Source organism: Clostridium sp. 001 (assembly GCF_019056555.1).
GTDB lineage: Bacteria > Bacillota > Clostridia > Clostridiales > Clostridiaceae > Clostridium_B > Clostridium_B ragsdalei.
The window spans coordinates 3,920,947-3,978,617 of the sequence record NZ_CP020473.1 but is presented as its reverse complement, the minus strand read 5'-3'; the positions used below and the strand labels follow the sequence as shown (position 1 = coordinate 3,978,617).

Annotated in this window: 50 protein-coding genes (1 of these 50 running past the window's edge); 11 read left to right on the top strand and 39 right to left on the bottom strand. The window is 30.8% G+C overall.

Annotation, left to right across the window (positions count from 1 at the left end; genetic code table 11):
• Nucleotides 1-90 precede the first annotated feature (90 nt).
• The 6 genes from B5S50_RS18680 to uvsE form a co-directional block, all read right to left on the bottom strand.
• On the bottom strand, nt 91-468 hold the full coding sequence (locus B5S50_RS18680) for an HIT family protein (RefSeq protein ID WP_217302521.1): 378 nt from the start codon (nt 466-468) through the stop codon (nt 91-93).
• 1 nt (nt 469) lies between these two features.
• Nucleotides 470-592 (bottom strand): hypothetical protein, encoded by a 123-nt coding sequence (locus B5S50_RS21875; protein WP_302180674.1) that lies wholly within the window; start codon nt 590-592, stop codon nt 470-472.
• 251 nt (nt 593-843) lie between these two features.
• Nucleotides 844-999: a PD-(D/E)XK nuclease domain-containing protein gene (locus B5S50_RS18675; RefSeq protein ID WP_217302520.1), complete on the bottom strand. Its 156-nt coding sequence runs from the start codon at nt 997-999 to the stop codon at nt 844-846.
• A 70-nt stretch (nt 1,000-1,069) separates the two neighbouring features.
• Nucleotides 1,070-1,462 (bottom strand): HIRAN domain-containing protein, encoded by a 393-nt coding sequence (locus tag B5S50_RS18670; protein ID WP_217302519.1) that lies wholly within the window; start codon nt 1,460-1,462, stop codon nt 1,070-1,072.
• Between the two features lie 19 nt (nt 1,463-1,481).
• Nucleotides 1,482-2,279, bottom strand: coding sequence for a J domain-containing protein (locus B5S50_RS18665; RefSeq protein WP_217302518.1), 798 nt, complete (start codon nt 2,277-2,279; stop codon nt 1,482-1,484).
• A 504-nt stretch (nt 2,280-2,783) separates the two neighbouring features.
• Nucleotides 2,784-4,040 carry a UV DNA damage repair endonuclease UvsE gene (uvsE, locus tag B5S50_RS18660; RefSeq protein ID WP_217302517.1) on the bottom strand — a complete coding sequence of 419 codons (1,257 nt, stop codon included), beginning with the start codon at nt 4,038-4,040 and terminating at the stop codon, nt 2,784-2,786.
• Nucleotides 4,041-4,521: 481 nt separating this feature from the next.
• Between uvsE and B5S50_RS18655 the strand changes: the two genes are divergently transcribed.
• A complete protein-coding gene (locus B5S50_RS18655; RefSeq protein ID WP_217302516.1) occupies nt 4,522-4,929 on the top strand; it encodes a DUF6143 family protein in 408 nt (135 codons plus the stop codon).
• 327 nt (nt 4,930-5,256) lie between these two features.
• Here the strand turns inward: B5S50_RS18655 and B5S50_RS18650 are convergent, their stop codons facing one another.
• The 4 genes from B5S50_RS18650 to B5S50_RS18635 form a co-directional block, all read right to left on the bottom strand.
• A complete protein-coding gene (locus tag B5S50_RS18650) occupies nt 5,257-5,406 on the bottom strand; it encodes a hypothetical protein (protein ID WP_217302515.1) in 150 nt (49 codons plus the stop codon).
• A gap of 49 nt (nt 5,407-5,455) precedes the next feature.
• Nucleotides 5,456-5,956: a YkgJ family cysteine cluster protein gene (locus B5S50_RS18645; protein ID WP_217302514.1), complete on the bottom strand. Its 501-nt coding sequence runs from the start codon at nt 5,954-5,956 to the stop codon at nt 5,456-5,458.
• Nucleotides 5,957-6,021: 65 nt separating this feature from the next.
• Complete coding sequence (locus tag B5S50_RS18640) at nt 6,022-6,792, bottom strand: hypothetical protein (protein ID WP_217302513.1); 771 nt, start codon at nt 6,790-6,792, stop codon at nt 6,022-6,024.
• Entirely contained in the window at nt 6,785-7,885 is a 1,101-nt protein-coding gene (locus B5S50_RS18635; protein ID WP_217302512.1) for an ATP/GTP-binding protein, read from the bottom strand. Before B5S50_RS18635 ends, B5S50_RS18640 begins: the two co-directional genes overlap by 8 nt.
• 294 nt (nt 7,886-8,179) lie before the next feature.
• Between B5S50_RS18635 and B5S50_RS18630 the strand changes: the two genes are divergently transcribed.
• Complete coding sequence (locus tag B5S50_RS18630; protein ID WP_217302511.1) at nt 8,180-8,578, top strand: (deoxy)nucleoside triphosphate pyrophosphohydrolase; 399 nt, start codon at nt 8,180-8,182, stop codon at nt 8,576-8,578.
• A 9-nt stretch (nt 8,579-8,587) separates the two neighbouring features.
• Here B5S50_RS18630 and B5S50_RS18625 read toward each other — a convergent pair whose 3' ends face one another.
• Nucleotides 8,588-11,488 (bottom strand): DEAD/DEAH box helicase, encoded by a 2,901-nt coding sequence (locus B5S50_RS18625; RefSeq protein WP_065077342.1) that lies wholly within the window; start codon nt 11,486-11,488, stop codon nt 8,588-8,590.
• Between the two features lie 172 nt (nt 11,489-11,660).
• Nucleotides 11,661-12,197, bottom strand: a complete 537-nt coding sequence (locus B5S50_RS18620; protein WP_065077341.1) for an HXXEE domain-containing protein — start codon at nt 12,195-12,197, stop codon at nt 11,661-11,663.
• Between the two features lie 422 nt (nt 12,198-12,619).
• Here B5S50_RS18620 and B5S50_RS18615 point away from each other — a divergent pair, with 422 nt between their 5' ends.
• On the top strand, nt 12,620-13,039 hold the full coding sequence (locus tag B5S50_RS18615; protein WP_065077340.1) for a hypothetical protein: 420 nt from the start codon (nt 12,620-12,622) through the stop codon (nt 13,037-13,039).
• A 91-nt stretch (nt 13,040-13,130) separates the two neighbouring features.
• On the opposite strand, the gene B5S50_RS18610 is transcribed toward B5S50_RS18615, so the two are convergent.
• On the bottom strand, nt 13,131-14,807 hold the full coding sequence (locus B5S50_RS18610) for an AAA family ATPase (RefSeq protein WP_217302510.1): 1,677 nt from the start codon (nt 14,805-14,807) through the stop codon (nt 13,131-13,133).
• A gap of 230 nt (nt 14,808-15,037) precedes the next feature.
• Here B5S50_RS18610 and B5S50_RS18605 point away from each other — a divergent pair, with 230 nt between their 5' ends.
• Both B5S50_RS18605 and B5S50_RS18600 read left to right on the top strand, forming a co-directional pair.
• Entirely contained in the window at nt 15,038-15,736 is a 699-nt protein-coding gene (locus B5S50_RS18605; RefSeq protein WP_217302509.1) for an ABC transporter ATP-binding protein, read from the top strand.
• Entirely contained in the window at nt 15,736-17,979 is a 2,244-nt protein-coding gene (locus tag B5S50_RS18600; protein WP_217302508.1) for an ABC transporter permease, read from the top strand. The genes B5S50_RS18605 and B5S50_RS18600 overlap by 1 nt, the downstream gene beginning before the upstream one ends.
• A 95-nt stretch (nt 17,980-18,074) precedes the next feature.
• Here the strand turns inward: B5S50_RS18600 and B5S50_RS18595 are convergent, their stop codons facing one another.
• From B5S50_RS18595 to B5S50_RS18570, 6 genes are all read right to left on the bottom strand, one after another.
• A complete protein-coding gene (locus B5S50_RS18595) occupies nt 18,075-22,517 on the bottom strand; it encodes a hypothetical protein (RefSeq protein WP_083985549.1) in 4,443 nt (1,480 codons plus the stop codon).
• Nucleotides 22,517-23,254 (bottom strand): DUF6063 family protein, encoded by a 738-nt coding sequence (locus B5S50_RS18590; protein WP_065077335.1) that lies wholly within the window; start codon nt 23,252-23,254, stop codon nt 22,517-22,519. The genes B5S50_RS18595 and B5S50_RS18590 overlap by 1 nt, the downstream gene beginning before the upstream one ends.
• Complete coding sequence (locus tag B5S50_RS18585) at nt 23,241-24,752, bottom strand: replicative DNA helicase (protein ID WP_065077334.1); 1,512 nt, start codon at nt 24,750-24,752, stop codon at nt 23,241-23,243. Before B5S50_RS18585 ends, B5S50_RS18590 begins: the two co-directional genes overlap by 14 nt.
• Nucleotides 24,743-25,756 carry a Wadjet anti-phage system protein JetD domain-containing protein gene (locus tag B5S50_RS18580; protein ID WP_217302507.1) on the bottom strand — a complete coding sequence of 338 codons (1,014 nt, stop codon included), beginning with the start codon at nt 25,754-25,756 and terminating at the stop codon, nt 24,743-24,745. Before B5S50_RS18580 ends, B5S50_RS18585 begins: the two co-directional genes overlap by 10 nt.
• Before the next feature lie 382 nt (nt 25,757-26,138).
• Nucleotides 26,139-27,353, bottom strand: a complete 1,215-nt coding sequence (locus tag B5S50_RS18575; protein ID WP_217302506.1) for an LL-diaminopimelate aminotransferase — start codon at nt 27,351-27,353, stop codon at nt 26,139-26,141.
• Nucleotides 27,354-27,548: 195 nt separating this feature from the next.
• Nucleotides 27,549-28,937, bottom strand: coding sequence for a transposase (locus B5S50_RS18570; protein WP_217301860.1), 1,389 nt, complete (start codon nt 28,935-28,937; stop codon nt 27,549-27,551).
• A 204-nt stretch (nt 28,938-29,141) separates the two neighbouring features.
• On the opposite strand from B5S50_RS18570, the gene B5S50_RS18565 reads away from it, so the two are divergent.
• Nucleotides 29,142-30,350, top strand: coding sequence for an MFS transporter (locus tag B5S50_RS18565; protein WP_217302505.1), 1,209 nt, complete (start codon nt 29,142-29,144; stop codon nt 30,348-30,350).
• Between the two features lie 111 nt (nt 30,351-30,461).
• Nucleotides 30,462-31,664: an MFS transporter gene (locus B5S50_RS18560; RefSeq protein ID WP_217302504.1), complete on the top strand. Its 1,203-nt coding sequence runs from the start codon at nt 30,462-30,464 to the stop codon at nt 31,662-31,664.
• A 60-nt stretch (nt 31,665-31,724) separates the two neighbouring features.
• Here B5S50_RS18560 and B5S50_RS18555 read toward each other — a convergent pair whose 3' ends face one another.
• The 6 genes from B5S50_RS18555 to B5S50_RS18530 form a co-directional block, all read right to left on the bottom strand.
• Nucleotides 31,725-33,668 carry an ABC transporter permease gene (locus tag B5S50_RS18555; protein ID WP_217302503.1) on the bottom strand — a complete coding sequence of 648 codons (1,944 nt, stop codon included), beginning with the start codon at nt 33,666-33,668 and terminating at the stop codon, nt 31,725-31,727.
• Nucleotides 33,661-34,428, bottom strand: a complete 768-nt coding sequence (locus B5S50_RS18550) for an ABC transporter ATP-binding protein (protein ID WP_217302502.1) — start codon at nt 34,426-34,428, stop codon at nt 33,661-33,663. Before B5S50_RS18550 ends, B5S50_RS18555 begins: the two co-directional genes overlap by 8 nt.
• 160 nt (nt 34,429-34,588) lie before the next feature.
• On the bottom strand, nt 34,589-34,933 hold the full coding sequence (locus tag B5S50_RS18545) for a cupin domain-containing protein (RefSeq protein WP_217302501.1): 345 nt from the start codon (nt 34,931-34,933) through the stop codon (nt 34,589-34,591).
• Between the two features lie 38 nt (nt 34,934-34,971).
• Nucleotides 34,972-36,351, bottom strand: coding sequence for an MATE family efflux transporter (locus B5S50_RS18540; protein WP_217302500.1), 1,380 nt, complete (start codon nt 36,349-36,351; stop codon nt 34,972-34,974).
• A gap of 32 nt (nt 36,352-36,383) precedes the next feature.
• Complete coding sequence (locus B5S50_RS18535; RefSeq protein ID WP_217302499.1) at nt 36,384-37,397, bottom strand: HAMP domain-containing sensor histidine kinase; 1,014 nt, start codon at nt 37,395-37,397, stop codon at nt 36,384-36,386.
• A gap of 1 nt (nt 37,398) precedes the next feature.
• Nucleotides 37,399-38,070 (bottom strand): response regulator transcription factor, encoded by a 672-nt coding sequence (locus B5S50_RS18530; RefSeq protein WP_217302498.1) that lies wholly within the window; start codon nt 38,068-38,070, stop codon nt 37,399-37,401.
• Between the two features lie 239 nt (nt 38,071-38,309).
• Between B5S50_RS18530 and B5S50_RS18525 the strand changes: the two genes are divergently transcribed.
• From B5S50_RS18525 to B5S50_RS18510, 4 genes are all read left to right on the top strand, one after another.
• Complete coding sequence (locus B5S50_RS18525) at nt 38,310-39,698, top strand: transposase (RefSeq protein WP_217301860.1); 1,389 nt, start codon at nt 38,310-38,312, stop codon at nt 39,696-39,698.
• Nucleotides 39,699-40,005: 307 nt separating this feature from the next.
• The gene (locus tag B5S50_RS18520) at nt 40,006-41,166 is read left to right on the top strand and encodes a MerR family transcriptional regulator (protein WP_217302497.1); all 1,161 of its coding nucleotides are present in this window, start codon (nt 40,006-40,008) and stop codon (nt 41,164-41,166) included.
• Between the two features lie 300 nt (nt 41,167-41,466).
• On the top strand, nt 41,467-42,078 hold the full coding sequence (locus tag B5S50_RS18515; RefSeq protein ID WP_217302496.1) for a TetR/AcrR family transcriptional regulator: 612 nt from the start codon (nt 41,467-41,469) through the stop codon (nt 42,076-42,078).
• 16 nt (nt 42,079-42,094) lie between these two features.
• Nucleotides 42,095-43,312, top strand: coding sequence for a nucleotide disphospho-sugar-binding domain-containing protein (locus B5S50_RS18510; protein ID WP_217302495.1), 1,218 nt, complete (start codon nt 42,095-42,097; stop codon nt 43,310-43,312).
• 132 nt (nt 43,313-43,444) lie between these two features.
• Here B5S50_RS18510 and B5S50_RS18505 read toward each other — a convergent pair whose 3' ends face one another.
• The 14 genes from B5S50_RS18505 to feoB all read right to left on the bottom strand — a co-directional run.
• Nucleotides 43,445-45,175, bottom strand: coding sequence for an ABC transporter ATP-binding protein (locus B5S50_RS18505; protein WP_217303824.1), 1,731 nt, complete (start codon nt 45,173-45,175; stop codon nt 43,445-43,447).
• Nucleotides 45,168-46,931, bottom strand: coding sequence for an ABC transporter ATP-binding protein (locus B5S50_RS18500; protein ID WP_065077366.1), 1,764 nt, complete (start codon nt 46,929-46,931; stop codon nt 45,168-45,170). The genes B5S50_RS18505 and B5S50_RS18500 overlap by 8 nt, the downstream gene beginning before the upstream one ends.
• A 210-nt stretch (nt 46,932-47,141) precedes the next feature.
• Nucleotides 47,142-47,753, bottom strand: a complete 612-nt coding sequence (locus B5S50_RS18495) for a class I SAM-dependent methyltransferase (protein WP_065077313.1) — start codon at nt 47,751-47,753, stop codon at nt 47,142-47,144.
• 119 nt (nt 47,754-47,872) lie between these two features.
• Nucleotides 47,873-48,844, bottom strand: a complete 972-nt coding sequence (locus tag B5S50_RS18490) for an AraC family transcriptional regulator (RefSeq protein ID WP_217302494.1) — start codon at nt 48,842-48,844, stop codon at nt 47,873-47,875.
• Between the two features lie 225 nt (nt 48,845-49,069).
• Nucleotides 49,070-50,050 (bottom strand): alpha/beta hydrolase, encoded by a 981-nt coding sequence (locus B5S50_RS18485; RefSeq protein WP_368041488.1) that lies wholly within the window; start codon nt 50,048-50,050, stop codon nt 49,070-49,072.
• 282 nt (nt 50,051-50,332) lie between these two features.
• A complete protein-coding gene (locus B5S50_RS18480) occupies nt 50,333-51,100 on the bottom strand; it encodes an AraC family transcriptional regulator (RefSeq protein WP_217302493.1) in 768 nt (255 codons plus the stop codon).
• Nucleotides 51,101-51,284: 184 nt separating this feature from the next.
• Complete coding sequence (locus B5S50_RS18475) at nt 51,285-53,183, bottom strand: cation-translocating P-type ATPase (protein ID WP_217302492.1); 1,899 nt, start codon at nt 53,181-53,183, stop codon at nt 51,285-51,287.
• A 127-nt stretch (nt 53,184-53,310) separates the two neighbouring features.
• The gene (locus B5S50_RS18470) at nt 53,311-53,586 is read right to left on the bottom strand and encodes a metal-sensing transcriptional repressor (protein WP_065077309.1); all 276 of its coding nucleotides are present in this window, start codon (nt 53,584-53,586) and stop codon (nt 53,311-53,313) included.
• Nucleotides 53,587-53,737: 151 nt separating this feature from the next.
• A complete protein-coding gene (locus B5S50_RS18465; RefSeq protein ID WP_217302491.1) occupies nt 53,738-54,580 on the bottom strand; it encodes a methyl-accepting chemotaxis protein in 843 nt (280 codons plus the stop codon).
• A gap of 254 nt (nt 54,581-54,834) precedes the next feature.
• On the bottom strand, nt 54,835-55,443 hold the full coding sequence (locus B5S50_RS18460) for a DUF3793 family protein (protein ID WP_217302490.1): 609 nt from the start codon (nt 55,441-55,443) through the stop codon (nt 54,835-54,837).
• Nucleotides 55,444-55,471: 28 nt separating this feature from the next.
• Nucleotides 55,472-55,900: a flavodoxin gene (locus B5S50_RS18455; RefSeq protein WP_217302489.1), complete on the bottom strand. Its 429-nt coding sequence runs from the start codon at nt 55,898-55,900 to the stop codon at nt 55,472-55,474.
• Between the two features lie 154 nt (nt 55,901-56,054).
• Nucleotides 56,055-56,327: a FeoC-like transcriptional regulator gene (locus B5S50_RS18450; protein WP_217302488.1), complete on the bottom strand. Its 273-nt coding sequence runs from the start codon at nt 56,325-56,327 to the stop codon at nt 56,055-56,057.
• Between the two features lie 17 nt (nt 56,328-56,344).
• Nucleotides 56,345-56,788 carry a Fur family transcriptional regulator gene (locus B5S50_RS18445; RefSeq protein ID WP_217302487.1) on the bottom strand — a complete coding sequence of 148 codons (444 nt, stop codon included), beginning with the start codon at nt 56,786-56,788 and terminating at the stop codon, nt 56,345-56,347.
• A gap of 124 nt (nt 56,789-56,912) precedes the next feature.
• Nucleotides 56,913-57,671 carry the final stretch of a ferrous iron transport protein B gene (gene feoB, locus B5S50_RS18440; RefSeq protein WP_217302486.1) on the bottom strand. The gene runs 1,287 nt beyond the window's last position, so the window shows 759 of its 2,046 coding nt (coding positions 1,288-2,046); the start codon falls outside the window, past its right edge — the gene reads right to left on this strand; it ends in the stop codon at nt 56,913-56,915.

The following is a 57,671-nucleotide window of genomic DNA, read 5'->3' as shown; positions in this document are numbered from 1 at the left end:
GCTTCTTGTATTTCTTCACAAAGTCTTAAATCATCCTCTACTGTAATTATTTTATATATGCTTACACACTAACGTTGCAAATATTGTATTTTACCCATCATACTCAACTAAAGCCTTCTTTAAGTTTCTAACTCCCCCTCTAGGATTTTCTACATCTCCCTTATATCTAGGGATTAGATGAACATGCAAATGCTTTATTGTCTGTCCAGCATAATAACCAATATTAACTCCCACATTGTATCCTGCCGGTTCATACTGAATATCTAACATTTCCTTAACCTCATACATAAGGCTATATATAGCTTTTATTTCTTCCTCTGAGGCCTCAAATAAAAATGGAAAATGTCTTTTTGGTATTATCAAGGTATGACCTTCATTTACGGGAAACCTATCCATTATAGCAAAAGCAAGCTTATTTTCTGCTATTATTTCTGATTTGTTGTAATTACAAAATATACAATCTGTCATTTTAATCCCTTTCTTCTCTAATTTGAAGCTTAATATTCTTGATATCATTTACTCCACCTAATATAACACTTTTAGAAGTTATGTCTTCTTTTGAAACCATAGCTAAATATTTATTTCTAAGCACTCCTAAAAACTACATAAATACTCTATTGCCACTACTTTTATCTACCTCATCAATGATTAAAACCATATCGTTATCATATTTATCAATCATATCAGTAATATTTTCAGATAAATCATTAAAATTTCTTGTTTTACTTTCGTAACCTTTTAATATCAACCATAAGATGTTTTTCAGGTATGCATAAGCCTATAACATTAAATTCTTTTTCCATAATATTATCACCACCACCTACATACTTATTTTATCAGCTTCTATGCCCTAGAAATCATTACTTCCTTACCCTTAAAAATAATTGCAATTTCTATTATGTTTTTTACATCTTTATCAATTAATTCTTCAGAATACTTCATGTCTTGTATTTGATTTAATGCCTCTACTTTTCCCTGTTCCATTGTTTCCTTTGACAACACATTTATTTACTTTAATTTATACTTTCAAATGATATTCTCTGCTTTACTGCAATTCCAGTCTTATTATTTAAAAATCACTCATAAAAATATCTGCACTTATCTCCAAATACTCATATTCAATTTCAGTAATTATACCATACAACAGCTTTCCGCCATCCATGAGCCTGGATATAACCTCATTTTTTGCTTTTGGCACATACCCTAATTTTCTATTTTTAGCATCATATATTTCTATAGCCAAATTATCATATTGATTTTTGGACTCCCTTTTTAACAGCAGCTTGTCTTCTACATTTAGTTCATCCTCTATGCTGTGTGCTTCATAATAATTCAAACCTGCAATCCATATATTTAATAAAAATATCTCATTAGTATATGGCATAGGTAAATTTCCTGTAGAAAAGGAATTTATCAGACTTGTCCCTGAAGTATTAATTTTAATTAACGCCTTGTCATCCATACTTCACATCCCCTAAAACTTATTTAAATTCGCTAAGTATAACCTTTAATTTATCCCTATAGGTTTTCAAAAACTGAATATTTATCTGAATTTCATCAATTTTGTCTTTCACCCACTGATCATTTGAAATCTCCTTTTCAATTGTGAATGGGAACACTTTCTTTATTTTGTCTATCTTATCCAGACATTTAAAGGCTAAATTCTTTAATTTTTCAATTTTATCTTCTATACTTTCATCTTGTTTATCTAATAAATCACCCATATTTTTGTCTTCCACTAAATACATCAAGTTCTCTAATTCTTCTAAGTCTCCATTCTTATAAGCCTCACAAACCCTTTGCCATAAAAGTTTGTCCCTTTCATCACATTTATGTATATCCGGATGCAAAAGCTTTATAAGTTTTCTATATAAGCTTTTAAATCTTTTGCTTTCTTCATCAGAAAGCTTTGGTAATTTCGCAAATATTTCTGCATCTTTTATCTGCTTGGAAAAAGCATTAATCTTCTCATGCCAAACCCTCAATTCTTCTTTCATAACTTGTTGGATATATTCTTCTGACACAACTTCTCCCCTATTTAATGCTGATTGTCTAAGGGATATTTCTTTTTTCAAATCCCTTATTTCAAAATTTAAGTTCATTCTGTCCATTTCATACTTTCCAATAGAACACATATATTTTGTTTCTATATTTACCTTTTTCACATTTAAAAGGAAATCTTTTTCCTCTATAAGTTTGGAAAGCTGCTCTATCAATGATTTAAGAAGTTTCTTTTTTCTTTCATATTCTATATTAAAGCCTACCCTATTCTCTTCCATTTCATCTACTCCTTAAGATAATAATAAAAACAACTCACTAAAATTTTTTTCTATAACTTATTCTTCATTGATTGCTCTTTTTACATAAAATTTCAAATTATACTATTATTTTATAACATATAAATTATTTTTTACAGTAAAAAAATGGAGATAAATACATCTATTATCCCTCCTTACTGCAAAGGTTCTATTTTAAATGGCAGCTCACTGTCCAGTACATACGTATAATTATTCCATAAACAGAGTTCTTAGTTTCAGGTGGAGTTTTTTTCTCCATCTGAAACTTATTAACAGGATTCTTAGTGCTTTAGCACTTAGAAGGCTTTAGCACTTAGAAGGCGTTATCCTTTAGGGGAAATCGTTATCCAGGGGCGTAGCAGCCGTTATCCTCCCACTTTATAAGAAAAGCAGATATTCCAAATCTTTGATTTGGTGATAGTCGCTTTCGCTGTGTGCGATGGGGGTATTACGGCTGGTAGCCATCGGATAAAATTATCACTAGCTTTAAAATATAAAATAATACGAATTCTTAAGATACCTTTCATCATATTTAACTGCCATCTTCCACAACTTATTTTTAACTACATTAATAGAAACTTCCCCTTTCTTATACTTATCAATGCTCCTAAGAAAACCTTCCTTTTCTCTACTATCCACTATATTTTTAAAATATCCCCATACATGCAGTGCAGCATTTATTGAATTACCCGGTATAACTTCCTCTTTCACAGCTTCATCTATATAATTATAAAATTGAACAACAGGGTAACTCTTTTTATCCTTAAGCAAATTTCTTATTTCTAAATAAACTTTAGGTGAACTTTCCAAAACAGTATACTTATACTTGCTCCATTCATTTTCAAGCTTGCTAATTCTTTTATCCTTGGTTATGGAATTTATGCATTTTACTGCTGAAAGGTTCTTATCTTTCACTTCAAGCATTATATCTATATCTTCTCTTTCCAAGCTTCCATAAAAATTAACAAATCTATCTACTGCTATAGTATTTGAATGTGAGCCCGGTTTCTTTGAAATATCCTGCTGTGAATAATGGATTTTCTGATATCCATCTTTATCCTTCCATGTATTTTTAGATTCATTTATCCAGTACAATTCACTTTTATCCTCATTAGATGGATTGATTTCATTATGCAAATTGTCAAAAATAACTGGTATACCTAGCTTTGTTCCTATTTCAATCACATCATTTATATTATAGGATTTATCATCATTTTCAATAACAAGTCTTCTCTTCACCCTATCATCCAAATTTCCATAATTGCTTATAAATCTATTTATTGCTTGCTTCTTGTCATTATAAACTCCACCAATATGAAGCACTATTTTATTCTCTGCATTAACCCCGAGACTATCTAAAACTTTAGAATGATAATTCAAATCTTCCACTGCTCTGTTTACTACATCTTTATTTGGAGAATTAAGCACAGTATATTGTCCAGGATGCATTGAAACCCTAATATTGTTCTCTCTGATCTTCCTACCAATTTTAGAAAATTCATTAGAGAATATGTCCCACCAATGCAGCTTATTTAAAGGACTTGATCCAAAAGATATTAAATCAGAACTAATTCTAAAGAGATGTATACTATTTTTAATGTTATACACAATCATATTTTCAAGAGATTTCAAATTATGTTCTATTATACCTAATAACTTCTCATCACATACATTTTTAGCATTACAGCTTTTTAAATTAGTATTTAAAACTCCTATAGTTAAACATGCATACCCTATACTCATCCTACCCACATCCCTCTCATTGAAACTATAGTACTTTATTTGTCATTTTTAGTGTACACTTCAATTTATCAATGAATCTTACTTAGTGGGAAAAGCAGATATCTCAAATCTTTGATTTGATGATAGTCGCTTTCTCTTTAGAGTTTTGTTTCTCCCACTAAGTTTAGATGAATTATCTAGGGGCGTAGCTACTGTTATCTCCCACTTTGGTAGAAGTGGGAGTGTTACAGTAGGTAGCCATCAGATAAACTATTTATGGTAACATTTTTTCACCTACTTGCAAGATATATTTAGTTTAGTCATATTAATTACTTATATACTATAGAGTTTCAAATTATACTGTTATTTTGTAATAAATTAATCTTTTTTACAGTAAAAAAATGGATACATACACGTGTTTTCACAAAACTTATACAGTATAAATATTATATGACTAAGAAAATACTGTAATAGAGGATGTGATAAAAGTGCATGGGCAGGTTTGTTTAATCCTAATAATTCAGGTGTTAACTTACATGTTTATTTTTGGCAGGTTGCAAATACAGGAGAATCACCCATAAGAGCACAAATATGGTTTAATAGTCAGCCATCAGGAAATTCAATAAGAGTTACAACAGTAACCCCTTCTAATACGGTCCTTTGTCCACCACCCAAACCAAGAATAGGATTCTTTGAAGCAATTAATGTAATTAATGAGCCCCTTGGAGGGAAAAAAGCATTTGTTAGAAGAGCCCTTCCAGATGTTACCGTCAGTGATGAAGAAGTTGGAAAGTTTATATTTCCTCCTGGGGGATCATTTTTAATTTTCTTGTCAAATCCTGAAACGCCTACTCAGTCTGCCAAAGCAACTGTTGGTTACGCGTGGTGGGAAGAAAAGATAATGTGTTAACAAATATAATAATATAGATGAATTATCTAGGGGCATAGCTACTGCTATGCACAGCATAAGAACTCTAAATCGCTGAAGCTCAAGAGTTCTTATATCTCCCACTTTGATAGAAAAACAGATATCCCAAATCTTTGATTTGGTGATAGTCGCTTTCACAGAGTGCATGGGAGTGTTACAGTAGCTGACTTACGGACAGTAAATTGGATTAAGGATGGCTATATTAGTTGTTCACATAGCCATCCTTATTGTAGACATCGGATAAATAGCAGCAAATCTTGTTCGTTTCACTTTGAATTTTTGAAAAGCGGCAGTTACTTTATATTTCAACTAATCAATATTTATATACTTTGCAAAATTATAAGATATTAAATTTCCTATTTTATTTTCTTTCCAGCCTTTCTCTTCATGAGAGTAATCAGAAATTTGTTTGCAATTAAAGTTTTTAAATCTCGCACTTACTTTTTTAGCAATTGCCATTGTTGCTCCTCCATTAGCTATTTAATTTTTTAAACATCTTTTGTCTGTATTAAATTCTCTTAAAACCATAAATTTTCTTCAATCTTTCTAGCATTTCAAAAACTACAGGACATACACTTGTAAAATCAACTATATTAAGCAAGCTAAATAATCTTTCTGGCTTATTTGTAAATGGATACTCCATACATCCTTCTGGTTTACATTTTTCAATCTCACAAGCACCATTTTTAGTTAAAAAACAACATGGTTTTCCTTTTACCTCATATCCATTACTAGTCTTCTCTATATACTTATCCATAAATTCTTCCTTGGTTATTTTAAGTAACATAGTAACTGGCTCTATTTCAGTTTCTTCAAAGCTTATTGCATACTCTTTACAACAATTTCTACATTTACTGCAATCATAATCTTTGAATAATTCATTATGTAATTCTAAAAATTGCTCATCTAACTCATCTGAATCTGCATGACTTTTTAAATATGTCCGAAATTTATAATTTTCTCTTTCAATCTTTTCGAATTCTTCTTTTATTTTTGATGGTTCTATCATAATATTTTCTCCTCATATTTAAAATCCAATTTCAAATTATTAGCACTCACATTTTCATTAATAACTTAAGATAGTAAAAGGTTGGGATTATATTCTATTATATAGAATACACAAGTACAAAGAACATATACAAATTTATCATTTTTTAGATAAAATAGCTGTTTTTCTAATATAAAATTTGAATCTATTAGCTCAATTAAATTAGCATTAATTACTATATCTTTCCATATAATAGATTTGCCAGTAGCCAAAAATATAGCCTTAGTGAGATTTTGCAAAATAATTATATTACATAAATCTTTACTTGCAGCAAATTTGCGATAATCATTACCCATACTTTCCTGTTGTACACGAAATTTATATTTTTTGTCTTGAAGCTCTTTCAATTTAACTTTTCTACTAAAATACTCATCATCTGGTATAGAACTTAAATGATAAAATGCTTCAATCATTGGGTAATTTAAATATAGTTTCCCCATATCTGAAGATTCACAAAAATAATCTTGCATTAATTTAATATTTTCAGGCACAAATTGGGGATCCTGTGGATCTAAATCAAAAATTAGTAGTATATCTGTATATCTCTTATCAAATATTTTTTTCTTCTCAATATTTTTTTCTCTAGCTTTTAATACTTGAAGTATATCCATATCCTCTAATCCATCAATACCATCTCTAAACATTTCTTGATAAAGTGTATATATATTGGTACAGTATGATACTATTTTATACTTAGCATCTATTTGATAAATATTAAATAGTTTCTCCATTACTTTTACATCTGTTTTAGCACCCTCTACCAAAACTAAAATATTCTTTTTTACTACCTTACTCATCAAATTCACCATTTATATAAAGCTTTTCTAAATTATGTCCTTCACGCAATTCTCTATTGGTAGCATTAGCCAATGATGTTAACTTATCTGTCGTTAATATAAAATAACAATCTGGACGCATAATCCTATTTGTCAAGAGATTAGTGTTATGAGAAGTTAAAATAGTTTGAAACTCCTTATGTTTTTCTAATAGCTGTACTATCATTTCTGAAAGTTCAAAATGATAATATGCATCAAATTCATCAATAAACAAAAATGATATATCTTTAGCCGTTGTGAGCCAATAATAAAGTGCATACAAAGCCTTAGTTCCATTAGAAGCAACTTTAAAAAACGGAATAGGAGTTTTTTTATTAAAGTATAAACGCTGTTTTCCATCAGGATCTTTTATAGCTACTAAATCTTCATTAACTCCTGCTGTATGAAGCAAATCCTGAAAAGTTTTCAAATAATCTTTTTCAAATATAAAGTTTATATAATCTTCACTTTCCTTTTTATAACCTATATATCTGTTTTCATCAAGACTTCGGAACCATAACATGTTATTTACAAAACGCATCAATTGCTTAAGAGGTGCAGCAGTACTAGATAAAGTATTATTAACTACATATTTTAAAATTGAGATATTCTCATTTTGGAATTCAAAATTCAAGGAAGGAGCTAATTTTTTAAGTCCTTCTAAATCTCCCGATTTTTTTGTATAATCATAAGTCATTATAACTTCATTATTTATTGAAATCTTTTCAAATGTTAGCTCTCTTACATCATTTTTTCGATACAAATAATCTATTTCTCCAGCTTCTAATTTGAATACATAATGAAACTCAGCAAAACCTGAATCTAAGTCTGCATTTAAATAGTAATCATATAAATCCGGTGTAACATTTTTATCAGCCAAATGTGTTGTAATATCGAATAGTGCTAGGCCCAAATTTGATTTTCCAACTGAATTTTTTCCATAAATTATTATTTTATTCAGTAAACCTTTACTGGCACACTGTTCATTAAATTTATAATCTCGTACATCTGAAAAGTCCAGCTGTATATTTTCTTTAAAGTTTTTAAAACCTCTTACTTCAAATTTTTTCAGCATAATATCACCCCCAAATTAAATTATACATTATTCTAGACTGAAATCAACGAAATTATTCAAGTTGTCGTAAAAAAATTACGGTAAATTAAGTTTATCTCTCTTTAGGTACAACATTCAATGTAACCTTTAAGCAGTTTTTATACTAATTTCCTTACCCTTAAATACGATTGCAATTTCTTGTTTCATTATATCCTACAATTTAATTTCTTTAAACAAAATATGTTAAGACCATTTCAAAATTGATTTATGAAACCCATCTATGCTAAACTTGTCTAGAAGAAAGGTGTGACTAAAATGAAGAAAACATTAAAAGTAGTTGGAGCTGTTATAGAAAATGAAAATAATGAAATACTATGTGCCCTTCGCTCTCCAAAAATGTCCCTACCAAATAAGTGGGAATTTCCAGGTGGAAAAGTTGAAAAAGGTGAAACTCTAAAACAAGCTATAGAAAGAGAAATAAAAGAGGAGTTAAAATGTACTGTAGAATACTTGGATGTATTTAATGACAATGCTCATGAATATGATACTTTTATAGTAAATTTGATTACTGTAAAGTGCAAATTAGTATCAGATACTCCTACAGCCAATGAACATTCTAAACTGATATGGCTAAAAAGAGAAAATCTCTCTTCTTTAAAATGGGCTCCAGCAGATATTCCTGCAGCTAAAAAGTTAATATCAGAAAGGGTATAGTAAAAAACACTATACCTTTTTTATAAACTCCGTATATAAATTTACTGAAATTTCATTTTGCAACTTTATTTTTACTGTTATAGGCTTTTCTCCTTCATATTCAACAACATTGCCCTTACCAATATAAATATAGGATTGTACAATACCATCTATTTGTTTATATTTCCTCACAAAAATATGTAAATTAACCTTTCTATCTTTGTTAAATATGATGTTTTTTCCCCTTTCAGAACTTTGAGCTGTATTATTAGGAGTTTGCCATTGAAAATACTGCCTGTCTAAAAACTTATCCTTATAATTTATCCTTTCATCTATATTTTCTTCTTTATGCAGATCCACAAATAAAAAATATTCTTTTCCATTAGTAACAAGTCCCTGTCCCCTAAAAGAAGTATGTATCTTGGTATAATTAGATAAAAGTGCTGCATCTATCATCTGGTATTGTTCATATAGCTTAAAAAATGGAACTCCATAATATTTATTGCCAAATTCCTTTCTATACCTTACAATGCCATAGTTTATAACATCTTCAATGTATATGATGTATTTTTTATTCTGCACTATTTTTTTGAAATTCCAGGTGGCACTTAAAACTCCATCCTTTAATTCAAAGCATTTTACATTATTTTTGAGTTCAGATGAATCATAATAACTTCCATTCAAACAATTCAAGCTGTGAATCACACTTTCGTAATCCACATTATCAATATACTTCAATATTTCACTTTTAGCATTTTCTACATCTATTTCATCACTATTTAACAGATATTTTAATATGCTGAATTCATATATTCTTTTTATTGGGAGACTTTTTGAAAGCCATTTAAGTATCTTTAAAAATTCTTCCTGTTCTAATAATTTTTTAAGTTCATCATCCTTTTCCATTTTAGCTACAAAACCTATATAAGTTTTTTCTTTACTTAGAAACTTTAATGGATCTGGCGAACCATCATATTTTATGTAATCCATCAATAGATAAGGTATCTTCCCACCATTCATCTTTTTAAATTCAAAGTACTCTTCCCTCAAATATTTCATTGAATTGAAATTTTCTTCATTTAACTGCTCTAGTATTCTTTCCTGAGATATTCTGTCCATTTGAATATTCGTACAGCCTGGAATGCTGGTAAACTGAGTTGCAACTGCCACTTTTAAGCTGTCTTTATCATAATACCTTGAACCATTTAATGCTATTGCAATTAGAAATGCCCTATTGTGATTTCCTATAAAGTCCAGTACCGTTAAGAATTCCTTATTTTCATATTTTCTAAGACCTCTTCCAAGCTGCTGTATAAATATTATAGGAGAGTTTGTTGGTCTAAGCATCAAAATCAAATTGACCGACGGTATATCCACACCTTCATTGAAAATATCTACTGTAAATATAACCTCTAGATCATCCTGATCTGACTCTAATTTTTTAATATAGTGGTCCCTTTCTTCTGTAGAATTTTCTCCTGTTAGGCATACACTTTTTATTCCTCTTTTATTAAACTCATCTGTCATAAACTCCGCATGATCAATTCCTACACAGAAACCAATGCACTTGCATTTTTCTCCGTCATATCCATAAAAATTCATCTTTTCAATTATAAAATCAACTCTTTCGTTAATCTTCAGTCTTTTGGATACTTCTGCTATATGATTAATTTTTACATCACTTAAGTCTACACCTTCAATATCAGTTATCCCAAAATAATGAAAAGGTATCACAAGATTTAATTCTAAGGCTTCACGAAGCCTTACTTCTAAAGCTATATTATCATCAAAAATATCAAATATGTTTTCACTGCCGCATCTCTCTGGAGTTGCCGTCATTCCTAATAGAAATTTAGGTTTAAAATATCCTATCACCTTTTGATAAGATGGACTTGCCGCATGATGAGCTTCATCTATAACTATATATTCAAACTCTTCTCTCTTAAATTGCTGAAAACTTGTACTCATAGATTGTATAGTAGAAAATAAATAATCAGCAGAGAAATCTTTACTGCTGCCAGCTAGGATACCTGTTGTTTTCCTCTTGTTTTTTACCAGTCTCTTAAAGGTTTTTTCTGCATTTTTTAAGATTTCTTCTCTATGTACCAGAAATAACATTTTTTGAGGATTACAATTTATAACATCAAATGCCGACATATAGGTTTTTCCTGTACCTGTAGCAGCAATGACTAAAGCTTTATTTTCCCCTGAATATCTTAACCTATCCAAATTCGCCATAGCCCTTTTCTGCATATCATTTGGTTTTATAAGTTCATAATCTGTAAAATCTATAGTTTTACTTTTTTCTACCTTTTTAAGTTCATTTATAAAGCTTTTATAACTATCTAGAAATTTTTCATTGACAATAGAAGTATCTTCCCACAATTTCAAATATTCTTCCAATACATATCTTGCAAAGCTGTCATCCTTTTTAGAAATCACTCTCACATTCCATTCAATATTACTCTTTAAAGCACGTTGAGTTATATTAGAAGAGCCAATGATTATTTTATATTCATCTTTATTTTCAAAAATATAGGCCTTTGTATGAAACCCTATTTCCTTAGTAGCCACAAATATCTTTAAATCAATATTACTAAATTTATTAATTTTTTCCAAAGCTTTAGGTTCTGTAAAGTTAAGATATGTAGAAGTTAATATTTTCCCATGAATTCCTTTTTCCTCAAGTTCTTTAAAGCTGTCGAGTAAAAGCTGAAGCCCACTAAAGTTAATAAATGCAACACTAAAATAAAATTTTTCACATTCACTTAAACTTCTTTTTAACTCATTTAAGAGATTACCTTCTTGTGAATTAATTATCAGTTTATTGCTTATTAAAAACTCTTTATTTTCTACTTCTTTAGGTTCAATACAAGATGTTTCTATTTGCTTTTCATGTACAGTATTTAATTCATCATCTAGTAACCCCATAACAATATCTCCCTTAGATTAAGTATTCTATTAGTATCACACAACAGCTTTTAATCTATTTTTTACTCCTATCAAATCTTCAAAATCATTACTTTTTTCCCTGAGGAGCAAGAATACTCTTTATAGTTTGGGACTCCTCTTAATTCGTGTTTTACCAAAATTTAGATTGTGTTCATTGGCTTTGCTGTTCATATTGCGCTAACCATTTGCTGAATACATCCATACCTTTGTGAATAAAAATTAAATTAACCACCATAATTATAAAGGATAAAATAGAGTACAAAACAACAGTATCTAACGGAAACAATTTCACTATATGCTTAATAATATAAATACATATAGGCAAACAAATAACGCTCGTAATAATAGCAGGGACATATTTTCTTACTATCAATGCTTGAAAACAATGTATTACTAAATGCAAAGTAAATGCAATAAACAATCCTACCCATAGGATATACCAATTCGTCACATAAGAAACAACTGTAATTATACTAATCAAAATAAATTCTTCTGCTACGCCAAATGCAAAAGATGCTGTTGTAATATTGTCAAAATGACACAATAACCTTTTTGATAATGTATGAAATCTTTCATATAAATAGCGTCTATTCTTACTTACCCACGATTGCATAAAAATTATTTCTTCAAAATCGTGAAAAATAAAAAGTATAGGAAACAGCCATACCATTACTTTTATATCATTCATCCTCATACCCTCTAAAAGCCTATTATATAAGTGATTTTCATGTGCTATTACAAATATGAATTACATTATAGTTCACTTACATGCTAATTATAACATTAACTTCAATATATTGTTATAATCAAACAAATACTCACATAAAAAGAACTATAAACAGATTTATTGCAAATCCACTTATAGTTCTTCTATGAATAAAGCACATAATAATCTAAGTTACACCATTATAAATAACAATATCATCCTATTATGATGTTTCCACCATAATAAAACAGTTCACTACCTATAATGATATATTCATTTCTCTGAAATACTTTACCTGCTTCCTAAAGAGTTTTAAAATTTTGTATGATAAGTAGTTTTATGATATAATTACCTATTGTCGTTAAACAATTACTAAATAAAAAATGTAAAGTGAGACTATTAAAATGAGAAATGAAAAATTAGAAAGAACAATAATCAAAATAGATAATGAAATTGCTGCTATGAACATAGCTAAAAAGTACTTATCAAATATAGAAGAAATAAATGAAGTAAAAGCGACTTTAAATAACAAAAGACAATTATTAGCCAATGAAATATATACCGAGGATCATAAATCCTATTCAGAATGCCGCGAAGTCATAGAAGGAATGTTAGATAGAGAATTAGAAAAAGAAGAACAAGTTGAATTGCTTGAAACGATAAAAGACAAATTTGGAAGGAAATCGCCAAATGTAAGTAAAGTAAGTAATGGACTTAATGCTTGGTTGAAAGAACTTAATGTTGAATACAGTTGGATTAATAATGAAGAAACTGGTTGGGATAAATTGATTATAACTGGATTTGGATTATATAAGCAGAACTAAATTTAAGCATCTATGCTAAACTTCTCCAGAAAAGGTATAGTAAAAAGCACTATGCCTTTTCCTATATTTACAAACTAAGTTGCAACTGCTACTATGCCTCGGAAATCATTACTTCCTTCCCCTTAAACACAATGGCAAGCTTTATTATATGTTTTACGTTGCAATTTATAAGTTCCTGTTCATATTTCATCCTATCTATTTGCTTTAATGCTTCCACTTTTCCTTGTTCCATTGTTTCCTTTGACAATACATTTATTTTCTTAAATTCAATAATAATTCCTGGTTTTGAGATATCCTTTGGAATTATCATTACATCATATCTCCCAAAGCCACTTTCTTTATTTGACTTCACTTCATGGGTATTTGAAATGGATACAAGCATTCCAAGTACAAAGGCATGGTACACTTTTTCCGGTTCTTTTCCTGATACATCAAAATAACTTAAGTTATTTATTACAAATTCCTGAAAAGCATAGCCAAAGTTTTCTATATCACCCGTGACTAAATTACTTAACATTTCTTCATACTTTTGATTGGTCATAGATTCTTGAAACCATTTTACTATTAAATTTTCATAAAATATATAAACTTCTTCATTTGGAATTTGGAGTTCACAGTTTAATCTTCCCCTTATTAGCTCTGTTTTTACAGCCTTCAAATATCCACTCAAAAGTAAAAAGCTCCAGATATTTTGGTTGGAATCTTCAACTTCTGCCATAACTATAGTATCATCAATTACCTTATTTATAGATTTCCCGTCGAGAAGATACTCTAAATCTAGTTTTACTTCTTTATCTCCTTTTAATAAAAGCCTTTTTATAAGATCATTACTGCTGCTGTTAATCCAGTAAGGCATAAATCCTTCTTCATTGTTATCAATATAATTTAAAACTGACCATGGATTATATATTACTTTTCCACCAAAAATATATCCATTATACCAACTTTTTATTTCTTCTGAGCTGTCTTTTAAATTATAATATTTTATAAGTTCTTTCATTTCCTCTTCTGTAAATCCAAATTTGTCACTAAATTTGAAACTCAATATAGAATATACTTTTAAGTTATTTAACCCAGAAAAAATACTTTCCTTTGCCACTCTAAGGATACCTGTTATTAAAGATTTTTCAACGTATGGATTATCTTTTAAGGCTGCTGTTAGTAGATTCCTTATTAGGACTATCATTTCATTGTAGTATCCTCTAAGATATCCTTCTTGTATTGGCACATCATATTCATCTATAAATAGCATTACTTTTCTTCCATAATGCTTATTCATGTACCCCATAAGAGAGCTTATCGCATCTGATACACTTCCTATAGAAGCTTTTCTTGAAATTATTTGCTTAAAATCATTTTTATCAAATTCAGTTAACTTATCACTATCCAGTAAATATTCATGCTCTTTATATAAATTTGATAATAATACTTTTATTCCATCTTCAAAATTTTCAAAAGATATATGCTTTTGATTTTTAAAAGTAATGAAAATAACAGGATATTCTCCCTGAAGCTTCATTATTTCCTTTTCCTTTTCTATTTTTAAGCCTTTAAATAAATTCTTAGTCTCTTCCTTAGTCCTTATATCAAAAAAGTATTTAAGCATACTTAAATTCAATGTCTTTCCAAACCTTCTAGGTCTTGGTGTCAATATTATTTTCGCACCATCTTCTATAAATTCTTTTATTAGTAAACTTTTGTCTACAAAATAATTATTGCCTTCTATTAACTCTTTAAAATCTGATGTTCCTACTTGTATTTTCTTCATTAATGCACCTTCCTTCTTTACAAAGATGTTTTAAAACATAAAAAAACAATTTCTTACTTTATTATATCCTACAACTCATCCTATTTAAACAAATACTCACATAAAAAGAACTATAAATAGAGCACATAATAATCTAAGTTACACATTACTGCATGATTAATAAATGTAGAATAAAACTTCCTCCTATGCCCAAACTAATAACAATAAAAATAGTGAAAGGAATAAAGTAGATGTTCTTAATAGTAAAAAATTTAAAGAAAAGCTATAAAACAACTGATATAACTACCACTGTTTTAAATGATATAGGAATGAATTTAGACAAAGGTGAAATTGGAGTTATACTTGGTCCTTCCGGTTCTGGCAAGTCAACTTTTCTCAATATTATAGGCGGAATTGATAAATGTGACTTTGGTACTGTTTTTGTAGATAACCTTGAAATTACTAAACTAAATGATACTGAACTTACGGACTATAGAAGAAAAAATATAGGTTTTATATTTCAATTTTACAACTTAATACCTAACTTAACTGCTGGGGAAAATATTGAGGTTGTTTCAAACATAAGTAGTTCTCCTCTTAATACTGATGAGGTTTTAAAAGCTGTAGGTATGCTTGATAAAAAATATAGATTTCCAAGGGAATTAAGCGGTGGTGAGCAGCAAAGAGTCTCCATTGCAAGAGCAATAGTTAAAAATCCAAAGCTTTTACTATGCGATGAACCAACTGGTGCACTTGATTTTTCAACCTCCAGGGAGATATTAAAACTTCTTCAGAGAATTAACAAGGACTTTGGTTCAACTATACTTATGATAACACATAATAATGCAATTAGTTCTATGGCAAATAGGGTCTATAGGTTAAGAAGTGGAGAAATTGTAGATAGTGAAGTCAATAAAGAAATTATTCCTGCAGAAAGGATTGAGTGGTAATGATTATAAATAAAAAAATTAAAAGAACCATGCTAGAAAGTAAATCTCAATACCTTGGTTCCTTGCTGCTTATTATTTTTAGTTGTCTTCTTTTTACGATGTTTAATTTGGTTTCTATAAATTTATCAAAATTATTATCTTCTTTTGAAAAAGACTATAAGCAAGAAGATGCAACCTTTATGACAAGTAAAAAATTAAATAATCCAGAGTCCTTAGAATCAAAATTTAATATGAGTTTGGAGGAAACAAAATCCTTTGATTATTCTATATCAGAAAATAAAACTTTAAGAATCTTTAGGGAAAATACAAAGGTTAACATACCTGCAATAATTGAAGGTAAAAATTTAAGCAATGGCGGTATCCTTATTGACCCTTCTTATGCAAAAGCTAATAAATTAAATATTGGTGACAGTATAAAACTATATAATCAGAATTTTACCATTTCCGGTTTTATGTCTATGCCAAATTATATATATCCACTAAAATCAGAATCAGATATTATAAATGATCCAAACGACTTTGGTATTGCAGTAATTAATAAATATGATTTTAATAATATAAACAGAGGAAATAGCTTTTATGCTGTGAGATTTAATGGCGATAGAAGCAATTTAGGTGAAAAAATATCTGAACTCAAGGGTTATTTAGGAAGCAAAAATATTATTATTTTAAGCTGGATGAATGTAACTGATAATCCAAGAGTGACTTATATGACTGCAAAGCTTTCTGGAATTGATAAGATGAGCTCCTCTATGCCCATGAGTATCCTAATCCTTACTTGTATTCTAACTGGTATAGTAATGCTGAGAATATTAAAAAGAGAAGCTGCTGTTATAGGAACTCTTTATGCACTAGGTTATAGAAAAAGAGAAATTATGAAACATTATCTAATGTATCCCTTAGCTGTTTCATTATTAGGCGGTATTCTTGGAACCATGCTTGGGATAATAACCTTAAAACCTATGATTTCCTATTATGTGTCCTACTTTAATATACCTGTAAGTTCTTTAAGCTTTAATATAAATTATTTGATAATGAGCATTCTGCTTCCTATAGTCTTTTTGATTGTCTGCAGCTACTTTGTTGTAAATAAATCACTTAAAGCTTCACCTGTTGAACTTATGAGAGGTGGAAGAGAAAATAATAAGGTTGGCTTTATAGAAAAAAATATGAAACTTGATAAATTAAATTTTAATACTAAGTTTCAAATAAGAGAATTACTTAGAAGCATACCTAGAAGTGTATTTCTTATGCTTGGAGTTATTATGGCAACTATGCTGCTTTTAATGGGTTTTTCAGCAAAAAGTTCTTTGGATTATCTTATGAAGGATTCTTTTAGTGAAGCCTTTAAATACAACTATCAGTATGTGTTTAATTCTGTCCAAAATGGCAAACCAGAAAAAGGTGAAGCTTTCTCTGAGATACCCTTTGCACTTAAATCAGATTCCGATTTAACTTTTACAGTGTATGGGGTAAGTCCTGATTCTAAATATATTTCCTTTAAAAACAAAGCAGGGAATGTGCTTAAATCAGATAAAATTATTATAACAAGACCTCTAGCTGATAAGCTTAATATAAATCCAAAGGATACCATTAAGGCTGTTAATAGACTTGATTCAAAAGAATACAGTATAGCTGTTGATGATATTGCTGAAACCTATGTTGGCAGCTATATTTATATGCCTCTTAATAAGCTTAATGCCATGCTTAAGCTTCCTCCTGGCAGTTATACTGGGCTTTGGAGTACAGAAAGATTGTCCATTCCAGAAAACAAACTGCTGGCTTTTGTAACAGTTGATGATATGAGAAATGCCTTTAACACAATGACAAAGCCACTTCAGGCTGTTGTAGGTGGTATTGCTTTTATGTCCTTTATAATTGGACTTATAGTAATATATGTTGTTACTGCTCTTACAATAGAAGAAAACAAAGAAAATATATCTCTTATGAAGGTTCTAGGCTACAGAAATAAGGAGATTTATTCTCTAATTTTAAACAGCTCCTCTTTTATAGTTATACTTGGCTATATTCTTGGAGTACCACTACTTCTTGCCTCCATGCGTGCTCTATTTAAGTCAATAACCAAAGATATGAATGTATCCTTTCCAGTAACTATAAATTACATTTATGTTATAGTTGGTTTCATTATTATATACTTGACCTATGAGCTTTCAAAGCTATTAAGCAGGAAAAAAATAAATAAAATTTCTATGTCCGAAGCTCTAAAATCCCGAATAGAATAAGCAAAGCCTCTTAATATCAAAAATAACTTCTTATAGGCAAATCTCTTATTCTACCTATAAGAAGTTTTGCTAGTTAATATATTTTATATTTCCAATCAATGTATATCCGTAAATGCCACCTGTTCTAACTGCCCCATCCTGAATAAGGTCTGAGGATCACCGTCAACAAGGAAGGCTTTTTTTATTTCTCTTTCTTTAGTCATAATCTGGCTGCTGCAGTTGTCTGCAGTTCTAAGTCTGCAGCTGTATACTATAGGAAAGTATTCCCTTACAAATTTTCCTTCTGCATGAGCTGTCAAAGCTATTATCTGAAAACCTAACTGCTCTGCAATAAAAAACACTGGACTTAACACATGGTCACTGGAAGCCTTTCCAAAAGGGTTGTCCACTATAACAGTTCTATAATGCTTATGGTTTGATACAATTTGTGTTCTCTTTTCAGCCAGATAATTTAGTATTCCAAGGAATAAAGTCATATTTTTACTCCATTTTTCTCCACCAGACCAGGAATTTGATACCTCCCATGAAAAAGGCATACTTTTAACCTTTTGATCATTGGTTACTTTACGACATTTTACTTTAATGGTGTTTTGCTTCATCACAATTTGTAACAACTGCTTTGATTGCAGCCATTTTTCTATGGATTTCCTAACTTGACTCTCCAGTTCAACACCATTTTCATCTTTAAACTGATCCTCTTCCAACTGCTTTAACATCCAGTCAATGTGCTTTGCCAGTTCTTCCTTTCCCTCTTTTTCATTCCATTCAGGTACAGTAAATAGAAATACTTCCTTCCAATCCTCATCAATTTTTATTCTTGTCTTTTTAGGAATTTGTTTAAGTTCCTGCACCATAGTTACCAAATAAGAATGTAGATGATTTATAAATTGCTGAACTTCTTTATCATGTTCACGAATATCATTTTCTGCAATTTCTATAGTACGCATAATTCTCTCATTCATCTTGTTTCGCCAATCAGTAATATCCTCATAGGATTTTTTATACTGAACTCCTGTAACCGCCATATCTTTTAGCTTTACATCTACAATTTCACCTTCACAAAAATTTATAAACTCTCTCTTTTTATCTTCTGTATCTAACTTTCTATCCTTTAAGAGCTTTTCAGTTTCTTCTATATTTTTAATTATTTCATCTACAATCCCTGTTCTCTTATACGGAAACTCATTTTTTATATTCTCCGTTAATACAGCTTCTTCTATCTCTTCTGGCAAATAAGAATATTTGAAATTATAATTTTCCAATTTAGAAATACTATTATTTATGTCTCTTCCTTCTTTTTCTATAACTTCTTGCTGTTCAAGGAAATACTTTTTCTTTTTAACTATATCTTCTAATTCCTCTTTTAATATAAATTCTACCTGTTCTAAAACTATAGAAAAAGATATTATTTTTTCATATTTATTATAAAAACGATTCTCTTCCATTTCATAAACAGCTTTTTCCTTATCATATGACGTTTTGGCTTCATCATAGTCTTTTTTTAGATTTTTCAAAGGCTTCTTTAATCTTTGCAATTCTTCTATAAGCCTTTCAATCTCATCATCACCATAAATGGGAAATCCCATTTCTTCATCCAGCTGAAAATCCGTCTGCTTCCTTAAGTTATCCATCTCCTTTTCTAAAGTTTCCTTTATTTCCAAAGCATTTTTCACGTTTTCCTCTAAAGCTTCCCTGCCCTTTTGTTTCTTTTCTAGAACATCCTTTAAGCTTTTTCTCTGCTGCACCAGTACCGCTTTACTTGTAGATGTATACTTTACAGACGCACCAATGACTTCTTTATATAAGTCATCTGCCATTAACACAGAATTTGCTGTTTTAATTTCATTAAGCCTTTCCTTTATATCATCCTTTGCACCCAGGCTCAACTTTATTTTTCTCTCTAATTTAAGATTTTCCCCTTTAGCAAGTACAAGTTCTTCTTTTATTCTGCTCTTTTGCTCCTCAGCTTTTTCCTTTTCATTTTTCTTTCTTGAATATTCCCTGGCTTTAAGTATTTTTTGTTCCAGAAGATGCTGTTCTCCCTGTGCTTCAGCAATTGCTGTGTTGATTCTCTTCCCTTCTTCATCTATATCTACTATTCTTACTTCCTTTTTATCAACATCCTCAGTGACTAAGACTACGTTATCTTTAAGTGTTCTCTGTTTCTTCTGCATTTCAATATAATCTTCATAAGGATATTTACTATAAAAATCTCTTACATTCCTAAGAAGTTCAATACAGTTTCTTAACTCTTCTTCTTTTTTCCTGCGTAATTCTGTAGCTTCAGAAGCTTTAATTGAAATATCATTTTTCCAGCTTTCAAAATTTTTCTGAACAATATTCTTATTCCACATTGAAGGGAAAACGATATTTTTCTCAGATAAAACAGTATTTTGCTGCACTTTATCCCTTGCTTCTTTTTCATTCATCACAATAACTGGATGGGAAAGCTCATCATGCTGATTCGATATTTTATCTATAAGTTTTTCCACTTCTGTTTCTGATGTAATTATAGATATTGTCCAATAAGGATAGTTCTTATTAAGCTCCTCTTCCGATTCACTAGTAGTTTTTACTACCCTTTGGATATATTCCGTTCCACTTTCTATATAATTAAAACCATTTCTCCAATTTTTTATATATCTTTCTATAGAAGGATCTGCTGTATATAATTCACTCTCACTATAATTATCCAGCCATCTGTGAGCTAATCTTTCATCAAAAATCAAATTTTCCTTCTCTTCTCTAAGCCTTTCCAGCTTGTTTTCCACCTGCTCCAATATGGTATTCTGCTTTCTATACAGGGAATCAAAATTAAACCAACTGTTTCTAAATTCCTTAACTCTACAAAGCAGATTGTCATGAATTTCATTGAGATTTTTAAATCGTTCTGACAATTCCGTCTCTTCTTTCTTCAGGACATTTAATTCTTCTCTTTTTACTGGTATACTTTGTAATAAATCCTGCTTTTCTTCCTCCATCATCCTTACTTGCTTATTATATTCAAATACATCATTTTCTAAATCTGATATTCTTCTCTGCCACTTATTAAATTCTTCTTCTACCCGTTCCTTACTCTGATTGTCTAACATTTCCCTTTCAAGGTTATCCATGTCTTTTATAAGCTGATTGATGGAACCATCTAGTTTAGCTCCTGCTGCAGATAACTCACTTTCTTTGTCTTTACTTCTACTAAATTCTTTTTCAAGATCTTTAATCTCTTTTTCAATATTTTTAAGCTGACCTTCAATTACTGATATTTCATTATCAAGCTTTTGTTCCTGTTCCTTATAATATCCCCTAAGTTCACTGCTATTTAGTTGCAATTTATCAGTAATGTCTGCAATATCCTCGTCCTTGTCCAGATCATCAATCTGTTCTTTTAAAAACTCAATTTTCTCTCTTTGTATTTTTATACTCTGTTTATATTTTGCTATTCTCAAATTTTCAAGTCTTTTTTCTTTTTCTTCCTTATCATTTAAAACCTTACTATATTTATCAGAAATCTCTATAAAACACTTCTCCACTTTAAGCATTTTATCTTTTAATAACTGTAACTTATATGAAGCTTCCTTTTGATTCCAGTATTCCTCTTCTTTCGCAGCCAAAAGCTGATCTTTTTTGTTTTTATCAAGCTTTCCTCTATTAATTTCATCTTCCTTTTTAGCAAATTTATACAGAGCTTTTATATATTCTTTAATTTTAATGAAACTGTGATTCACCTCATCATAGGATTTATAAACATTTACATAAGAACTTATCTGTTCTTCCACCAGCCTGCTTTCATCTATTCTGGCTTTTAACTGTTTATATTTCTTAAAATGTTCTCTCTGTTTTTCAAAGGTCTCCGCAAATTCTTTAGTTCCATTCCCGGCCAGTGCTTCTTCTACTGTAGGAATTAAGAGATTATCTACCAGCTGTCCCGTGGTTTTACATGCATCAAAAAATGCTTCCACACCTCCTTCTACAGCATTTATCAAAGCAATTTTTCTCCACTCTGATGGAATAATTTTAAAATTTTTCTCTATATATTCCTGGTAATCTTTAATTGTACTGAAGATATTTGCACTAATTCTATTCTGACTCATATTAGAATAATACTCACCTGCTTCTTCCTTTGTAGCAGGTCTCTTTTTACCATTAATGCTTTTCCTTACAAAAGGGAGCTTTTCTATAGAATTATCATCATCTTCTTCATATTCATAAACATATTTAAGAGAATCTACAGCTCCTTTATTCATGAACAGGGTTACAGAAGTTAAAGCATATCTTCTAGGCCTTTCACTTAATATCCACTCTATTGCTATATGAGCTGAACTGTTTTCTAGCATAAGAGTATTTTTAATTTTACGCTCTGCTAAATCACTATGAGGCAATATGGCTTGAATAGCTGTTTGTACAAAAACTGTTTTTCCTCCGCCATTTTCAATCAAAATTATTCCATTATGTCCATCAAACTGAAAAATATCATCATTATATCTTTTTTCTCCATTTTCATAAATCACATTTGTAAAACGTATTTTAGAAATTGCTGGCATTAGCTTTCTCCTTTTCTGTGATCAAGATTATACATAAAGTCTAATATTCCTCTATTGTAATCATATTCCATATAATATCTTTGAATTATGTTCTTAGCCTTTTCTGTAAGCTCCAGCTCCTCGCTTCCAATATCTCTTACAAGCTCCTGTGCCTCCAAAAATTGCTTTACAGTATTTAGGAAACTCTTTCTACTTATAGTCCTGGCATCCTGATTTTTTACTCTTTCCTTAATTTCGTCCATATCCATCCATTTTTCTATAATAGCTGACCAATTATAATCAAACTGACTGTCTAATTCTTTTAGTTTTTCAGCATCATGTTCACTTAAAGCCTCAATTCTCTCATTTATGCTGGATAGCCACTCGCTTATATTAATAAAATCACGGGTTGGCTCTGTGGTTTGATAGCTATCGTAGAATTCTCCAAATAGTACAATTATAGCTGTATACATTAAATATAAATCCAGATTTACAGCTTTTGCTGGAAGGTACTCTTTTTTAAGAGTATCATTTGATACGTGGAATATTGAATTTCTTGAAACTGGTATCATATATATATAATCTCCTGATGCAAAAATAGTGCAATCTACATGATACGCAAATTGATCAATAAGTCCTCTTATCATCTCATCAGATATGTATAAACGCAGTTCTTCTTTCTCTCCATAACCTTTAATTGAAAGTATAGAATACAGCTTGAATGCCTGCATTACTTGTTCATTATTATATTGAAGCATGTTTGTCCTCCAATTTTAGAATCATATTTTTTATAGTAAATCTTTCTGTAACCTTAAGTATTCCTTCAATTTCCCATACATATAAGACTTTTCCTTTATTAATTAATAAATTGAAGGCCTCTCCAAATAAAAGCTCTTCATTTTTCTCATCTGTGTCTATTGTTACCGGCGATTTTTGATGAAGTATAATCCAGAAATCATAAAATATCCGATAATCCAATATACTTTCATATCCATTTTCTTTCATATAATTCGTGAGCTCGCTAATGCTGATCTCATGTTCATCACCCATAGCTTTTAATAATATTTCTGCTATAAACTTAAAATTTTCTCTTTGAACTTTCATACCTAACTTTATCTCTTCATCTTCTGGTACAGATAAAAAATCTTGAGTTTTTTCCTGTTTGTTTCTATTTTCAATTCTTTGCTTGCCAAATACTGTTAATGGTGACCAAACTTCATACTTTCCTAAATACATAAAAGGTTCTATCAGCACTCTTGATGCATTTAGTGGAAGAGGTGATGAAAATAATCTGCTGGTAATTTCCTGATCAAAATTAAAAGAATCTATACCTACATAATAAAGTGCCTCTTGAGCAGCTTGAAGTGCAGAAGTCTTAAGAACTATACTTTCCTTAAAAAGTAGTCTATGATCATAGTGAACCTGTCCAAGTTCCTTATCTATTTGGATTATAAGCTCATATGCCTTTCTATCTTTGTCATTTGTGAGCTCATTGCCTACCTTGTCCCTGGTTTCCTTTACAAAAGACTGCAGTTCATCAAATTCTTCATTCTCACGATGCAGTCTCATATTTATATCTTCAATTATACTTTTATATCTTTCATAAGTCTCTGTAGATACTATATTTCTATTTACTTCATGCTTTATTCTTACTATTCTATCTTGAAGGTTTTTTACATCAAGTCTCATTTCATCAATTTGTCTTAAAGCACCTACAAATTCACCTTTCTCCAGTTGTTTCCTTAAAACTAACTGATTTATAGATAACTGAAACTCATTAAAATATTCCTTTGTAGCAAAAATCAATTCCAAACCTTGTTCATCAAGAGTATAGTATTGAGTATTTGTTTCTAAATCTGCCCTAGCCGCTTTTAATATGGAATATTGAACAATTTCGTCCTTTCTCGTTTCCCAATTATAAAATGTTTTAAAGTTTCTTTTTCCTGTAGGAGGTCTAAAAGTCTCTATGATTGTTCTTGCCGCCTTTTCAAATCCTTCATAATTTAAATCTATTTTACCTTGATTAAGTTCATATAAAAAGGAAGCAAGTTCCCTTACTCCTGTTTTTTTATTTCTCATAAGCATATTTTCAAAGAAAAACAATAAGCTAAGCAAACCTAAACTAAAATAATCAATTCCATTGCCACTGTTATCCTTTGAGTTTTTATTTTGCAGCTTATATAATGGATCAAACAAGACTAGCCTTTGAATTCTTTCCCCATAGTTTTCTGTTATATTTTTTATACTTATATCCACTCTGTATTCCTCCATATGTGCCCAAGTTCATCCTTGTTTAAAGCTTCCTGAGGCAGATATCCTCCATTTTCCAAAATTTCTTTCAGCTTTATCTTTTCTTTCTCACTAAAAAAACTAACAAAATTTTTTAAAGCCTTATCATTTTTTTGCTGCGTTTCTTTTCCCCTGCTGCAAGGCTTCTTAAGCAATTCTCTATAAAATTCAACTGCTAGGTAAGTATGCACTTTCTCATTAAGAGAATTCCATATGGATATTCCCTCATTGTCTAAATCTCCAAAATAATATATTTTATTATTTCCATTTATTCCTAATTGTTTTTCCAGCATGTCTATATCCGCTATTATTTTCCACCCCGAACCAAAAATTAATGAAGTAAACTCTGTTTCCTTTAATACCTGCATCAAAGCCATAAAAGTTGCCTTATTTTCCACAACTAGATGGAAATACTCTGGCCTTGAAAACTGCTTAGGATTAACTGCCATCATCAGCGGATCTGCACTATTTATTATATTAAGTTTTCCCCACAGCTTTATTCTATCTAAAAGTTTCTTTCCACCTTTTTCACCAATCCATTTTTCATCACCAACAATATGAAAGGATCTTTCTTGAGCAGTAACATAATCTTTAGGCATCCCATTTTCCTCAATGTATTTATTGATTTTACTAATATATGGGATATCTTTATTCCATATTTCCTCACTCAAATTAAGGTATTCCTGAAGATCAATCTCTCTACTAATATTCAATATATATCTTTGAACGTTATTTATATGCTCTTTTCTTAACTCATATTTGTTAATTCCAAATTTATAAGGCAAAGGAATATCTTTACCATTGTTATCTTTGGAATTTTTTTCAATCAATATGTTATTATTAATTAGCTTTCTGATATTTTCTGCAAATTTATCATATGAATAATTACCTGGAACTAACTTTTCTAGATTTCCTAAGGTTATAGTGCTATTCTTATATTTTTTTAAATAGGAGATTAAATCTTGATACATATTTCTTCACCTTTTAGCTTTTTTATTTAAATTATAGCATATTATTGCTATAATTTATCCTATAGGAAATACTCCTCATTTTCCAACTCTACTTCATCTCAACTATCTCTTAACAATTTAAACAAATACCCCACATAAAAAGAACTAGTATAATAAAAAAATTGCGAAGCAAAGCTTTTGAAAATAACAAAGTTCAAATAACAAAGAACAGATAAAGATGATTTTCCTCGTACCTCATGAAATCTATAATTTTAATATTTTCCAACGTTAGGAAGAAAATTATCCTTATTTGATATTTGAACTTTGCACTTTGTTCTTTAATTTTTAACTGTGAAAGTTGATCATATAATAATCTAAGTTACAACAACTATCATTTAATTTGTTAAAGTCTCTTAATCCTCTCAACAGCCTCTACTGTATTTTCGTAAGTTCCAAAAGCTGTAAGTCTAAAATATCCTTCTCCCATCGGTCCAAATCCACTTCCTGGTGTACCTACAATATTTGCTTTTTCTAACAAATAATAAAAGAAATCCCATGAAGTCATATTGTTTGGTGTCTTTAGCCATACATAGGGCGCATTTACACCTCCGTATACAGAGTAACCTGCTGCTTTTAATCCTTCCAAAATCATTTTGGCATTATTTTTATAATAATCAATTTGCTTTTTTATCTGCTCTTTGCCAGTTTCAGAATAAACGGCTTCTCCTGCCCTCTGAACTATATATGGTGTACCGTTGTATTTGGTTCCATAACGTCTTGCCCAGAGTCTATTCAAAGAAACTCCAGAACATTTTAGTTCCTTTGGGACAATTGTATATCCAAGCCTTAATCCTGTAAATCCAGCTCTCTTTGAAAAACTTTTAAGCTCAACGGCACAATTTTTTGCACCATCACATTCATAAATTGTATGACATACATTGTCTTCTGAAATATATGCTTCATAAGCACCATCATATACAATAACAGCTTCCACTTTATTTGCATAATCAACCAAAAGTTGAAGCTGATCTTTTGTAACCGTTGTCCCTGTTGGATTATTGGGAAAACACAGATATATAATATCTGGGTTTTCTTCTGGAATATCCGGCACAAAATTATTATCTGGAGTGCAGGACATATATATAACTTCACTCCACCTTTGTGCATCCTTATCATATGTTCCTGTCCTTCCAGCCATTACATTTGAATCTACATATACAGGGTATACAGGATCACAAACTGCAATCTTATTATCTACACTAAATAGTTCTTGAATATTACCAGCATCAGCATTTATTCCATCATTTATAAACACTTCATCTATTGAAATGTCCACACCACGAGAGTTATAGTCACCTTTTATAATTGCATTTTTTAAAAATTCATAACCAAATTCCGGTGCATATCCTTTAAAAGTATCTTTATGACCCATCTCATCAACTGAACTATGCAGTGCCTCTATAATAACCGGTGCCAACGGCTGAGTTACATCACCAATGCCAAGCGAAATAATTTTCTTATTCGGATTGCTTTTTTTAAAATTAGCTACCTTTTTTGCTATACTTGAAAACAAATATCTTCCCTGCAATTTTAAATAATTATCATTTAATTTACACATAATATCCTCCTTGCTGTCTTTTTCTTCTTGTTCTAAAGAAATCCCTTAAAGGTCTATTGTCTATAGGATTATTATACTCAGCTCCTCCATACTTTGGCACTTCATTTCTGTATCTAAAACTGCTATTTTCACTTTTTAATTATTTCCCCTATTTTTACATAATTCATCCTTGTACTTTGCAATTTATAGTATAACTCAACTTTCGCAGGACAAAAAGACTAATTTCTCCTTGATGTAACAAGGTAAAGCAGCAATAAAACTATCTATTATTGAGTCAATAACGTCCTTTGAAAGAAGAAGTTTTTCAGTTAATACATTTTTTAAAATATCTACAATAAGATTCATTACTTCACAAAATTGGATATCTTGAAGTTCATCACAGCACTGATAAAAAAATCCACCAATAGTTCTAACATCATTATTCTTACGGCTTTCTAAAGTAAGCATAATGTATCTGGTAAAAACTATAGAAGTATGTGAAACCATGGAATCATAAGAACGCCCCTGAAACTCTTTAGCAAGTTTTAGAAAAGACTTGTTCATTTTAAAGAAAACCTCTATATCCCAGCGTTTTCCGTAAATTCTTATTATCTCATTGTCATCTAAGGATATATTGGTAGAAATTAAAGCAAGCCATTTTCTACTTCTGTTTCTATCTCTTACAAATACAATTTTTGCTTTTACCTCATTACCATTTTTGTCAGAGCCAATACCTACAATAACAGAAGAAAGAATTTTTGCCTTACCACGCTTTTTTCTTAAATTAGCATAGAGATTTTTAAGGTTCAATAACTTACCGTTATAATTGTAGTAAACCCTTGGCATTGCTTTGACCATGGCAATAGTATTAAGTTTGAGTTCTAGAATCCGTATAAGAGTTTTTGGGTACGTAAACCAACTGTCAAAAAGAACGTACGATGCAGGAATAGCATATTTTGAAACTTGTTGAAGTAAACTAATCATAACCTCAGGTGACTTTAAAACAGCCTCCTTACGGAGCTTAGAACCATTGGTTCTTTTATCAATATTGTGGTTTTCAGGACAAAGTCTGTTTTTCTCCTTTTCGGAAGAAAGCAGAGTGAAAGCAAGAGGTAAAAAAGTATTGCCATCTGACCAACCAAGGGTGAGAAGGCGAAAGCCTTTAACATATTTATGTTCAACATGGTCATGAACTCTTGCAAGAAGTTCAACAGATTTGCTCCTGCACCTACTGTATAAAGAATCATCAATTACAAGTACATTAACTCTATCTTTTGAAGTAAGTGGTACGATAATATTTTTTATGATTAATGAAGAAAGTAAAAACAAAAACTTTCTCCAATTAAAGTTTGGTGAATTAAGAAATCTATATACAGTATCCTTTGAAAATTGATTATTTTTTCCAGACTCCAAGTTCCTAAATAAGTTTTTTCCAGTAAAAACAAGCATAAAAATATATTGAAATATTTTAATACATGGAAATCCTTTTTCTTTAGAAAAATTGCATTGCTTAAGTATATGTCCAATTTTGTTGTCTTTAAAAAATCTATTTATAGTAAAATTAAATTGTTTATCATTAGTATCATTTGATATAATAGTATTCATAAGAAACATTCCTTTCCTTGGTGTGGTGTTTTTTGCAATTCTATTATACCAAAAGGAATGTTTCTTTGCTTTATGTGTTTATTCTCAAGGCTTTCCCCTTAATTTTTATGTGCGAAAGTTGAGTAGTATAATAAAAGTTAGGCCGTATTCGTACGATGCTTCATCTATAACTATATTATTAAAATAATCTTGGGGGATGATTTTATGGAACAATCAAAAACAGAAAATCTATGGAACTTTTCATTTATTCTAATGCTAATAATAAATGCTCTCGTCTTTATTGGTTTCACTATGATGACACCAATACTACCTAAGTATACAATTAGTTTAGGTGCAACAATGTCCATAGCAGGTTTAGTTGCTGGTATTTTTGCAATTACATCTATTATTATTCGTCCATTTGCTGGATTTTCAACTGACAGATTTAACAAGAAACATTTATTAGTTGTTTCAACCATATTTCTGGCGGCTTCAGCATTAGGTTTAAAAATCTCGTACAATATATATACTCTTTTTTTCTTTAGAATTGTTCAGGGCATATCATTTTCAGTAAGTGTTACAGTAATTAATGCTCTATCTACAACATATATGCCGAAAGAAAGAATAGGTGAAGGAATAGGTTTCATGGGGCTTGGATATATTTTGGCAACTGCAATAAGTCCAAATCTTGGGCTGGAGATTTCCTCACAATTTGGATTTAAATATGTATTTTATTTATCTTTTATTGTTGTTATGATTGCAGCAGCTCTTATGACCATGATTCCATACAATCCACCAAACAAGGAAAATTTAAACACAAGTAAGCTTCATATTAAAATTAGTGATTTTTTTGCCAAGGAACTGATTGTTTTTGCTGTTCTTGCTTGTTTATTTACGTTTATGAATGGAGTTATCGGAAGCTTCTTAGCTTTGCTAGGTGATGAGAGACATATCTCAAATATCGGTTATTATTTTACGGTAAATGCCATTGTAATTCTTATTATCAGGCCACTTTCAGGTAAACTTCTTGATAATAAAGGTTTGTCAATTATAGCATTTTCTGCTTTTATCATGGCTATGGCCGCATCACTATTATTAGTAATTTCTTCATCTCTTTGGATGATATTAGCAGTGGCAGTTCTCTACGGAATAGGACAAAGTTCACTTTCACCAGCACTACAAGCTACTTGTGTTAAAAAGCTAGGTCCTAGTAAAGTAGGTATTGCCACAAGTACTTATTTTATTGGATATGATGCCGGACAAGGACTGGGACCAATTATAGGAGGAACCATAGCCGGTAAATTTGGTTTAACTTCTGTTTTTTATATTTGTGCTGCACTATTGTTTTCTGGAATAGTTATATACTATTTGCATACATTAAATGCAAAAAAAGCAAAATCCAAAATTGTTAGTGAAAATTTAAATAATAATTAAAAACTTATCCTTAGTTGACATGGGTTTTAGTAAGGTATAATATAAATGTTAGAAACCAAATTGTTAGATTTCTAACATATTTAATTATATTAGAGGTGAAAGAATTTATATATGACAGAAACAAAATCAAATTTAGAAACAAAAAAAGATATGAAACTGTGGAATTTCAATTTTATTTCCCTATTAGCGATTAATACCCTTACCTTCATGGCATTTTATCTTGTTTTTCCACTTTTAGCAAAGTACACTTCCAATTTAGGTGCCTCTCTAAGCACTGCAGGCATAATTGTAGGTTTATTTTCATTTACAGCACTGCTTATTGGGCCATTTGGTGGAATACTCACAGATAGAACTAGCAAAAAATATATAATGATAATTGGTACTTTTATAAATGGAATTGCAACACTAGGTTATGGGTTGTCACCTAATATTACATTTATAATTTTTTTCCGAATAATACATGGTGCTAGTTTCAGTATAACTAGTGCAACAAGTATCGCTTGGGCAACGGATTTCATACCAAAAAATAAAATGGGAGAAGGTATAGGTTATCTTGGAATCAGTCAAATTATTGCAACTGCCTTTGGTCCCGAAATAGGAATAGAAGCTTCTAATCGATTCGGAATGTCCAAAACCTTTATAGTATCAGCAGTACTAATTATAATAGCTGCAGTGTGTATGAATTTTTTGCCAAACAAAAATCAGATATCTATAAAAAATACAGTAGACAAAAAACATGCCATTCATTTAAAAGATATTATTGCATTTAAAATATTGCCACTATCTTTAATTGGCGGCTTATTTTTTATGGGAAATGGACTTGCCACTTCATTTTTAGTTTTACTGGGTGAAGAACGTAAGATAAATGGAATTGGAATGTATTTCACAGTAAATGCCTTGTTTCTTATTTTCACAAGACCAATGTCTGGAAAACTGTATGATAAAAAGGGACTTTCAACTGTTATGTATCCGGCATTATTGTTCAGCATCACAGAAGCACTGCTAATAGCTCATGCAAGTGCACTTTGGATGATACTTCTGGCAGCTATTTTTAAAGCATTTGGACAGGGAACTGCACAACCTGCTCTACAAGCAGAGTGTTTTCATAAATTGGGAAGTCAAAAAAAGGGACTAGCTTCAAGTACTTTTTTTATTGGTGCTAACCTGGGTCAGGGCCTAGGACCTTTGCTAGGAGGAACTATAGCTTCCTCATTGGGCTATGTATGGTTGTTTAATTTTAGTGCCTTAGCATTACTGTGTGGAATTTTTGCTTATGCAATATACAATAAAAAGACTTGCTCTTCGTATTTCTAAAGTAAAATAAAAAGCCACCAGCTGGCTCAATATATTGCCAATTGGTGGTTACAATTCATATTATTCAACAATTTTGTAATATACCCTGGCTGTCAAAGAAAATACAATTGTATAAATTGCTGCAAAAACAACTATCGTTCCTGCGGTTGAAAGTATAAATAAATTTATATTTTTTAATCCTAAAACAGCAAGCATCTTTGTAATCATTGGAAATGCAAAGGCAATATGGATTACTGTGAAAATAAGAGGCAAGAAAAATACCATTAATACCTGACTTCTTATAGTTTTCTTTATTTCTTTTTTATCCATTCCCACTTTCTGCATGATTTCAAAACGTTCCTTATCCTCATATCCCTCTGATATTTGCTTATAGTAAATAATAAGTACCGTTGCCATTAAGAATAATATACCTAAAAATATTCCTAAGAAGAACAAACCGCCATATAGAGAAAGAAATTGTTTCCTGCCACTTGCAGCACTTTCGGCATTAGCTTTAATTTTATTCTCTGCAAATTTTTTATTTAACTTATCAGATATTGATAGTATTTCTTTATTTGTACCATTAATATTAAAGGCAGTTGTATATTCCTTAAAGCTGTTATTTTCTACAGAATCTATATTATTTACAAATATTATATAAGTATCTATCAAATCTATCATGGAATTATTTAAACCGCCTACAGGTTTATCCAATCTTTGTTTAATTTTAAAGCTCTTATTATCAATATTAATTGTGTCATTAGTATAATTCTTTACTTTCGAGAAAAAAATCACTTCATTATCATGAAGGGTAATATTCTTTCCTTTCAATCTATTATAATCTGAAATAGGAATAACCTCTATCATAGAAATATTTACCTTGCCAGGATCTTTTTTGACAGATAAAAATTTGCCGTCTTTTTTTACAACTTCCAAACTATTATCAAAATAGTAAAGCTTACCTTTCATATCTATTTTACCATTTTTTAATTCTGAATTTAAAGTTTCATCTATCTTTTGTATTTGATTTTTATTAGTTTCTTTAGCAGTTACAACTATATCTCTCGGGTAGCGAAGCTTTAGAATATCTTCCATACCTGCATATAAAGAAATAGTAGTTGATAGCATTACAAGTACAGCAGTACTCAATATACAAATATTTGCAAGTCCTACTGCATTTTGTTTCATTCTGTACATCATACCGGAAATAGATATAAAATGCCCTGTCTTATAATAAAAGTTCTTCTGCTTCCTTAGGAACTTTAATACTGCAATGCTTCCTGCTGTAAATAGTGCATAAGTTCCTATCATAACCAAAATAACTGCACCAAAGAATAAGTTAAGCGCAGCAAGAGGTGATTTGACATTTAAAGCTATTCCATATCCACCGCAAAGAGCTGCTAATCCTATAATAGTCATAATCCATTTTGTTTTTGGCTCTTTTTCCCCCTGCTCTGAACCTTTTAAAAGTTCAATAGGCTTTAATATTTTAATCTGAAATAAATTTGATAATAATGTTACAAAAAAAATGCTGCAAAAAACAATCAAAGTTTTTATGATAGACGGCACCGAAATAGAAAATCCAAAGGATACTTTAAAATTAAGCATTTTTATGAGCAGAAGAAACATAAGCTTATTTAAAATAATTCCACCAATAAGTCCAGCCGTTAAACTGATAACGGAAGTAAAAATACATTCAAAACATAATATTTTTGCAATATGCTTTTTTTCAAGACCCAGCACATTATACAGTCCAATTTCTTTTTTTCGCCTTTTAATAAGAAAACTATTTGTATAAAAAAGAAATATAGCTGAAAAAATTCCTATTACTATTGTTCCCAAAAAGAGAAGCGTTTTTAGGCTCTCAGATCCACTTGCTCCATCCAATCCTTTATTTATTGAAATTGCATGCATTATGTAAAACATCATAATTGTACATATACAAGTGAGTATAAATGGAAAATATGTTTTACTATTCTTTTTTATGTTTATTACTGCAAGTCTCGGATAAAACAGCTTATTCATTTGCCGCACCTCCAGTAGTAATCACTGTAAGTGTATTTGAGATTTTTTCAAACATCTCTTCTTTTGACATGGAACCCCTATAAAGCTGATGAAACACTTCTCCATCTTTTATAAAAAGTACTCTTCCTGCATGACTTGCTGCCTTGGTACTGTGGGTAACCATAACAATTGTCTGCCCTTCATTATTAATCTCTGAAAATAATTTTAAAAGCTGATCTGTTGATTTTGAATCAAGAGCTCCTGTGGGCTCATCTGCTAAAATAAGCTGCGGATCTGTAATTAAAGCCCTGGCAACAGCCGCCCTCTGTTTTTGACCTCCTGATACCTCATAAGGGAATTTTTCTAGTATTTGCTCTATTCCCAACTTTTCTGCAATAGGCTTCAATCTTTTTGCCATTTCTCCATAAGATTTTCTTGATAAAACAAGTGGTAAAAAAATATTATCTTTTAAAGAAAAGGTATCAAGTAAGTTAAAATCTTGAAATACAAAGCCTAAATTCTCTCTACGAAATGCAGTAATTTCACTTTCTTTAATTGCTACAATATTCTTACCCTGCAGTAAAATCTCACCGCTAGTTGGCTTATCTAAAGATGCCAGTATGTTAAGTAATGTAGTTTTTCCCGAACCTGACTCTCCCATAATTGCTACATATTCTCCTTTTTCCACTGAAAAGGTTACATTACTTAAAGCTTGAACCTGGTTTCCTCCAAATCTTGATGAATATATTTTCTTTAAATTATTTACTTCTAATAACTTCATTTTCTTCCTCCCCTGTTCACTTTGACTATACTATAATTATAAAAAAAAGAGAAATGCAGAGCCATAACTTTGGCTTACATTTTCTCTTTTAACCTTACATCTTTGTAAGATAGAAACCATATAAAAGAAGTGAGACTGTATATAAGTCCCACTTCTTTACTTACTTTTTTAAAATTAGTGCAACAAATGCTATATCTTCAGTCCCTGTGTTTTTAACTCCGTGACCATTTCCATCTTCACAAAAAGTAACATCTCCTGCCTTAACAGGGATTTCATCTTTGTTATCCTGATACATTCCCTTTCCTGACAAAAAGTAATATGTTTCAGTCTCATCATGATGCTCATGATATCCAATTTCACATCCTGGTTTCAAAGTAATCTTTGAAAATAATTTACAGTGTTCTCCTAAATATTCAGGAGCTAATAAACTTTCTTTTAAAATATATCCATTTGCTCCATTGACATTGTCTTGTCTAATAATTTCTCTTTTTTCATTATTAATCATTTTTTCATCCTCCATAAATTTTTTAGTATTAAAATTTTTTAAGAATTGGCTTTTTTAAAATCGGTATCTTGAGTCATACAATTCTCATTTATATGTTTCATTTCTAAGAATATAAAAATTCCAGTTATAAGGGCAGATAAAACATCTGCGATAGGCGGAGTCATCCATACACCTTCAGTACCCCAAAAGCGCGGCAATACTAGTAATAGAGGAATTAACACCAGCAGTTGTCTTGATAGTCCAAGGATCGTAGATTGAATTGGCTTTCCAACTGCTTGAAAATATTGAGAACTAACAATTTGAAAACCCGCTACAGGAAACATAAGGAAAAACATTGACATTGCATGGGCAGTTAGTTTATTCAATTTTACATTATTGTTAGAAAACATACCAGCAATTTGAGTTGGCCATAAGTGTACCACTGCAGTACTGAATGTGGCAATTACTATACCTACAATTATAGCTTTCTTCAAAGTTTCTTTCACTCTATCAAATTGCTGGGCACCATAATTAAAACCGATAATAGGTTGAGCTCCCTGACTAACACCAAGTATTGGCATAAACATTAAAGTAGCTATACTACCAACAATGCCCATAGCCGATAGTGCTATGTCTCCACCATAAGTCATTAATGCTTTATTCAAAATAACGTTTTGAAGACTGTTAGCCAATTGCATTGAAAAAGGTGCAAAACCAATACACATAATACTAATGACCAAGTTCTTCTGCAATTTGAGATTTTTTATTCGTATTTTGAGGAAACTAGCTTTCGATTGAAAATAACTTAATACCCAAATGGCTGAAAATGTTTGGCCACAAACTGTTGCCAGTGCAGATCCTTTAATTCCAATGCCTAGTCTCATAACAAAAATATAATTAAGGACTATATTAATTACCGTTCCAATTACTTGAGTATACATGGACATTCTAGGATTACCCTCAGCTCTGATAAAATTAACCATTCCCATACTCAGAGACCCCACCCATGATGCTAACATTATAATATGTGTAAATTCTTTGGCATAAGGCAAAACCTCAGCACTAGCTCCAAAAAAAGTCAAAATAGAATTACTAAAAAGAAAATAAATAATACTGATACACAGTGGCAATAAGATCAACAAAAATATAGCATTCCCCATAATCTTTTCAGCTTCCTCTGGCTTCTTTTCTCCCAAACGAATAGATATGAGTGAGGTAGCACCAACACCAATCAGCACAGATACTGCCATAAGAATAAGCATAATCGGAAAAGCTACAGTTGTGGCTGCAATTGCAATTGAACCAACCCCTCGTCCTACAAATATTCGGTCAATAATATTATACAGAGAATTTATCAGCATGGCGATTACTGCTGGCCATGAGAACTTCCACAACAAATTATTAATTTTTCCATTTCTAAGTTCATTTATATTGTCCATTTCTAATTCACCTTCCTAATTTTTTACATAGATTATTCAATTATAGTTTTCACAGAAGAAAGATTTATCTTTACCGTTGTTCCAACACCAACCTTAGAGGTAATGGTTATTGTGTGTGAAAGCTTATCTAATATCTTTTTACAAAGATAAAGCCCTATTCCCGTTGCCTTTTTATCGGCGCGTCCATTATATCCAGTAAACCCTTTTTCAAATACCCTTGGCAAATCTTCCTCTGAAATACCTACTCCTGTATCTTCAATTGCAAGCACCTTTCTAGAAGCTTCCTCCATATGTATTGATATTTTACCGCTGCTTGTATACTTTAATGCATTCCATAGTATTTGTTCAATTACAAATACCAGCCACTTTTCATCTGTAAGCACAGTACAATCCATGTCTTTTAAATCAAGGGCTATATTTTTCCTAACAAATACATGTGCATACTTTCTTATAACTTGTTTTATAATCTGAAGTAAACTATAGTTTTTAAGCATCAGATCCGATGAGGCACTATCAATCTTTAGGTACCCAAGCACCATTTCAACATACTGCTCAATTTTAAAGGTTTGCTCTAATAATTCCTTGTTTTGTTCAGTATACTCACTTTGCAGTATTAATCTCATTGCTGCAATAGGTGTTTTAATTTGATGTGCCCATAGGGTATAATAATCTATCATTTCTGACTGCTTAATATCCGTTTTTGAAATTAGTTCCATACTTTGTTTATAAAGTGTCTGCAAAACATTCTGATAGTCAGCTTCAATTAAATTATTAGCTGATGGCAACTTATCTAACCCTATATTTATCTTTTTCTCAATAATACACAGCTCATTATGCTTTTTATAGCACTTAATAAAATCGTAAATAATAAAAAGGAAAACTGCAATTGATGATAAAAAGAAGGCATACAAAACTGGCTCAAGCTGCAGTGAATATAATGAAAATACTACAGCAAAGATTCCAATAAAAATGCCGTACATTATTATTGCCTTTTTATGACCTTTAACATAACATAATAAAAGCTGTAAAAAAGATTTTTCTTTCATATTATTCCACCATATACCCAATTCCTTTTTTTGTCTTAATAAAATCATAAATGCCAGCATCTGAAAGTTTTTTTCTAAGACGGGTTACATTAACAGTTAAAGTATTATCATCTATATAGCTGTCACTTTCCCAAAGCCTTGTCATAATAACATCTCTTGGAATTGCCTTACCAACATTCTCAAGCAAAATTTGAAGTATCTTAAACTCATTCTTTGTAAGTTCAATCTTATTATTTTCATATTCAACAGCAGCACTGCTTAAATTTAGCACTACACCATTATGCTCAATTATATCCATCTTTCCGCCAAAGGAATATGTCCTTCTTAATAATGCCTGTACCTTTGCCACAAGAATATTTAAATCAAAAGGCTTGGAAATAAAATCATCACCACCCATATTTACGGCCATAATGATATTCATATTATCGGACATGGAAGAGATAAAAATAATAGGGACCTTTGATATCCTGCGAATTTCGCTGCACCAATGATATCCATTGAAAAATGGCAGGGATATATCCAAAAGTACAAGATGAGGCTCAAACTTAATGAATTCTGCAGTAATGTCTTTGAAATCAGTTATAAATTCAGTTTCATAATTCCATCCACTGAGACAATTTTGCATTGATTTTGCAATTGCCATATCGTCTTCAACAATTAAGATTTTATACATACTTTACCTCTATTTAGTATTTTTATATTTACTTTTTTATTATACAATAAATTTATATTCTTTTCACCTATCAACATTTTTTACTGTTTGTCCATACAAAACTTAAATTAATATAACTCAACTTTCGCACATAAAAATTAAGGGGAAAGCCTTGAGAATAAACACATAAAGCAAAGAAACATTCCTTTTGGTATAATAGAATTGCAAAAAACACCACACCAAGGAAAGGAATGTTTCTTATGAATACTATTATATCAAATGATACTAATGATAAACAATTTAATTTTACTATAAATAGATTTTTTAAAGACAACAAAATTGGACATATACTTAAGCAATGCAATTTTTCTAAAGAAAAAGGATTTCCATGTATTAAAATATTTCAATATATTTTTATGCTTGTTTTTACTGGAAAAAACTTATTTAGGAACTTGGAGTCTGGAAAAAATAATCAATTTTCAAAGGATACTGTATATAGATTTCTTAATTCACCAAACTTTAATTGGAGAAAGTTTTTGTTTTTACTTTCTTCATTAATCATAAAAAATATTATCGTACCACTTACTTCAAAAGATAGAGTTAATGTACTTGTAATTGATGATTCTTTATACAGTAGGTGCAGGAGCAAATCTGTTGAACTTCTTGCAAGAGTTCATGACCATGTTGAACATAAATATGTTAAAGGCTTTCGCCTTCTCACCCTTGGTTGGTCAGATGGCAATACTTTTTTACCTCTTGCTTTCACTCTGCTTTCTTCCGAAAAGGAGAAAAACAGACTTTGTCCTGAAAACCACAATATTGATAAAAGAACCAATGGTTCTAAGCTCCGTAAGGAGGCTGTTTTAAAGTCACCTGAGGTTATGATTAGTTTACTTCAACAAGTTTCAAAATATGCTATTCCTGCATCGTACGTTCTTTTTGACAGTTGGTTTACGTACCCAAAAACTCTTATACGGATTCTAGAACTCAAACTTAATACTATTGCCATGGTCAAAGCAATGCCAAGGGTTTACTACAATTATAACGGTAAGTTATTGAACCTTAAAAATCTCTATGCTAATTTAAGAAAAAAGCGTGGTAAGGCAAAAATTCTTTCTTCTGTTATTGTAGGTATTGGCTCTGACAAAAATGGTAATGAGGTAAAAGCAAAAATTGTATTTGTAAGAGATAGAAACAGAAGTAGAAAATGGCTTGCTTTAATTTCTACCAATATATCCTTAGATGACAATGAGATAATAAGAATTTACGGAAAACGCTGGGATATAGAGGTTTTCTTTAAAATGAACAAGTCTTTTCTAAAACTTGCTAAAGAGTTTCAGGGGCGTTCTTATGATTCCATGGTTTCACATACTTCTATAGTTTTTACCAGATACATTATGCTTACTTTAGAAAGCCGTAAGAATAATGATGTTAGAACTATTGGTGGATTTTTTTATCAGTGCTGTGATGAACTTCAAGATATCCAATTTTGTGAAGTAATGAATCTTATTGTAGATATTTTAAAAAATGTATTAACTGAAAAACTTCTTCTTTCAAAGGACGTTATTGACTCAATAATAGATAGTTTTATTGCTGCTTTACCTTGTTACATCAAGGAGAAATTAGTCTTTTTGTCCTGCGAAAGTTGAGTAATATAATAAAAACTTTGCGAAGCAAAGCTTTTTGAAAATAACAAAGTTCAAATAACAAAGAACAGATAAAGATGATTTCCATCGTACCTCAGGAAATCTATAGTTTTAATATTTTCTGACGTTAGGAAAAAAATTATCCTTATTTGATATTTGAACTTTGTACTTTATTCTTTTAAAAAAGTGTTGACCCTAACATTATGTCATAGTGTAATATAGAATCAGAGGTTAACAATACTAACAAAACTCATGCTGGCAGAGTGTTAGGCAGTATTAAAGCTCTAAAATCAAAGTTTGAGGTGAGGTTATGAGAACAGTAAAACAAGTTTCGGATTTAACAGGAATAAGCGTGCGTATGCTGCACCACTACGATAAAATTGGATTATTAAAACCAACTAAATTGACAGAAACAGGTTATAGGCTTTATGACGATGAGGCTCTTGAAACTTTGCAGCAGATTTTATTTTTTAAGGAACTTGATTTACCACTAAAGGAAATTAAAGAAATCATAACAAGTCCTCACTTCGATAAGATGGAAGCACTAAAAAATCATAAGAAACTAATCATTTTAAAACGAGATAGATTAAATGGTTTGATAGAGCTTATAAATAAGACCTTAAAAGGAGCGAATACAATGAGTTTTAAAGAATTTGATATGAGTGAATATTATAATGTACTAGAAGAATTCAAGAAAAAAAATAAAGATAGAGTAATTAAAAACTGGGGAAGTATAGATAAATTTGATGAAATGATTGAAACAATGAAAGCTAATGAAGCTGAAATTGCTAAAAGTGCAATAAAGCAATATGGAAGTATTGAAAGATATGTTGAGGCTGCAAAGAAAAATCTCAACAATAGTGTTATGCAGAATATAGCAGAACAATATGATAAATTTAAAAAAGACTGCTTGGAAAACAAGCACCCAAAATTAGAAGAACTATATAAAAAGCTTGTATCTAACCTAAGCAAAGCTCCTTCTTCAAAGGAAATCCAGCAAATTGCTGAAGAAATAACAAATACAGCTAAAAAAGATTATGAAATTTTTAAAGGTGATAATGGAAACGATCGCTGGTACTATATGTCAAAAAGTTATTTACTAAATCCTGAGTGGATAGAAGACTTCGATAAAAAATATGGCAGTGGTGCGTGCAAATTCATTGGAGAAACTCTAAAATTTTATTTAAAAGATTATCAACCTAAACTGGAGAAACTATATGAAAAGCTTGCATCTGATTTAAGCAAAGCTCCTTCTTCAAAAGAGATTCAACAAATTGTTTCTGAAATTGCAGATACATATAAAAAACAGCATAAAGCTTTAAACGTAGATATGGGAGATAACTTTTTGGGAACTATGGCTGATCTTTATTCAAAGCCTGCGTATATCAAAGTCTTTGATGAGAAACACAAAAGTGGTGCCTCTAAATTTATTGGAGAGGCCCTAAAATTTTATTGTGAAAATAGTAAGTAAATAATTAATCAAAAGGGTAACGTCGGGTATATAGAAATATCCTACATACCCCTACCCATCTCGATATCAATTCATTTTTGCCACATAATATGCAATTTAATATATTATACTACACACCAATCTTTTCTACTTTATTATTCTGTTTAACACAATTTTTTTCACATAAAGCACGACAACTGATCCAATGGTTAATATAATGAAAATTATCATTACTTTCTTTACTTGACAATAAAAAATAGCGGGACTATACTTAGTAAGTACTTACTAAGTAATAAATATGTACATTACAGGAGGATAAAATTGAAAAGTAATTCAAAATCAAGGATGAGCCGTGAGGAAAGAGCAGAACAAATTGTAAGCATTGGAAAAGAACTTATGTTAAAAAAGGGGTATGGTTTCACCGCCAAAGATATTGCAAATGCAATTGGAATTAGTGAAACTATGATATACTGCATTTTCCCTAATAAGAAGAAAATAATTGAAGCTATATATTCTAAAATTTTCACTTCAGTAGAAATTTTAGGAATTCCCAAAGAAGCAAGTGAGAATTATCGAAATGAACTTATAGATTATTTTATGTGCTTTTATAAAAATGTTACCGAAAGAAACATGTTAGAGTTTCATTATCTCTATGCTATGGATAAATCTGGAAACAGGCCAGATATTTCTCTACTTGAAAAATTAGCTCCAAATTTAAATGGTCCTCTAGAAAACTATATAATTTCAGGCATAAATAAAGGTTACTTCAGAAAAGTTAATGCAGAATCTGCAGCAGAATTCATATATAGTGCTTTTTTTAATTTTGTTTTTTTTCATGAACTCTTTTTAAGAGAAAAACTTTCTGCTGACGAATTAAAATGTAAAATTAGTACGTTTATAGACCTTTTCATAAATGGAATAAATAAGATTTAATTAGGAGATGTTTAATTTGAAAAAAATATTGTTTACACCAGGAATAGCCTCTGTTGAAGCTTTAGGTAGTATAACCAGATTAATTGCTATAGCAGATGAAATTAAAAAAAAGCAGCAAGATTGCAGCATACTATTTAGAGCTGCAGGAAGAGAAGCTGACTATGCCGCAGCCTGTGGATATAAAGTTATACAAGGATATAAGCCACCTATACCAAAATTATGGCAGCAAAAAAATTGTAATACTGTTAAGGAAAGTTCACACGCACATAAATTTTCTATTAGCAGCTTATGTGATGTAATAAGATTTAAAGGGCTTATTTCCAAGGAATATGTACAAAATACCTTTAAAGAAGAAATGGAACTAGTGCAAAATTTTAAGCCAGATCTAATATTCGGAGAATTTGAAACGGTGATGCCTATAGTTGCAAAGAAAATGGACATACCATATTTTTGTACTGGTGGTACTCCAGGTAAAAAAGATTTCTGTTATTTTGGATTTTCTAATAAAACCGATGAAGTATATGCTGAAGATTATAATGAGCTTTTAAAAACTTTAAATTTAAAAACTATTAAAAATATATGTGAACTTAATCAAGACTATAATTCCAATAAAATTTTTGTTCCAAGCATACCTGATCTTGAGGATTTAAAAGACAGCTCAAAATATATATTTCTAGGCTCAATAATACCTAAAAATTTTATAAAATCCAACTTTAATTTTGAAAAAAAGCGTCCATTAATATATGTGTATTTAAGTGCAGGAGCAATAACTCCAGATATGTACCAAAAAATAATTTTAGATACTTTCCTAGATTCAGAATTCGATGTTATAGTTACAGCAGGAGGAAATCCTAAATTTAAGGGTAGTATGGACTCTAATACTGGAAATGTACACTTTATGAATATTGTTCCATCAGACAAAGTTCTAAAAATGTCAGATATTGCTATTCACCATGGCGGTCAAAATACAACAGTACAATGCATTGAAAATGAAGTACCTGCAATTATTTTTCCTGGAAATCATTTTGAACGCTACTTTAATGCTGAGAAAGCCTCTGAAATAGGTTGTGCATTAAATCCTGGTATATATAATTTCAATAAAGAATTTCTTTTAGAAATGTGTACAAAAATTATTAAAGATAACACCTTCAAGCAAAATCTTAAAATATATTCAACTAAAATAAAAAGCTTGGGCGGTGCAGCTAAAGCTGCAGATTTTATATTAAATTATTAAATTCATATTATCAAATGGAGCTGCTTTTTCAAAAATCACATCTTATAAGCTGCATACTTGTGCTGCAATTTTGCCATAAAAGTGATTTTTTCAGCAGCCTCCATAAAACTGAGTCAAAATGTCACATATATTTTAAAATTGCCAGGAAGCAGATCTTAATTGCATTTCAGTCATATGCTTATATATCTTACCTTTTTCAACTAATTTACTAGGTCTTCCCTGTTCAGCAACAATGCCATCCTTCAATACTACAATTTTGTGAGCACCTGCTACTGTTCTCATTCTATGTGCAATAATAAGTACTGTTTTATTTTGAATAAGCCTGGATAATGCCTCCTGTATCATAGTTTCATTTTCAACATCCAGTGAAGCTGTTGCCTCATCTAACAATATAATTGGTGCATCCTTTAGAAATGCTCTAGCAATGGATATCCTTTGTCGTTCACCACCAGAAAGTTCAGAACCATTTTCACCAATCATTGTATTCCAGCCTTGCGGAAGCTTTCCTACGAATTCATCACAATGTGCAAATTTTGCAGCCTGTATAACTTCTTCATCTGTTGCATTTTTTCGCCCAATGCGAATATTTTCCATAATAGAATTATTAAATAACGTAACATCTTGAAAAACAATTGAATATAAAGACATTAGTGTTTCAGGATCAATCTTTGAAATGTCCATATTGCCTACCGTAATTTTCCCACTGCTGATATCCCAAAAACGTGCTGCTAATCTAGATACAGTAGTCTTTCCACCACCAGATGGGCCAATAAGTGCTGTCACTTCTCCTTGTTTAGCAGTAAAGGATACATCTTTTAACACAGTTTCTTTATTATCATAAGCAAACGCAACATGATCAAATTCAATATCATATCCTTTATTTGTAAGTTCTTCTGATCCTGTCTGCATCTCATGTCCGAGAATTTCATTCATACGTTCACACTGAATATTGGCTGAGATGATAGCTGCTAAATTCTGTAATGATAGCTGCATAGGATCATATAATCTTGATACCAAAAGCAAAAACATAAAGAAAGTCAAAACATCTAGGCTTCCATCTACAAGAAATATTCCACCAGCTAGTGCAACTGTAGCAATTCCAAGTTTTAAAATCATCTGCGCAGATGCAACAAAAACGGCAGTTCCAAGTTCTGTAATAATTGCACGTTTCTCAACATTTTTAATTTTCACGTCCAGTTCCTTCATATACGCTGTTTCTGCATTGTTTGCTTTCAAATCCCTCACAGATTCTAAGCATTCTTGAATTCCATCTGCACAAGCCATCTTTACATTCATCTGCTTTTTTCCCAATGTACACTGCACTTTTGATGAAAAGAGGACAATTGCAAAAGAAACAGGCAATACCCATAATGCTGCAATTGCCATACGCCAATCAAAGAAAAACAGGCACACTGCAATTATAAAAGTTGAAATAATAGAGCCAATAAGCTCCGGTATCCAATGAGAAGATGCTGTTTCTAGCGTAGAACAATCCACCATAATTGTACTAGTTAAATCTGATAAATCTTTTTTTCCAAAAAAGGAAAGAGGAAGTTTTCGTAATTTCTCAGCAAGCGATATTCGCCTCACTCCACTTTCCACATATGTTGTAAAAAATGTTGCATTATACTGAAAATATGTTGTTATGGATATTAACAAAAGGCATACTACTACTCCAACTGCGTAAAATGGCATATATTTTGAGCCCACATTATTATGCATCAAATCTCCAACTAAGTAATAAAGAAGACCCACAGGCATCATTAATACAATATTTGATAATACACAAGCCACAAATGCTTTTATCATGTCCCTTGTGCCTTTTTCTGAAAGAGCATATTTATGCTGCAATTTTTCAATCAATCTCATTTTGAACACCTACCTTCCATTTTGCAGTACTATTATATTCCTTCCACATATGTGCATATAGTCCATCTTTTTGTACCAATTTAGAATGACTTCCTGCTTCACATATTTCTCCATCTTTTATCACATAGATACAGTCGGCTCCTATTACGGTAGACAATCTATGTGCTATCATGATTACTGTTTTTCCTTTTGATAAAGTGGAAAACGCAGCTTGTACCTTTGATTCATTGTCAGGATCAGCAAATGCAGTTGCTTCATCCAGTATAAGAATTGGTGCATTTTTAAGCATTGCTCTTGCAATGGAAATACGCTGGCTTTCACCTCCAGATAGATAATTACCTTTTGTACCAATTATGGTGTCCATTCCATCTGTAAGTTTATCTATAATATCCTCACACCGAGCATCTTTTAACGCCTTTAATACCTCTTCTCGCGCGGCATCTGGTTTTGCAAGACGGACATTTTCAAACATTGAAGTTTTTAAAAGCTTACTATCTTGAAATACAAAGGAAACAGTTTTCATGAGCTCTTCTTTAGAAATATCCTTAACATTTACTCCACCTATTTTAACTTCACCACTATCTACATCCCAAAAACGAGCTATTACATTAGCTAAAGTTGTTTTCCCACTGCCGGAAGGTCCTACAAAAGCCACATGTTCACCCGGATTAATTTTCAGTGAAACATGCTTTAGTGCATCTTCATCAGCATCTTTATAGTGAAATGATACATTTCGAAGCATTATTGAGTTATTTCTTGGATGCCCTGGTGCCTGACTTTCATGTAATGGTTTTATATCCATTACACTATCAATCCTCTCAAGTGCATCTTCCACAATCATCATATTCTCACTGGAATACATGATTTTATTTAAAGTAACTGTTATAATTGGTGTGATAATAATGTAAAACAAAAGATTTAATAAGAATTCATTATTAACCCCATTTCTTGTAAAAAACAAAGCTGCTGCTATTAATACAGCAAAAACGGCATTAATAACTGTAGTGTAAAATGTCATTGGCATACGCAGATCTTTGGTATAAGAAATTACCCATTTTTCATAATTATCAATAGCTGTTTTAAATTTTTTGAAAGAAAAAACAGACTGACCAAAGGTTTTTACTACAGGTATACCACGTACATATTCTACTGCTTCATTTGACATCTGTTCCAATGAATTCTGATACTCTTTCATTTTCTGCTGCATCCTGCTTCCAGTCATTACTGACATAATGCAAAATGCAATTACAACCGGTACTAAACTTAAAATTCCTAAACGCCAATCAAATGCCAAAAGCATAGCAAGCAGGCCAAACGGTGTTACAATTGCAGCTGCACGGTCCGGCAATTGATGTGCCAAATAAGTTTCTGTTGCCGCACTAGACTCATTTACAATTTTTCTGATCTTTCCACTTCCTATACCATCCATGAATCCAAGCGGTAATGTAACAATATGGTGCATAGTCTTTGACCTAATATTTACCTGAACACGAAATGCTGCTACATGAGAGCACATTAAAGCTGCTACATAAATGGCCATGGACAAAGCAGAAAAAAGTACTGCCATATAACCATAATATGTGAGATTTTTTGCACCACTGAAATTTGGTGCAGCATTTAAAACCTCTTTAATAATTTTCCATATAAAAACAAATGGAAGCAGTGCCACAAGTGCACTTGCTGCGGACAAAACCCAGGAAGCTATGGTCAAGTACTTAAATTTTCCAGCATATCCAAATAACTTTGACATACTGGATTCTTTTTTTACTGCAATTTCTCTACTTTCACTTAAAACTTCCACCTCTACATCCCCTTTCTTTAGTTAGTTTTAGCTAACTTGAGTGCATTTTTTAATATATGTTTAGATTTACTTCCACCACCTTTTTAAACATCTCCGAAAATTTTCTTCTTTTATTTAATAACGTACATCAGTCACTTGTTACACTTTCCACAATATAACTTATTTCTTTCTTCCAACAAGGCATATCCAGCTTGTATTCTGTTTTTGGTCTTCTTGTATTACAGTAAATCCTGCTGACTTTAAAATATTTTTTAATTGAATAATGCTATATACTGTCATGCCTTCTATTTTTTTAGACCATTTATCATTTGCCGGATTACCTTCTTCACAACATATCATAAAACATCCTTTTGGTTTCAATATTCTTTCAACTTCTTTAAAATTTTCACATAAATTAGGCCAGAAATATATAGTTTCAAATGCAGTAACAATATCAAAGCTTTTATCTTTATAAGGTATATTATTAACATTACCTATTTTAATCTCGCAATTTTTTTTAATAAAATTTATATTCCTTTTTCTGCTGCACTTTACACTCTCTTCTGAATAATCTATACCTGCAACAAAACCATTTGGACAGCTTTCTAATAATTTGGCTATATTAGCTCCTCCACCGCATCCAACATCGAGCACATAATCTGTACTTTTTAGATTTATATGTTTAAGTCCCCAATCAGCAAGTTTAGCATGACCTGAATTCATCATTTTGAGAATCATTTTCCCACCTAATCCCTTTGGTTTACATGTATTTTGAAATAATCCGTCTAACATACTATCTCCTCCTTTAAAACTATATTTTGTAAATATGAAAATTGGATTATAATTAGCATTGACTAACTACAACACAAATTGTAATTCCTTTCAAATTGTTTTTCTACTCTATTTTGTCGTCAATACTCCATTTGGACATTTTTTCGATATACACTTGGATTTACTCCTATAACTTTTTTAAACGCTTCAGAAAATTTACTTGCATTATCATATCCAAGTTTTCCTGCAATCTCATTGATTTCCTCTCCGGTATATTTCAAAAGTTCTGCTGCCTTCTGCATCTTATATGTTTTTATAAAAGAATATATACTGTCCCCATATATTTCTTTAAACACAAGTTTCATTGTTGTAAGAGGAATTTTAAACTTCACTGACAACTGATCTAAAGTTATTTTTTCAGACAGATGAATTAAAAGGTATTTCTTTATTGCTTTTATGATATCTACCTGCCTTTTTGAATAATAATTTTTGCTCTGTTTTAATTCCTCTTGTTCCAGACTGCTTAAGAAAAGAAACAATTCTAAAACTTTTACTTTATAATATCCTTTTCTTATTTTTTCAGACACTGAATACAGTTCTGAAAAAATATGTTCAATACTCTTACTTTCTTTTATCACTAAAAATCCCTTATTATTTTCACAAAATTTATTTTTTAGTTCTAACAAGTTAACTGAAACATCCTCTAGAATACAGGATAAACACTTAGGTGATTTATCAAGATCCACAGCCACAGTAATTCCATGAAAATGATTTAAAGGAAACTTACAACTGTTTTTCATGTTATGTTTTTGATTTATGGCAAGGTTTCCTTTTGAAATGTAAAGATACTTCCCTTTTCTTGTCTTACATTCAATTATGCCTTCCTTACAATGATTAATTTCCAAAACATTCTTTGGTTGTTCTCCATCTATGTTTAACCACCTAGTATGAACATCATTATATATTAATTCAATACCCGGAAACACAGAATAGCTTGTCATAACAGCCTCACCATTTAAATTATTAATTTTATAAATTGTACAATCATCATTTCTTCTGATAACTTCTACTTTACTGCCATATAATTGTTTATCCCTTTCGCTTAGATTCATTCCATTGCCCCCATATAAATAACTTTCTATAATAAATATTAGGCCAAAAATTCGCTATTTACCTTCATGAATTTGAGTGATAACGAATTTCATTATCACTCAAATTATAACATATTATTTTAAAAATTCAAATTGCTGTTTCTATTCTCATTTGATACTGGCTTCGCTTATGGGCACCTTTATTGCCATATATTATCTTTAAATTTCCCAAGATTTAATGCTATTTTATTCTTTATTAGTCATCATCTCAATCCAATTTATAACCGTATCCAATAACAATTTTGTATTTCCCATATTACAATGGTTTGCAGCATCCTCTTTTTCTGTAAACAATCTAAAGGTTAAAGAATGTACATTAGTTAGTGCATCCATTTCCTCTTTAAATAATTTATAATCTATAAAATGATCATTACTAGCCCCAATAACTAAAACATCCTGTGTAAGCTTTGGTCCAACATCTATCATCTGAAATTTATTTAATTTCATAATATAATCATAGGGTGTTTTAGCTTCATATGCATACATTCCATGTTCTGCTCCCCACTTTACCATTTCATCTTTACTCATTGCCACTTTGAAAGCAAAGTTAATAATTCCCTTTGCCTTTAATTTCATGCATATATTAAAAAATAACTTTTGGCTTCTATTTGCCATAGCCATTACGACATCAAGAAAGTTAGGGAAAATTGACCATGCCACAACTCTTTTAATTCTTTTATCAAAAGCAGCCGCACGAGGAGCTAACATTCCACCTAATGACGCTCCCATTATCGTAACATCACAAAGCTTCAAATAATCTAAAATTGCACCTACTGGTTTTTCCCACTGATACGTAAAAGGTTTTCCTTGTATTCTCATAACTCCGCCTTGACCTGGTCCTTCAAATAAGTAAACATTAAAGCCATGCTCAGCTAAATAAAGCATTGCAAAAAATAATTCTTCATAATAAGAATCATTTCCACCATGAAGCAAAATAGTATCCTTCCTCACTCCAACAGCTTTAGCATACATCACTGGAAGTTTAACCTCTTCATAAGGCACTTCATATTTTTTTACCGTTCCATCTTCAAAATACTCTTTATAATAATCATAAAAAAGCTTAGAAGCCTTTACATAGTATTTCTTTTTATCTGGATCACCATCATACATAAAAAATTCACTCATTCTATAATAGGCAATTGCTTCTTTTATTCTGTCTTCTAACATAGCAGTGTCCCCTAATTTAATCAATTCCTTCTTCCAGGTTTTGCTATTATAAATTTTACCTGCCACTTTTTTAATATCTTCTATATCTCCTTCATTCCACATGACTACACGATTTAATTGATAATTAAAATTTGGATCTTTATTTAAATTATATAAGCCTCTTGAGAATGTTATTTTATCCTTTTTAATTTAAAACTCCTCCCATCAAAAAAAGACATTGCTAAGTCCAAAGCTATGTCTTTATTTTAACTTCTATGTTCATAATTTACTTGCAAATAAACGCTATTCTATTACAACATAACGGATATCATTTTTTACTTCATTAGCTGTTAATCCAAGCATTGCCTTATTTGTATTAGCAAAATGTGAAGAACTATTAAAACCTGCCTTAATAGCTGCATCTGTAATACTATATCCCTTGTCCAAATATTCATAAGTCTTTCTCATTTTTTCAATTATTAAAAACTGATTTAAAGATATTCTAACCTGCTCCTTAAACAAATGTGATAATCGGCTTTTTGACAAAAACACATGTTTTGCAAGTTCATCTAAAGTTCCCTCAGATATAGTATCTATACAATTTAAATACTCTATAACACTTTTTATTCTATCATCCTTATTTAAAACAACCTTAACTTTAACATTACACACTTCCATAATTTTCTTAAAAGCTTTCTTGTATGCACGCGTAATATTTTCTTTTTTAACCTCAATAAACTGACTCCATATTTTTACTATTTTCCTTACATTTTCTTTAGGTAATACAGAAAACTGTCTGTGCATAAAATATTGTTCTTGAACCTCTTTAGCAATATCTGAAGTTTCATCAAATAGAAAAACAAGAACCTGCTGATTTTTACTATCTATGGTGTGCATAATATTAGAATTAATTAAAATTCCATTGCAGCTTATACTTTTTTCCTCAATCGTGCAGCTTATTTCGTCCTTCAAACTTATAATTAAATGTTTTGCAAAATGCTTATGCAATTTAGGATCACTATAATCATCTAACAGTAAAATATGATCCATAGAACTATATATTTCTGTCAATTTCATCACTTTCCAATCTTAATGCCAAAATTCCACCATCTAAAAATCCATCAATTATGAAAAAGCGTAATGACATTTTTATTATACATATATTTTATTACAATTATTACACACATACCATTAATAATTTCATAAACTTTTTATATCATTTTTCCTTTTACAAAGTAGTAAAGCTCTTACAACATTAAAGACCTAATAATTGTTCTTTTTTCTTCCATTTCAGTAATAGTGCTGAGTTTATAATTACAAACACAGAACCTGCATTATGCACTAAAGCACCAACAACAGGATTTAGTATACCCGTAATAGCAAGTGTAATAGCAATAAAATTCAGTGTCATTGAAAAAGTAAGATTACACTTTATAGTGAACATCATCCGCTTTGACAGTGCTAACAAATGAGGAAGTTCCTTAACTTCATCATCCACCAATGCTATATCTGCTGCATCTACTGCAATATCGCTGCCAACTCCGCCCATTGCAATTCCAACATTTGCCATCTTTAAAGCAGGTGCATCATTGATTCCATCTCCAATCATACATACTTCCTGTTTCTTTTTCTGATATGCAGAAATCCAGTTGAGTTTATCCTCTGGTAAGCAATTTGCATGTACCTCTTCAATATGAAGCTGATTTGCAATCGTATTTGAAGCATTCTCATGATCACCAGTTAACAAAACAGGCTGGACACCAAGAGCAGATAAAGAATCAATCATCTTTGAACTTTCCATACGAATGGTATCAGATAACGACAAAAAACCAGTAAGCACTTTATCAACAGCAATATAAATTACCGTACATCCTTGTTTTAAGAAATCTTCTGATTGCACAATTACTGAAGATGCAATTGATACATCACTTTCTTTCATAAGTTCTACATTCCCAGCAAGTATTTCTTTTTCATTCACACTCGCTTCAACACCGCGTCCTGGAATCATGCGAAAATGTTCTGCAGTCGAAACTGAATCTGAAAATTTCTTCTTATAACAGCTTACTACTGCTTTTCCCAAAGGATGCTCCGAAAGTGATTCTGCAGCCGCTGCATATAAATATAATTCATCCGCTGAAATGTCTGAACTAATTGACTTGATTTCTAATACCTGCGGAGTACCATATGTAAGTGTTCCTGTTTTATCAAAGGCAATTTTCGATACTGAGGCAAGTCTCTCTAAGGCATCACCTTCTCGAACAAGAAAACCATGCTTAGTCACATTACCGATAGCTGCCATAATTGCAGTAGGAGTTGCAAGAACCAGTGAGCAAGGGCAGAACACAACCAAAATCGTAACAGCACGTATAATTTCTCCTGATATAATCCATGTTAATGCTGCAGCTGTCAAAGCTATTACAACAATCCATGTTGCCCACCTGTCGGCAATACCAACAATTTTTGCTTTTCCTGCATCTGCAGACTGTACAAGACGAATCATACGCTGAATAGAACTATCTTCTCCAACTTTCACAGCTTTCATTTCAAAAGCGCCAAATTGATTTGCAGTGCCGCTGGAAACGTTATCTCCTACTGTTTTATCAACTGGAAGTGACTCTCCTGTCATAACTGCCTGATTAATGGAAGTCTGACCAGATAATATAATTCCATCCACAGGAATTGTTTCACCAGGAAATACCCGAATGATATCATTTACCTTAACTTTTTCAGAAGGAACAATTTCTTCTTTTCCATCAACTAAAACTCTTGCTGTGTGCGGCGTAAGGTGAACAAGCTTTTCAATGCCTGCCCGTGCTCTGGAAACAGTTAAATCTTCCAGCAGCGCACCAAACTGCATAATGAAAGCAACTTCACCCGCGGCAAAATCCTGGCCTATACATACAGAAGCAATAAGGGCAATTGATACAAGCATATCCGCTCTAATATCAAAAGCTGTAACTAGTCCAATAACTGCTTCAATTATGATAGGGATTCCACAAAGAATAATTGCTATCCACGCCATATTAAAAGGCAGTGGAATCAAATTAAAAATACTTGCAATTAGAGCAATTCCGGAAATAATCAATAATATAATATCTTTTTTTGTGCCACCCTTTCCCAATAAGTATTCCAATTTTTCTGCTAATTTTTTCATAAATACCTCCCATTTGAATTATAATATACCTATAGGGGTATATGTATATTATACCTATGGGGGTATGGGTTGTCAATAATACAATAAAAAAAACAGCCATCTCTGACTGCTCCCAAAATTGTATTTATTAAGTCATATTTGCAAAGCGTTCAACTGCTTTAGTAAAATTTTCAATGGTCTTATCCGCATCACCATGCTCAATTCCATCTCTCACACAATGCTTTATATGTCCTTCTAAAATTACCTGCCCACATTTATGTAATGCAGATTTAGCAGCATTAATTTGTGAAAGAACATCCTCACACGGAACATCTTCATCTATCATCCTATCTACAGCCTGAACCTGTCCGATAATCTTTTTTAATCTTCGATGCAGGTTAGCTGAATCCATACATTGTTTCATATCTACGCCTCCATACCGTTAGGGGTATATGTATATTATATTCATAATACCAAACTTGTCAAGATTGCATCATCATTCTTTAATTTGTATATGATTGAATTGTGATAATATCTTTTTTCTTTTTACCATTTTATATCACCTTAATAATTCTTTAAATTTCATTTGCAAATTCATTTAGAATCGTAGCCTTAGATGTAAGTTCTTCAATAGTAGCAGTAACTTCTTCAAGACCAGCCGTTTGATCTTCCAATAAACTATTAGAACATTTAAATTTATCATATATTTCATTTATCGAATTTTGTATATTATTTAAAATCATATTTACTTCATCTATTGATTGTTTTGTTGAACTTGAAAGTTTTCTTATCTCTGATGATACCACACTAAATCCCTTTCCGTATTCCCCTGCTCTAGCTGATTCAATTGCAGCATTTAATCCAAGTAAATTAGTCTGTTTTGCAATACCCTTAATAAATGTTAGAACTTCATCAGTTTTTTTAGAGCTTTCTTTTGACTTTTTAATAAATTCTCCAATACTCTCATTGGTTTGATTTATTTGTTGAAACTTAGAAGATATTTCTACTACATTTGAACTCATTTGAGTTAATGATTCTGACAATGTATTAGCTAGATTAGTTATTTTTTCTCTTTTATTTGTTTTGTCAGTGCTCATGCCTATTACCATTGTGCCTTCTATTTTATTATTCACAAAAACCGGGATTCCAATTGTTTCTACAGGTATTCCAAACACTTCTTTTGGTACTGTAATATGTATAACTTCCTTTTTCTTTAAGCACACATCTGCAGCGCAATTTTTAGGTATTTCATCACCTGCTTTAAAATTGGTTGCTAAATTTTCACTATCTTGAACCAAAAGGAATTTTTTAGTATTGGAAATTGTAAATAATAATTCCATTCCAAAATAGTATTTAAAGTACGGCATCATATTGTAAAAAGATTCCATCAACTTATCTTCATGTATTTCCTTTATCACTTTCATTTCCTCTTTTCTCATATTAATTTTCTCACACACACTTTATTCCACATAACATTCATATGAAATGTTTAGTTTATCTTGCATTTATAATTCACTTCTCTATTTAAACAAATAACACATTAGACTATACTTTCGCTATTTATCATAGCTTAAAAATGGCATACCAAAAACATTCCTTTAGAATATTTTTGACATGCCTACAATCAATTATTATATTATTCATTTCATAAGCTTTACCCTGAATTTCAAATTTATACATTTAGTATCAATTGAGTAGGCTTATATCCCTCAAAAATAAGTCCAATCATCTTCTTCTTTATTAAATCATAGCTATTAAAAATAGCTTTAGCATTTTCCACATCATGGTAAACCTTCCAATAGCCTATCATCTTACACTTTATACTAGGGCAATCTACAAATGTTATTACATCTTCTATAGGGTACCCTAGAAATACACCTATCTCGTGTGGACATATTTTCTCAAATCTTTTACTTAAATGGCATAAACATTGGTTAAGATCCATTTCATTTGTATATCCAAACCTATTTAGAAAATCTATATTTTTTTGACACTTTATACTTGTCTCCAACATTTTATCGTTATAGAATAATACTGTTATATTTTTTTTATTCCTGCGCAATTCAAAAAAACTAATCTTTAAATTTTCTTTTATTCTATCCTTATATCTTTCCCATATTAAATTTAGCTTTCTTCCATTATCACTAAATATAATGAGGGAGGCTATTTTTTGTTTTTTTAAAGTTGGAGCGCAGTGGCATATTATCACATATAATAGGTATTCAAAGTCATTATACTCATTAATAATATTAAAAAATTTACTTACTTGTTCTCTACTCATAAACAACCTCCCCTATATTTAAAAATTTTTATTTCTCAGCTAATGTCTTACCTAATTTTTTACATTTTTCTAGTCCATCATCATCTGGTTCTTCATTTATTATAAGGCTTTCTTCTACGAGATTTGCTCCCTGCTTCTTCATCTGTTCTTCCCAGTTAGTCATCCAATCTCCACTACCCCAACCGTATGAACCAAATAAGGCAATATCTTTATCTTTAATATCCCCTAAAATGGATTCTATAAATGGTTCCATTTCGTTTTCTTCAAGCTGTTCATCACCCATTGCCGGGCATCCAAAAGCAACAGCATCTGCACCTGACACGTCTTCTAAACTTGCTTCGCCTACACCAACAAGTTTAACATCTGTATTTTCACTTTTGACTCCTTCTTGTATTGCTTTTGCCATAGTCTCAGTATTTCCTGTACCACTCCAATAAATAATTGATATTTTTTTCATAACTTAATCCTCCTTGTAATTGATTTTATTTTTAATATGTGACAAAGTCCATTTACAAAACATTAACTTTATCCACTCTAACCACCAACATACTCATATGCATCTTTTCTTTATTTGTTGACTATCATTCTCAATGCAGAATCAACTTTTTTTCCTACACTACTGCTTTTCCCTTCTCCGTAAGTTTCCATAAATCTATGCTTATATTGTCTTTACCACTGCAGCAACTTTTTTTCTTTTTTGAATCGCAGCACCCACAATCACAACCTGATGAAGCATTCATATTATCTCGCTTTATATATCCAAGTCTTTCAAGCTGGGATATCATTTGTTCTACCATGCTTTCATCTATTCTAAGTTCTTTAGCCATAATTTTATTTGAATACAATCCTCCTTTTGAGAGTCTCTTCAAAATTTTCATAATCATAAAAACCATCCTTTCCTCTAAGTTTTACATTTATCACATAAAACAGATAATATTATACTTACACCTTGAACTGAAACACAATCACTTTTTTCTATGGTTTTCATAAAACTATTTAAATTATCTTTAATGTATTTATCATCTAAATCCATAACTTTATTACATCTAACACATTTAGTATGAATATGAATTTTATATTTTCCAGTACCCTCTAATTCGTAATATCTTTTGTCAGAAGCATATATTTCTTTCAAAATTCCTATTTTTTCAAACAGTGAAACATTCCTATATACAGTAGTAACTCCAATATTTTTTTCTTTAAGTTTTTTATAAATTTCATCAGCAGTTATATGCTTCTTACTACCACATATAGCATTTAATATTTTAGCTCTTGAAGAAGTGAATTTATATCCTTCTGCTTTCAATTTTGCTTTCGCATTCTCAATATACTCTAATTTTCTCATATATCAGTATTCCTTTGCTTTAAAACTGGCTACAATTTTTCTAAATTGCAAATTATTATTTAAAACACAGTCTACTATCAATGGATTAAATAATATTGAATTTCATTCTCATCAAAAGTGTAATTTAAACAAATCCCATCAATCTTCCTACCTGATATACTATTACTGCACATATCCATCCAATTGCACAAGTATACCCTACTGCTGCCCATGCCCATTTACTTGAATTTGTTTCACTTTTTACTGCTCCTATAGTTGCAACACATGGTACATATAAAAGGCACATTACCATAAATGACATTGCTGTAAGCGGTGTAAAAGTATTTTGTATTGCATGGAAAAGATGTACTCCTTCGTCTACTCCATAAATTGTTCCAAAAGTACCAACAACAGCTTCTTTAGCTGCAAATCCTGTTATAAGTGCAACTCCTGCCTGCCATGTTCCAAAACCTGCCGGTTTAAATATAGGTGATATTAGTGATCCTAATCTTGCTAATATAGTTTTGTCTTGTGGTGCACCTGCTGGTAAATTAGTAAGAATCCAAACAACTATACATACAACTAAAATAACGGTTCCTGCCTTCTTTAAAAAGTGACTTGATTTTTCCCACATGTGAATCAAAATTCCTTTAAGAGTTGGTATACGATATGGAGGTAATTCCATAACAAAATATGAATTTTCACCTTTAAATACTTTTGAGCTAAAGAATTTTCCCATTAATATTGCAACTGCAATACCTAGAGCATAGAGTATAAATACAATAAGTCCGCCTTCACTAAATATACCTACTGTTTTGTTTGCAAAGAATGCTCCAATAAATAATCCATAAATTTCAAGTCTTGCTGGACATGAAATGAAAGGACTTATTAAAATAGCTATCAT

Coding starts and splice junctions, on each gene's coding strand:
- B5S50_RS18680 (WP_217302521.1), bottom strand. CDS start 468: ATGACAGATTGTATATTTTGTAATTACAACAAATCAGAAATAATAGCA.
- B5S50_RS18670 (WP_217302519.1), bottom strand. CDS start 1,462: ATGGATGACAAGGCGTTAATTAAAATTAATACTTCAGGGACAAGTCTG.
- B5S50_RS18665 (WP_217302518.1), bottom strand. CDS start 2,279: ATGGAAGAGAATAGGGTAGGCTTTAATATAGAATATGAAAGAAAAAAG.
- uvsE (WP_217302517.1), bottom strand. CDS start 4,040: ATGAGTATAGGGTATGCATGTTTAACTATAGGAGTTTTAAATACTAAT.
- B5S50_RS18650 (WP_217302515.1), bottom strand. CDS start 5,406: ATGGCAATTGCTAAAAAAGTAAGTGCGAGATTTAAAAACTTTAATTGC.
- B5S50_RS18645 (WP_217302514.1), bottom strand. CDS start 5,956: ATGATAGAACCATCAAAAATAAAAGAAGAATTCGAAAAGATTGAAAGA.
- B5S50_RS18640 (WP_217302513.1), bottom strand. CDS start 6,792: ATGAGTAAGGTAGTAAAAAAGAATATTTTAGTTTTGGTAGAGGGTGCT.
- B5S50_RS18635 (WP_217302512.1), bottom strand. CDS start 7,885: ATGCTGAAAAAATTTGAAGTAAGAGGTTTTAAAAACTTTAAAGAAAAT.
- B5S50_RS18630 (WP_217302511.1), top strand. CDS start 8,180: ATGAAGAAAACATTAAAAGTAGTTGGAGCTGTTATAGAAAATGAAAAT.
- B5S50_RS18625 (WP_065077342.1), bottom strand. CDS start 11,488: ATGGGGTTACTAGATGATGAATTAAATACTGTACATGAAAAGCAAATA.
- B5S50_RS18620 (WP_065077341.1), bottom strand. CDS start 12,197: ATGAATGATATAAAAGTAATGGTATGGCTGTTTCCTATACTTTTTATT.
- B5S50_RS18615 (WP_065077340.1), top strand. CDS start 12,620: ATGAGAAATGAAAAATTAGAAAGAACAATAATCAAAATAGATAATGAA.
- B5S50_RS18610 (WP_217302510.1), bottom strand. CDS start 14,807: ATGAAGAAAATACAAGTAGGAACATCAGATTTTAAAGAGTTAATAGAA.
- B5S50_RS18605 (WP_217302509.1), top strand. CDS start 15,038: ATGTTCTTAATAGTAAAAAATTTAAAGAAAAGCTATAAAACAACTGAT.
- B5S50_RS18600 (WP_217302508.1), top strand. CDS start 15,736: ATGATTATAAATAAAAAAATTAAAAGAACCATGCTAGAAAGTAAATCT.
- B5S50_RS18595 (WP_083985549.1), bottom strand. CDS start 22,517: ATGCCAGCAATTTCTAAAATACGTTTTACAAATGTGATTTATGAAAAT.
- B5S50_RS18590 (WP_065077335.1), bottom strand. CDS start 23,254: ATGCTTCAATATAATAATGAACAAGTAATGCAGGCATTCAAGCTGTAT.
- B5S50_RS18580 (WP_217302507.1), bottom strand. CDS start 25,756: ATGTATCAAGATTTAATCTCCTATTTAAAAAAATATAAGAATAGCACT.
- B5S50_RS18575 (WP_217302506.1), bottom strand. CDS start 27,353: ATGTGTAAATTAAATGATAATTATTTAAAATTGCAGGGAAGATATTTG.
- B5S50_RS18570 (WP_217301860.1), bottom strand. CDS start 28,937: ATGAATACTATTATATCAAATGATACTAATGATAAACAATTTAATTTT.
- B5S50_RS18565 (WP_217302505.1), top strand. CDS start 29,142: ATGGAACAATCAAAAACAGAAAATCTATGGAACTTTTCATTTATTCTA.
- B5S50_RS18560 (WP_217302504.1), top strand. CDS start 30,462: ATGACAGAAACAAAATCAAATTTAGAAACAAAAAAAGATATGAAACTG.
- B5S50_RS18555 (WP_217302503.1), bottom strand. CDS start 33,668: ATGAATAAGCTGTTTTATCCGAGACTTGCAGTAATAAACATAAAAAAG.
- B5S50_RS18550 (WP_217302502.1), bottom strand. CDS start 34,428: ATGAAGTTATTAGAAGTAAATAATTTAAAGAAAATATATTCATCAAGA.
- B5S50_RS18545 (WP_217302501.1), bottom strand. CDS start 34,933: ATGATTAATAATGAAAAAAGAGAAATTATTAGACAAGACAATGTCAAT.
- B5S50_RS18540 (WP_217302500.1), bottom strand. CDS start 36,351: ATGGACAATATAAATGAACTTAGAAATGGAAAAATTAATAATTTGTTG.
- B5S50_RS18535 (WP_217302499.1), bottom strand. CDS start 37,397: ATGAAAGAAAAATCTTTTTTACAGCTTTTATTATGTTATGTTAAAGGT.
- B5S50_RS18530 (WP_217302498.1), bottom strand. CDS start 38,070: ATGTATAAAATCTTAATTGTTGAAGACGATATGGCAATTGCAAAATCA.
- B5S50_RS18525 (WP_217301860.1), top strand. CDS start 38,310: ATGAATACTATTATATCAAATGATACTAATGATAAACAATTTAATTTT.
- B5S50_RS18520 (WP_217302497.1), top strand. CDS start 40,006: ATGAGAACAGTAAAACAAGTTTCGGATTTAACAGGAATAAGCGTGCGT.
- B5S50_RS18500 (WP_065077366.1), bottom strand. CDS start 46,931: ATGTCAAAGTTATTTGGATATGCTGGAAAATTTAAGTACTTGACCATA.
- B5S50_RS18495 (WP_065077313.1), bottom strand. CDS start 47,753: ATGTTAGACGGATTATTTCAAAATACATGTAAACCAAAGGGATTAGGT.
- B5S50_RS18490 (WP_217302494.1), bottom strand. CDS start 48,844: ATGAATCTAAGCGAAAGGGATAAACAATTATATGGCAGTAAAGTAGAA.
- B5S50_RS18485 (WP_368041488.1), bottom strand. CDS start 50,050: ATGTTAGAAGACAGAATAAAAGAAGCAATTGCCTATTATAGAATGAGT.
- B5S50_RS18475 (WP_217302492.1), bottom strand. CDS start 53,183: ATGAAAAAATTAGCAGAAAAATTGGAATACTTATTGGGAAAGGGTGGC.
- B5S50_RS18470 (WP_065077309.1), bottom strand. CDS start 53,586: ATGAAACAATGTATGGATTCAGCTAACCTGCATCGAAGATTAAAAAAG.
- B5S50_RS18460 (WP_217302490.1), bottom strand. CDS start 55,443: ATGAGTAGAGAACAAGTAAGTAAATTTTTTAATATTATTAATGAGTAT.
- B5S50_RS18455 (WP_217302489.1), bottom strand. CDS start 55,900: ATGAAAAAAATATCAATTATTTATTGGAGTGGTACAGGAAATACTGAG.
- B5S50_RS18450 (WP_217302488.1), bottom strand. CDS start 56,327: ATGATTATGAAAATTTTGAAGAGACTCTCAAAAGGAGGATTGTATTCA.
- B5S50_RS18445 (WP_217302487.1), bottom strand. CDS start 56,788: ATGAGAAAATTAGAGTATATTGAGAATGCGAAAGCAAAATTGAAAGCA.